The organism is Lutibacter sp., assembly GCF_033723435.1.
In the GTDB taxonomy this organism is placed as follows: domain Bacteria; phylum Bacteroidota; class Bacteroidia; order Flavobacteriales; family Flavobacteriaceae; genus Lutibacter.
Genome location: NZ_JAWVXC010000005.1, coordinates 173,014 through 230,684 on the forward strand (window position 1 = coordinate 173,014; position 57,671 = coordinate 230,684).

Annotated in this window: 48 protein-coding genes and 1 pseudogene (2 of these 49 only partly in view); 22 read left to right on the forward strand and 27 right to left on the reverse strand. The window is 28.6% G+C overall.

Going from position 1 to position 57,671, the window contains the following annotated elements:
• On the forward strand, positions 1 to 261 hold the end of the coding sequence (gene rlmF / locus R3342_RS09380; protein WP_318939776.1) for a 23S rRNA (adenine(1618)-N(6))-methyltransferase RlmF. It extends 657 nt beyond the left edge of the window; the window shows 261 of its 918 coding nt (coding positions 658-918); the start codon falls outside the window, past its left edge; it ends in the stop codon at positions 259 to 261.
• 10 nt (positions 262 to 271) lie between these two features.
• Here the strand turns inward: rlmF and R3342_RS09385 are convergent, their stop codons facing one another.
• The gene (locus R3342_RS09385; RefSeq protein ID WP_318939777.1) at positions 272 to 1,507 is read right to left on the reverse strand and encodes a DEAD/DEAH box helicase; all 1,236 of its coding nucleotides are present in this window, start codon (positions 1,505 to 1,507) and stop codon (positions 272 to 274) included.
• 133 nt (positions 1,508 to 1,640) lie between these two features.
• On the opposite strand from R3342_RS09385, the gene R3342_RS09390 reads away from it, so the two are divergent.
• Complete coding sequence (locus tag R3342_RS09390) at positions 1,641 to 4,853, forward strand: VPS10 domain-containing protein (protein WP_318939778.1); 3,213 nt, start codon at positions 1,641 to 1,643, stop codon at positions 4,851 to 4,853.
• 42 nt (positions 4,854 to 4,895) lie between these two features.
• Here the strand turns inward: R3342_RS09390 and R3342_RS09395 are convergent, their stop codons facing one another.
• From R3342_RS09395 to R3342_RS09410, 4 genes are read right to left on the reverse strand one after another with little or no spacing between them, the layout of a single operon-like run.
• On the reverse strand, positions 4,896 to 5,417 hold the full coding sequence (locus tag R3342_RS09395; protein ID WP_318939779.1) for a TlpA disulfide reductase family protein: 522 nt from the start codon (positions 5,415 to 5,417) through the stop codon (positions 4,896 to 4,898).
• Positions 5,418 to 5,456: 39 nt separating this feature from the next.
• Positions 5,457 to 6,143, reverse strand: coding sequence for a TrkA family potassium uptake protein (locus R3342_RS09400; protein ID WP_318939780.1), 687 nt, complete (start codon positions 6,141 to 6,143; stop codon positions 5,457 to 5,459).
• A 10-nt stretch (positions 6,144 to 6,153) separates the two neighbouring features.
• The gene (locus R3342_RS09405; protein ID WP_318939781.1) at positions 6,154 to 7,905 is read right to left on the reverse strand and encodes a TrkH family potassium uptake protein; all 1,752 of its coding nucleotides are present in this window, start codon (positions 7,903 to 7,905) and stop codon (positions 6,154 to 6,156) included.
• An 18-nt stretch (positions 7,906 to 7,923) separates the two neighbouring features.
• Positions 7,924 to 9,876, reverse strand: a complete 1,953-nt coding sequence (locus R3342_RS09410; protein ID WP_318939782.1) for a T9SS type B sorting domain-containing protein — start codon at positions 9,874 to 9,876, stop codon at positions 7,924 to 7,926.
• A gap of 174 nt (positions 9,877 to 10,050) precedes the next feature.
• On the opposite strand from R3342_RS09410, the gene R3342_RS09415 reads away from it, so the two are divergent.
• Together R3342_RS09415 and recJ are read left to right on the forward strand one after the other, a co-directional pair.
• Entirely contained in the window at positions 10,051 to 10,470 is a 420-nt protein-coding gene (locus tag R3342_RS09415) for an OsmC family protein (protein WP_318939783.1), read from the forward strand.
• Between the two features lie 35 nt (positions 10,471 to 10,505).
• The gene (gene recJ / locus R3342_RS09420; protein ID WP_318939784.1) at positions 10,506 to 12,203 is read left to right on the forward strand and encodes a single-stranded-DNA-specific exonuclease RecJ; all 1,698 of its coding nucleotides are present in this window, start codon (positions 10,506 to 10,508) and stop codon (positions 12,201 to 12,203) included.
• Here recJ and R3342_RS09425 read toward each other — a convergent pair.
• Entirely contained in the window at positions 12,200 to 13,255 is a 1,056-nt protein-coding gene (locus tag R3342_RS09425; RefSeq protein WP_318939785.1) for an endonuclease/exonuclease/phosphatase family protein, read from the reverse strand. The genes recJ and R3342_RS09425 overlap by 4 nt on opposite strands.
• Before the next feature lie 111 nt (positions 13,256 to 13,366).
• Between R3342_RS09425 and R3342_RS09430 the strand changes: the two genes are divergently transcribed.
• The gene (locus tag R3342_RS09430; RefSeq protein WP_318939786.1) at positions 13,367 to 16,105 is read left to right on the forward strand and encodes a TonB-dependent receptor; all 2,739 of its coding nucleotides are present in this window, start codon (positions 13,367 to 13,369) and stop codon (positions 16,103 to 16,105) included.
• Positions 16,106 to 16,115: 10 nt separating this feature from the next.
• Positions 16,116 to 18,182 carry a DUF5689 domain-containing protein gene (locus tag R3342_RS09435; RefSeq protein WP_318939787.1) on the forward strand — a complete coding sequence of 689 codons (2,067 nt, stop codon included), beginning with the start codon at positions 16,116 to 16,118 and terminating at the stop codon, positions 18,180 to 18,182.
• Between the two features lie 51 nt (positions 18,183 to 18,233).
• Here the strand turns inward: R3342_RS09435 and R3342_RS09440 are convergent, their stop codons facing one another.
• Positions 18,234 to 20,138 carry a S9 family peptidase gene (locus R3342_RS09440; protein ID WP_318939788.1) on the reverse strand — a complete coding sequence of 635 codons (1,905 nt, stop codon included), beginning with the start codon at positions 20,136 to 20,138 and terminating at the stop codon, positions 18,234 to 18,236.
• Between the two features lie 377 nt (positions 20,139 to 20,515).
• Between R3342_RS09440 and R3342_RS09445 the strand changes: the two genes are divergently transcribed.
• Positions 20,516 to 20,848: a hypothetical protein gene (locus R3342_RS09445; protein WP_318939789.1), complete on the forward strand. Its 333-nt coding sequence runs from the start codon at positions 20,516 to 20,518 to the stop codon at positions 20,846 to 20,848.
• Between the two features lie 52 nt (positions 20,849 to 20,900).
• Here the strand turns inward: R3342_RS09445 and R3342_RS09450 are convergent, their stop codons facing one another.
• A complete protein-coding gene (locus tag R3342_RS09450) occupies positions 20,901 to 21,872 on the reverse strand; it encodes an endonuclease (protein WP_318939790.1) in 972 nt (323 codons plus the stop codon).
• 133 nt (positions 21,873 to 22,005) lie between these two features.
• Here R3342_RS09450 and R3342_RS09455 point away from each other — a divergent pair, with 133 nt between their 5' ends.
• Together R3342_RS09455 and hflX are read left to right on the forward strand one after the other, a co-directional pair.
• Entirely contained in the window at positions 22,006 to 24,051 is a 2,046-nt protein-coding gene (locus R3342_RS09455; protein ID WP_318939791.1) for a tetratricopeptide repeat protein, read from the forward strand.
• A 31-nt stretch (positions 24,052 to 24,082) separates the two neighbouring features.
• Positions 24,083 to 25,297: a GTPase HflX gene (gene hflX / locus R3342_RS09460; protein ID WP_318939792.1), complete on the forward strand. Its 1,215-nt coding sequence runs from the start codon at positions 24,083 to 24,085 to the stop codon at positions 25,295 to 25,297.
• Here the strand turns inward: hflX and R3342_RS09465 are convergent.
• The 5 genes from R3342_RS09465 to R3342_RS09485 all read right to left on the reverse strand — a co-directional run bounded on the left by R3342_RS09465 (position 25,294) and on the right by R3342_RS09485 (position 28,746).
• Positions 25,294 to 26,394 (reverse strand): hemolysin family protein, encoded by a 1,101-nt coding sequence (locus R3342_RS09465; RefSeq protein ID WP_318939793.1) that lies wholly within the window; start codon positions 26,392 to 26,394, stop codon positions 25,294 to 25,296. The genes hflX and R3342_RS09465 overlap by 4 nt on opposite strands.
• Before the next feature lie 99 nt (positions 26,395 to 26,493).
• Complete coding sequence (locus tag R3342_RS09470; protein ID WP_318939794.1) at positions 26,494 to 27,363, reverse strand: DUF3078 domain-containing protein; 870 nt, start codon at positions 27,361 to 27,363, stop codon at positions 26,494 to 26,496.
• 66 nt (positions 27,364 to 27,429) lie between these two features.
• Entirely contained in the window at positions 27,430 to 27,939 is a 510-nt protein-coding gene (locus R3342_RS09475; protein ID WP_318939795.1) for a DUF2480 family protein, read from the reverse strand.
• Positions 27,940 to 27,951: 12 nt separating this feature from the next.
• Positions 27,952 to 28,272, reverse strand: a complete 321-nt coding sequence (locus tag R3342_RS09480; protein WP_318939796.1) for a DUF59 domain-containing protein — start codon at positions 28,270 to 28,272, stop codon at positions 27,952 to 27,954.
• A gap of 51 nt (positions 28,273 to 28,323) precedes the next feature.
• A complete protein-coding gene (locus R3342_RS09485) occupies positions 28,324 to 28,746 on the reverse strand; it encodes a SufE family protein (RefSeq protein ID WP_318939797.1) in 423 nt (140 codons plus the stop codon).
• A 100-nt stretch (positions 28,747 to 28,846) separates the two neighbouring features.
• Here R3342_RS09485 and R3342_RS09490 point away from each other — a divergent pair, with 100 nt between their 5' ends.
• Positions 28,847 to 29,773, forward strand: a complete 927-nt coding sequence (locus tag R3342_RS09490) for a PfkB family carbohydrate kinase (RefSeq protein ID WP_318939798.1) — start codon at positions 28,847 to 28,849, stop codon at positions 29,771 to 29,773.
• 60 nt (positions 29,774 to 29,833) lie between these two features.
• Entirely contained in the window at positions 29,834 to 31,732 is a 1,899-nt protein-coding gene (locus tag R3342_RS09495) for an amidophosphoribosyltransferase (protein WP_318939799.1), read from the forward strand.
• An 82-nt stretch (positions 31,733 to 31,814) separates the two neighbouring features.
• Here the strand turns inward: R3342_RS09495 and R3342_RS09500 are convergent, their stop codons facing one another.
• Together R3342_RS09500 and fbp are read right to left on the reverse strand one after the other, a co-directional pair.
• Positions 31,815 to 32,423, reverse strand: a complete 609-nt coding sequence (locus tag R3342_RS09500; RefSeq protein WP_318939800.1) for a superoxide dismutase — start codon at positions 32,421 to 32,423, stop codon at positions 31,815 to 31,817.
• 196 nt (positions 32,424 to 32,619) lie between these two features.
• The gene (gene fbp, locus R3342_RS09505) at positions 32,620 to 33,642 is read right to left on the reverse strand and encodes a class 1 fructose-bisphosphatase (RefSeq protein WP_318939801.1); all 1,023 of its coding nucleotides are present in this window, start codon (positions 33,640 to 33,642) and stop codon (positions 32,620 to 32,622) included.
• Positions 33,643 to 33,765: 123 nt separating this feature from the next.
• Here fbp and R3342_RS09510 point away from each other — a divergent pair, with 123 nt between their 5' ends.
• The 3 genes from R3342_RS09510 to R3342_RS09520 are packed head-to-tail and all read left to right on the forward strand — an operon-like array spanning position 33,766 to position 37,379.
• Positions 33,766 to 34,239 carry a GNAT family N-acetyltransferase gene (locus R3342_RS09510; protein ID WP_318939802.1) on the forward strand — a complete coding sequence of 158 codons (474 nt, stop codon included), beginning with the start codon at positions 33,766 to 33,768 and terminating at the stop codon, positions 34,237 to 34,239.
• Between the two features lie 3 nt (positions 34,240 to 34,242).
• Positions 34,243 to 35,490, forward strand: a complete 1,248-nt coding sequence (locus tag R3342_RS09515) for an aspartate kinase (RefSeq protein WP_318939803.1) — start codon at positions 34,243 to 34,245, stop codon at positions 35,488 to 35,490.
• 38 nt (positions 35,491 to 35,528) lie between these two features.
• Entirely contained in the window at positions 35,529 to 37,379 is a 1,851-nt protein-coding gene (locus R3342_RS09520; RefSeq protein ID WP_318939804.1) for a lysophospholipid acyltransferase family protein, read from the forward strand.
• A 1-nt stretch (position 37,380) separates the two neighbouring features.
• On the opposite strand, the gene R3342_RS09525 is transcribed toward R3342_RS09520, so the two are convergent.
• From R3342_RS09525 to panB, 3 genes and pseudogenes are all read right to left on the reverse strand, one after another.
• Complete coding sequence (locus tag R3342_RS09525; protein ID WP_318939805.1) at positions 37,381 to 37,656, reverse strand: TM2 domain-containing protein; 276 nt, start codon at positions 37,654 to 37,656, stop codon at positions 37,381 to 37,383.
• A gap of 454 nt (positions 37,657 to 38,110) precedes the next feature.
• Positions 38,111 to 39,043: pseudogene (locus R3342_RS09530) on the reverse strand (2-hydroxyacid dehydrogenase); the annotation flags it as partial.
• 4 nt (positions 39,044 to 39,047) lie between these two features.
• Positions 39,048 to 39,866, reverse strand: a complete 819-nt coding sequence (gene panB, locus R3342_RS09535) for a 3-methyl-2-oxobutanoate hydroxymethyltransferase (RefSeq protein WP_318939806.1) — start codon at positions 39,864 to 39,866, stop codon at positions 39,048 to 39,050.
• Positions 39,867 to 39,971: 105 nt separating this feature from the next.
• Here panB and R3342_RS09540 point away from each other — a divergent pair, with 105 nt between their 5' ends.
• The 5 genes from R3342_RS09540 (at position 39,972) to R3342_RS09560 (ending at position 46,477) form a co-directional block, all read left to right on the forward strand.
• Positions 39,972 to 40,766 (forward strand): HAMP domain-containing sensor histidine kinase, encoded by a 795-nt coding sequence (locus R3342_RS09540; RefSeq protein ID WP_318939807.1) that lies wholly within the window; start codon positions 39,972 to 39,974, stop codon positions 40,764 to 40,766.
• A 150-nt stretch (positions 40,767 to 40,916) separates the two neighbouring features.
• Positions 40,917 to 44,948 (forward strand): PAS domain S-box protein, encoded by a 4,032-nt coding sequence (locus R3342_RS09545; protein ID WP_318939808.1) that lies wholly within the window; start codon positions 40,917 to 40,919, stop codon positions 44,946 to 44,948.
• A 36-nt stretch (positions 44,949 to 44,984) separates the two neighbouring features.
• A complete protein-coding gene (locus R3342_RS09550) occupies positions 44,985 to 45,554 on the forward strand; it encodes a sigma-70 family RNA polymerase sigma factor (RefSeq protein ID WP_318939809.1) in 570 nt (189 codons plus the stop codon).
• 11 nt (positions 45,555 to 45,565) lie between these two features.
• On the forward strand, positions 45,566 to 45,814 hold the full coding sequence (locus R3342_RS09555; RefSeq protein ID WP_318939810.1) for a hypothetical protein: 249 nt from the start codon (positions 45,566 to 45,568) through the stop codon (positions 45,812 to 45,814).
• A 21-nt stretch (positions 45,815 to 45,835) separates the two neighbouring features.
• A complete protein-coding gene (locus tag R3342_RS09560) occupies positions 45,836 to 46,477 on the forward strand; it encodes an O-methyltransferase (protein ID WP_318939811.1) in 642 nt (213 codons plus the stop codon).
• Between the two features lie 3 nt (positions 46,478 to 46,480).
• Here R3342_RS09560 and R3342_RS09565 read toward each other — a convergent pair whose 3' ends face one another.
• Together R3342_RS09565 and mutS are read right to left on the reverse strand one after the other, a co-directional pair.
• Positions 46,481 to 46,798, reverse strand: coding sequence for a twin-arginine translocase TatA/TatE family subunit (locus tag R3342_RS09565; protein WP_318939812.1), 318 nt, complete (start codon positions 46,796 to 46,798; stop codon positions 46,481 to 46,483).
• 89 nt (positions 46,799 to 46,887) lie between these two features.
• A complete protein-coding gene (mutS, locus tag R3342_RS09570) occupies positions 46,888 to 49,494 on the reverse strand; it encodes a DNA mismatch repair protein MutS (RefSeq protein WP_318939813.1) in 2,607 nt (868 codons plus the stop codon).
• A gap of 63 nt (positions 49,495 to 49,557) precedes the next feature.
• On the opposite strand from mutS, the gene R3342_RS09575 reads away from it, so the two are divergent.
• The gene (locus tag R3342_RS09575) at positions 49,558 to 50,094 is read left to right on the forward strand and encodes an RNA methyltransferase (RefSeq protein WP_318939814.1); all 537 of its coding nucleotides are present in this window, start codon (positions 49,558 to 49,560) and stop codon (positions 50,092 to 50,094) included.
• On the opposite strand, the gene mgtE is transcribed toward R3342_RS09575, so the two are convergent.
• From mgtE to R3342_RS09595, 4 genes are read right to left on the reverse strand one after another with little or no spacing between them, the layout of a single operon-like run.
• Positions 50,078 to 51,430: a magnesium transporter gene (gene mgtE / locus R3342_RS09580; RefSeq protein ID WP_318939815.1), complete on the reverse strand. Its 1,353-nt coding sequence runs from the start codon at positions 51,428 to 51,430 to the stop codon at positions 50,078 to 50,080. The two genes, R3342_RS09575 and mgtE, sit on opposite strands and share 17 nt — an antisense overlap.
• The gene (gene rsmA, locus R3342_RS09585; protein WP_318939816.1) at positions 51,420 to 52,196 is read right to left on the reverse strand and encodes a 16S rRNA (adenine(1518)-N(6)/adenine(1519)-N(6))-dimethyltransferase RsmA; all 777 of its coding nucleotides are present in this window, start codon (positions 52,194 to 52,196) and stop codon (positions 51,420 to 51,422) included. Before rsmA ends, mgtE begins: the two co-directional genes overlap by 11 nt.
• A gap of 2 nt (positions 52,197 to 52,198) precedes the next feature.
• Entirely contained in the window at positions 52,199 to 52,531 is a 333-nt protein-coding gene (locus tag R3342_RS09590; protein ID WP_318939817.1) for a DUF4286 family protein, read from the reverse strand.
• Between the two features lie 5 nt (positions 52,532 to 52,536).
• Positions 52,537 to 54,249 carry a tetratricopeptide repeat protein gene (locus tag R3342_RS09595; RefSeq protein ID WP_318939818.1) on the reverse strand — a complete coding sequence of 571 codons (1,713 nt, stop codon included), beginning with the start codon at positions 54,247 to 54,249 and terminating at the stop codon, positions 52,537 to 52,539.
• Positions 54,250 to 54,447: 198 nt separating this feature from the next.
• Between R3342_RS09595 and R3342_RS09600 the strand changes: the two genes are divergently transcribed.
• A complete protein-coding gene (locus R3342_RS09600; RefSeq protein WP_318939819.1) occupies positions 54,448 to 54,591 on the forward strand; it encodes a hypothetical protein in 144 nt (47 codons plus the stop codon).
• Here the strand turns inward: R3342_RS09600 and serS are convergent.
• From serS to R3342_RS09615, 3 genes are all read right to left on the reverse strand, one after another.
• Complete coding sequence (serS, locus tag R3342_RS09605) at positions 54,584 to 55,858, reverse strand: serine--tRNA ligase (RefSeq protein WP_318939820.1); 1,275 nt, start codon at positions 55,856 to 55,858, stop codon at positions 54,584 to 54,586. The genes R3342_RS09600 and serS overlap by 8 nt on opposite strands.
• Positions 55,859 to 55,930: 72 nt before the next feature.
• Positions 55,931 to 56,464: a hypothetical protein gene (locus R3342_RS09610; protein WP_318939821.1), complete on the reverse strand. Its 534-nt coding sequence runs from the start codon at positions 56,462 to 56,464 to the stop codon at positions 55,931 to 55,933.
• Positions 56,465 to 56,482: 18 nt separating this feature from the next.
• Positions 56,483 to 57,421, reverse strand: coding sequence for a bifunctional riboflavin kinase/FAD synthetase (locus tag R3342_RS09615; protein ID WP_318939822.1), 939 nt, complete (start codon positions 57,419 to 57,421; stop codon positions 56,483 to 56,485).
• 127 nt (positions 57,422 to 57,548) lie between these two features.
• On the opposite strand from R3342_RS09615, the gene R3342_RS09620 reads away from it, so the two are divergent.
• Positions 57,549 to 57,671 carry part of the coding region annotated (locus R3342_RS09620; protein WP_318939823.1) for a reprolysin-like metallopeptidase on the forward strand (this coding region is incomplete at its 3' end). The annotated region continues 3,282 nt past the right edge of the window, so 123 of the 3,405 annotated nt are shown.

Sequence of the window (57,671 nt, forward strand, 5' to 3'; positions counted from 1 at the left end):
AAACAGCAAGAATTATGGTATAAAGGAGGTGAAAAAGCATTTGTTCATACTTATTTATATGAAAGTTCCATGTTTAAAAAACAGTGTTTTTGGTTTACTAGTTTAATTTCAAAAAAGGAAAACGTAAAAGGAATGTATGATTCTTTGGAAAAACTTGGCGCAACAGAGATTAAAACAATTCCAATGCAGCAAGGAAATAAAATTACACGTATTGTTGCTTGGACTTTTTTAAATGAAAAAGAACAGAAAGAATGGAATTAACGTTTTATAATTAATACCAACGTTTTTTATTTTTTTTAGAAGCAGCAGATTTTCGCCCTTTTTTAGTATTACTTCCTCGTTTTATATAAACTTCTGGTTTTGCATTTGGGTCAAGCAAAAAAGGATGTTCAGTTTCAACAGGAATGGATTTTCCAATTAATTTTTCAATAGTTAGGATATAGGTTTTTTCATCCGCAGCACAAAAAGAATAAGAATTTCCTTCATTTCCAGCTCGTCCAGTTCTTCCAATTCTATGAACATAGGTTTCAGGAACATTTGGAATATCAAAATTAATAACAGCATCTAAATTATCAATATCAATTCCACGCGAAGCAACATCCGTAGCAATTAAAATGCTTACTTGTTTGTTCTTAAATTTATTTAAAGCCTCTTCTCTAGCACTTTGTGTTTTGTCTCCGTGAATACTATCTGCTTTGTATCCATTTTTACGAAGCATTTTTTCTAATTTTTTAACTCCAAATTTAGTACGTCTAAAAATAAGGATATCACCTTTTACATTGTTTCTTAGCAGGTATAAGCATAATTCCATTTTTTTAGTTTTTGGAACGTAATACAAGGATTGATTGACACTTTCAGCAGCAGAAGATTTTGGAGTTACATCAACAGTAACAGGATTTTTTAAAATAGTATTTGCTAGTTCCACAACTTTTGAAGGCATGGTTGCAGAAAATAAAAGCACTTGCTTTTCTTTTTTACATAAACGTTCAATTTTTTTAACATCATTTATAAAGCCCATATCTAACATTAAATCTGCTTCATCTAACACTAAAGTTTCAATATAATCAAGGTTTACACAATCTTGTTTGTGTAAATCAAGTAATCTTCCAGGTGTGGCAATTAAAATATCAACTCCTTTTTTTAATATTTCTTTTTGCGGCTCAATAGAAGTTCCACCAAATAAAACAGTACTTTTTAAATTCGTATATTTTCCATAAGTTTTAAAACTTTCTTCAATTTGAATAGCCAATTCACGCGTAGGGCTTATAACAAGAGCCTTTATTTTTTTTACTTTTTTTCCAGAGTCTTGCTTATCAAATAACAGTTGTAAAATGGGTAAAGCAAAAGCAGCTGTTTTACCAGTTCCTGTTTGAGCTGTAGCAATTAAATCTTTTTTATCTAATACAAATGGAATTGTTTTTTCTTGTACAGGAGTTGCTAGTTCGTACTTGCTTTCCGAAATAGCTTTTAAAATAGGTTTATTTAAGTGAAGGTCTTTAAATTGCATAAAAGTTGTTTAGAACAAAAATTTTTGCAAAGATACACATATTTACAAGCTCTTTATTTGTAACATTAGTGTAATTAATTTTACTTATTTTTATAAAGCTTTAATCATTAAAAATAATAGCGTCATGCATAAAATGAAAAACAGCAATTGGGTGATTGTTTTAATTCTTTCAGTAGTATTTCTAATATCATCAACACAAACTTTTGCACAACGAAAAAAAAATAAATTGAAAGACTCTAAAAAGTATGAGCTAACAGATAACATGTTGAAAATGTTAAGTTTTAGGAGTGTAGGACCAGCAGCTTATTCTGGTCGCATTTCTGATTTAGCAGTAAATCCTAATAATAACTCTGAATATTATGTTGGAGTAGCTTCAGGAGGTTTATGGAAAACAACCAATCATGGAACAACCTTTAAACCAATTTTTGATAAACAATCCGTATACTCCATAGGTTGTTTAGCTATGGACCCAAATAATTCAAATGTTGTTTGGGTTGGTACAGGAGAAAATAATAGCCAACGTAATTTAGCTTACGGAAATGGAGTTTATAAAACTACAGATGGTGGAAAAACGTTTACTAATATGGGCTTAAAAACAAGTTCGCAAATTGGTAAAATAATGATTGACCCTAGAAACAGCAACGTTGTTTATGTTGCTTCACAAGGACAAGCTTGGGGACCAGGAGGAGAACGAGGGCTTTATAAAACTACAGACGGAGGAAAATCTTGGAAGCGAGTTCTTGAAATTGGTGCTTATACTGGAGTATCAGATATGGAAATGGATCCTAGAAACCCTGACATTTTATATGCAGCTTCACATCAAAGAGAAAGAAGGGTATATTCTAAAATTAATGGAGGTCCAGAATCTGCAATTTATAAATCAGTTGATGCAGGAAAAAATTGGACAAAACTCACCAAAGGTTTACCAAAGGGAGATGTTGGTAGAATTGGACTTGCACTATCTCCTGCGAATCCTGATATTATATATGCAGTAATTGAATTACCTGAAAATAAAAGTGGATTTTACAGGTCAAGTGATTTAGGAGAAAGTTGGGAAAAAAGAAGTGATAAAGGAACTACAAGCCCGCAATATTATAATGAACTATATGCAGATCCTGTAAATCCTAATGTAGTATTTTTGATGGATACGCGTGCAGGTCGTTCAAAAGACGGAGGAAAAACATGGGAAAATATTGAAGGTAATAATAAGCATGTTGATAATCATGCAATTTGGATTAATCCAAATGATACAAATCACTATTTAGTTGGGTGCGACGGTGGATTATATGAAACTTATGATGGCGCAAAAACTTGGCAGTTTATGAGTAATCTTCCAATAACACAATATTATCATGTTAGAGTGGATAATGATTATCCTTTTTATAATATGTACGGAGGAGCACAAGATAATGGCTCTTGGTTTGGACCATCTAAAACACATAGACGTTTTTTAGTTAATGCCGATTGGACTTACACTATTGGGGGAGATGGTTACTTATCTATTCCCGATCCAAATAATCCAAATATTTCATATCATGAATCACAATATTGTGGTATTAAAAGACATGATGAATCCACAGGGAATAGTGTTTTTATACAACCTCAACCTACAATTGAAGAAGAATATCGTTGGAATTGGAATACGCCATATTTATTAAGTTCATATAATTCAAAAACTCTTTATATAGCAGGTAATTATGTGTTTAAAAGTACGGATATGGGTGGAACCTGGAAAAAAATAAGTGGTGATTTAACAAGACAAATAGATCAGAATAGTTTACCAATGATGGGCAAAATGTGGGGACCTGAAGCCGTAGCAAAAAATTTATCAACCTCTAAATTCGGAAATATTTTCGCATTAGCTGAATCACCTTTAAAACAAGGAATGCTATATGTGGGTACGGATGATGGATTAATTTGGGTAACAGAAAATGATGGTGAAAACTGGACTAAATATGATAAATTTACTGGAGTTCCAGAAATGACTTTTGTAAATTATATTTTACCATCTCAACACGATGAAAGCACAGTTTACGCATGTTTTGATGGAAGAAAAAACAATAGTGATTTTACACCATATTTAATAAAAAGTACTGATAAAGGTAAAACTTGGACTTCAATAGCTTCAAATTTACCAAAAGGGACAGTGTATGCTATTCAAGAAGATTTTAAAAATCCTAATATTTTGTTTATTGGAACTGAATGGGGAGTTTGGACAACTATAGATGGTGGCAAAAAATGGGTTCAGTTAAAAAATGGAATTCCGCCAATTCAAGTTAAAGATTTAACGATTCAAAAACGTGAAAATGATTTGGTGATAGCAACTTTTGGTCGTGGATTTTATGTGTTAGATAACTATTCTGCATTACGAGAATTAAGCGAAGAAATAAATAATAAAGAAGCTCATGTTTTTGATATTAAAGATGCACTTTTATATTTTCCTTCTAGTAATTTAAATTATCAAGGCGATGTTCATTTTAGAACACCAAACCCAAATCCTTCTGCTAAATTTGAATATTACATTAAAACTGGGCACGAAACTTTAAAACAAAAAAGAGTTAAAGCTCAAAAAGCAGCTGAAATATTGGGTAAATTTATTTATCCTACAGAAGAAGAATTATTAGCAGAAAGTAAAGAATCTAAACCTTTATTGGTCTTTACAATTTATGATGCTTCTGGTAATATTATGAGAAAACTAAACTCACCTCTTAAAAGTGGATATAATAGTATTAGTTGGAATTTATCATATTTAACTCGTAGTGGAGCTAAAGTTCCTCCAGGAAATTATAAATTGGCAATAGATAAAAAAATTGATGGGAATTTTACACGAATTATTGAAGGAAAACCTTTTAAAGTAATTTCACTTCCAAATGCACTTGGAACACCAAATTATGTAACTAATTTTAATTTTCAAAAGGATGTTGTAGGTTTAAATGCAAAAGTAGCTTCAGCTAGAGGTAAAATTAAAGATATGAATACTAGAATTGAAAGCATCAGAAAAACACTTGCAAAAACACCAGTTGAAGCAAATGTATTAGTTAATAAAATGGATGATTTACAAAAAGAAATTGATAAAATTTCAAAAGTAATTATTGGTGGATTAGGTGCTAAAAACAGTGTTTTAAGTAGAATAAGATTTGCTTTATATACAACAAGTTCTGCACAAGTTGATATTACAGGTACTCAAAAAGAACAGTTTAAACTTGCGGAAAAGGATTTTAAAAATGAAGAAGTAACTTTAAATAAATTATTTGAAGTAAAACTTCCGGCATTAGAAAAAGAGTTTGAAGAAGTAGGTGGGGTTTTGTTTAATAACCAACCTAATAGAAGGTCTTATGAAGATTAGCTAACAAAAAAGGCAACCAATTGGTTGCCTTTTATATTTATATTAACTTTTCTTTAATTCAAGAGCTATGGTTTTAATCATTTCGTTGAATTCTTTTTTCTCATATAAACGTGAAAGAAAAATTATTTTTCCATTTTTATCTATAACAATATTACGGGTGACTCCAGAATTTGGCAGGGTAAACTTATCAAAAAGACTTCCGTCAGTGTCTATTGCAAAAGGATAGCTGACTTTCATTTGGCTAATAAAACGATTTACTTTTTCTGAATTTTCTTTTAAATCCATTCCAATTAAAATAAAATCATCATTTTTAAAACGTTGCCAAACTTCTTTTTCTAAATGAGGCATTTCTTTTCTACAAACGCTACACCACGAAGCTGTAAATTGTAATATCGCAACTTTTCCTTTTAAGGATTCATTGGTTATTTTGGTGCCATCCATTAAAGAAAATTCTAATTTAGGAGCTTGTTCTCCAACTTTAACTTTATACCCTCTTGTAGAATTTTCTTGAGCATGTAAAAAAGTTGATAAAGTAAAAAAAAGTAGTATTAGTAGTTTTTTCATAAAATGATTTATTTAAAGTTTTAAATTTATTGGATAAAGTTAATCTTCTTTTAACAATTTTTCTATGTTTTTAACATCTCCATAAAGCACAATAATATCTCCTGCATTTAAAACCGTTTTAGAGGTTGCTACACCTTGTGCTTTTCTAACTTTTCGAGATATTCCTACTAAGTTTTTTTGTTTTGTTATGGTAATTGTAGTTAAAACAACTACGTTGAAATTTTTACCAAAATCGAGTTCTAATAAAGTTTTTCCTTCGTATTTTTTAGGAACAGTTGCTTCAATAATACTATAATTTCCTTCTACTTCAAAGGAATCAATAACACCTTTAAGGTTTAATTTTTTCGCCCATCTTTCAGCAGTTTCATCTTCAGGATGCACAAACTCTTCAATGCCCATTGCTTCCAATACACCTTCGTGTAAAGGCGAAACAGCTCTACCAATTAATCGTTTAACATTTAATCGTTTCATTAGTGCAGTTGCCATAATATTAACTCCTTCATTTTCACCAATACAAATAATAACTACATCGGTATCTTTTAATGGTAAATACGTTACGGCTTGTGGATCGGTACAATCTAAGCAGACTGTGTGTGTAATATTTTCTTTTAAGGCTTCTACCTTAGTCATTTTGTTATCCACACCTATAACTTCGTTACCCGTTCTAGTAAGTCTTTCTGCTAAAGATGTTCCAAAATTTCCAAGTCCAATTATTATATATTTCATTTTTTTGAAATTAGTTTATTAAAATTTCTTCCGTTGGATGCGAGTATTTTGTGTGTGCTATTTTCTTTAAAAAAGAAATTAGTAAGGTTAACATACCAACTCTACCAATAAACATGGTTATTACTAATATAATTTTACTAGTATCAGAAAGTGTACTAGTAATACCTAAGCTTAATCCTACTGTACTAAATGCTGAAAAGCATTCAAAAACAATGGACATCATATCTTTATCTCCATCAAAAATAGTTATAAAAAAAACAGCAAATCCAATTACAATTAAAGATAATGAAATTACAGAAAAAGCTCTTTTTATAGAGATTTCAGCTATTTCTCTATGAAAAATTTCAGTTTTATTTTTACGTTTGGCTATGCTAAAAATATTTAAAGTTGCAATAGCAAAAGTACTAGTTTTTATACCGCCACCAGTTGAAGCAGGCGAAGCACCTACCCACATTAAAAATATAATTAGTAAAATAGTTGGCGCTTGTAATGATGCCATATTTATTGTGTTAAATCCTGCTGTTCTTGGAGTTACTGCTCCAAAAAAGGCTCCTACAATTTTACCAAAAACACTTTGATTAGCTAAAGAATGATTATATTCTAATATATAGAAAAACAATGAGCCAAAAACTATTAAAAGAGCTGTTGTAATAACAACCAATTTGGTGTTAATGTTTATTACCCAAGGCATATGAATTGCACTTTGTTTATCTTCAAAAATTTTAATTCTATTTTTAACTAAATGGTGCAGATATTTAAAGAAGTTGAAAATAATAGGGAAACCTATTCCTCCTAAAATAATTAGAAAAGCTATTACAATATGTAGTGGATAATTAAATCGATATCCAACTTCGTATAAATTATTGCTTAATGTTGAAAATCCAGCATTACAAAATCCTGAAACGGCATGAAAAATTGAAAAAAAGATACGATCGTTTAAATTTGGAATTAAGGTAGTACTTAAACTTCTAAAAATTAAAATAGCGCCAATTGCTTCAATTGAAAATGTAATCACTATAATTTTTTTTATAACACTAAATACTTCAGCAATTTTCTCAGAATTTGTCATATCGCTTAACATTAGCTGATTTTTATAAGAAGAAACTCCTTTAAAAAAGTAGCTAAAAAAGCTAGCAAAAGTCATTATTCCTAAACCACCTAATTGCATTAAAAATATTAAAACTATTTGCCCAAAGTGTGTAAAATAAGTTCCAGTATCTACAACAACTAAACCTGTTACACAAACCGCACTTGTTGAGGTAAATAAAGCATTTACAAATGTAATTCCGTTATGAGTAGATTTTGGGAGCATCAGTAAAATAGCACCAATCATAATTATCATAAAAAAGCTAAGTACAAATAGTTGTGCAGGATTAAGTTTCTCTTTTAATAAGTTAAAATCAATTAAAGATATTTCACGAATAAACACAATAAAAGTTCCAAATTGTAGCCAAATTCTGTCATTTAAAAAATCGATATCAAAAAGGTTTAAATGGTGAAATAACAGTACTAAAAGAATAATTGAAAAAACTATATCAAAAAGTAAGGCTTCTATTTTTTGAATATATTTTTGTTTAAAAAAACGGAAAATATTTGCTAAAATTCCAATGCTAATAGTTATTAGATAAAGCCAAAATAAATTTTGTTGAAAATTTTCAGATTGAAGCACGCCATAATCCATGATTATACCAATTACAGCTATAAAACTCAACAAAAAAGGTATTTTATTAAATTTTCGTAGTACTTGTTTTAATTTCAGCATTTGTTTTTTTGTTGATAGTTATTGCCTTAATAAACTAAAATGTCCACTATAATTTTTTATTACTCCTATAGAATTGGTTAACTTTACGGTAAACCAATAATCTGAAGAAGGTAATCTTTTTCCATTAAAAATTCCGTCCCAACCTTTATTATCAGATGGATCTAGTTCTTTCAATAATTTCCCAAATCTATTAAAAATAAATATTTTAGACACAGGATAAAAATCAGTTGAGAAACCTTGAAGTTGCCAAGTATCATTAACACCATCATTATTTGGTGTAAAATGTTTTGGAAAACCTAAAATAGGAATTTCTATTTGATCATATCCACACATAGTATTATCAAGTATATAAATCGTGTGAAAACCGGGTAATAAATTTTCAAAAGTGTTATATTCTTGATAAGGACCTTCAATGTTATCTATAGAAAACGTGTAATTTCCATTTCCAAAATTACTTATATTTTTTATAGTGATAGAATTATTATTTGAATTATCTATAATTTCAAAATCATTTAAGGAAAGATTTAAATTTATTGGAGTTTTAGTGTATTGTACAGTTGCTTTTACAGGTGTTCTATTTGGAGAAGAACATCCATTTGATAAAGCATCTACATAATAAGTTGTACTTTCAGAAATAAAAGGCGTTTCAAATATGCTTCCCGTTGAAATAGATTCAGTGCTAGTAAGTGAATTATACCAAGATATTATTCCTTCAGAAGCAGTTGCTTTTAAAGTTGCAATACCTGCATCACAAATGGTATCATTTGTTGTTGAAGTTATGGTAGGAATATTATGTATAGTTGCAACAATTGGTTTACGCTCACCTTCTGTACATCCATTTACTGATGCTAACACATAATATGTTGTAGTAGCTGTTAAAACAGGTGTGTTAAAACTAGTTCCCATAAAAATTGAAGATGCATTTGTTGGAGAGTCAAACCAAATAACATCGCCTTCTGAAGCTGAAGCTTTTAATGTTACTGAACCCGCACCACAATTTTCAGCATCTGTTGTTGATATAATAGATGAGACTGTAATTTTTGTACTTGCCGAAATGTTTAAAGTTGGGTCTCCAGGCATTCCACCATATTCAACAATATATCCTTTGGGTTGGTAATCTCCACCAGAATCTCCAGTATTTTTTAAATCATTCCAAGAACCTATTATTCCAACATTTGGAGCAGTAATATGGGCATAATCTTCATCTCCTAAATTATTAGGTTCTCCAGTATTCCAATTAGCAAAAGGAATATCGGTACCAGTTGTAGATCCATTACTAGCACCAAACCAAAAAGTTTTTCCAGCTTCAGGACCAGTCATCCATTTCCATGTTCCTTCATTTTCAGCATCACTTCCACCAATCCAACCAGTTCCAGTAGTTTGCTTTCCTGTAAGTTGAGCTTCATCTGCAGAAGTAATTGTGGCTAAATAACCTTTCAAACCATAGTGTGTTTTAGATGCTGCAGCTGCTTTAGCACTTGTCCATGTAATTCCAATATCAGAAACATATTCATAATAATGACCAGTTGAAGGTAAATAATTAGATTCATCTAAAGTGAAAGAAAATTGCTTTTCTCCTGAAATAGTTGCGTTAGTACTGTTGAAAATAACATCTTTAACAGCAGCTATTAAATCATTATAAGTTGTGGTTGTAGAATTTATGACTTCCAATTTTAATTTTCCTTCAGAAGAACTCCAAGAAGCAGAAATATTAGGATGTGAAGCTACGTTTGTTAAAAGTAAAGTGTCCTCTCCATTGCTATAATTTTCTGAGATTTGAATATAAACAGTGTTTATTTGTTCGCTACCAGGCGTAATATCAAAATCTGTAACTATATTAGTATCAGAAAGTGGACAATAATTTTGATTACCTGTTGCTGTGATAGTTGGGGAAGTAGTTGTTTGAGAATAACTATATATTGCAAATAATAAAAAATTAAAAAAAGAAACAAGTAATAGGCTATATTTCATGGTAATAGGAAATCCTCTAAAAACTCTTCAAAAGTACAAAACAATTAAATTACTTATATTTTTTTATTATTTTCTTTTTTTTGATGTGTAATTTTTATTTTAAAATTGTAAAGTTTGTTACTATATATGAATGATAATTCTTTTAAATTTACCTCTTTAAAATAAAAATTAAATATGACAAATAAAATAGAAGTTAGTTGGAAAGGTCAAATGCTTTTTGAGTCGGTTACGGATGAAGGAAGTGTATTAATTGATGCAGATGAAGCTGTTGGTGGACAAGGAAAAGGGTTGCGTCCAAAGAAAATGATGCTTACTTCTTTAGCTGGTTGTACAGCTATGGATGTTACGTCTTTACTAAAAAAAATGAGAGCTGAAGTTGATGGATTTAAAGTTTTAGTGGAAGCTAATTTGACGGATGAGCACCCAAAATATTATGATAAAGTGCATGTTACTTATCAGTTTTTTGGAAGTGATTTTAAAAAGGACAAAATTGAAAAATCTGTAAATTTATCTGTAGAAAGATATTGCGGCGTTTTTGAAATGTTCCGTCAATTTTCTGATATTTCTCACGAAATAGTTTATATAAATCAATAAAATAATTTACTTACTTTTGAGGAAAAAGCAATGCTATGCAATGGAAATTAAAACCAGTTTCAAATCCTCAAACAGTTAATAAATTAAGTAAGGCTTTACAAGTTAATACTACGTTAGCAAATTTATTAGTTCAACGTGGGATTGAAACTTACGATGAAGCTAAAGATTTTTTTCGTCCAAACTTAGCTAATTTGCATAATCCATTTGCTATGAAAGATATGGATTTAGCAGTACAACGAATAGAACGAGCTATAAATAATGGGGAAAATATTCTAATTTATGGCGATTATGATGTGGATGGCACAACTTCTGTTTCTTTAGTTTCTTCGTATTTAAAAACCTTATATTCTAATGTAGCAACGTATATTCCAGATAGATATAAGGAAGGTTATGGCATTTCATTTAAAGGAATTGATTTTGCCGAAGACAATGATTTTACCCTAATTATAGCTCTAGATTGCGGAATTAAAGCTTTGGATAAAGTAGCTTACGCAACCAAAAAAGGAATTGATTTTATTATTTGTGATCATCATAGACCTGGAAATGAAATTCCAAAAGCAGTAGCTGTTTTAGATCCTAAACGTACAGATTGTGAATATCCGTATAAAGAGCTATGTGGTTGTGGTATTGGCTTCAAATTAATTCAAGCTTTGGCAAGTAATCAAAATCAAACTATAAATGATTTAGTGGAATATTTGGATTTAGTTGCAATTGCAATTGGTGCAGATATTGTTCCTATTACTGGTGAAAACAGAATTTTAGCTTATTTTGGATTACAAGTAATAAACCAAAGTCCAAGAAATGGCATAAAAGCCATGATTCATCAAGTTAAAAAAAAGGAACTAACTATAACAGATTTGGTTTTTATAATTGCTCCTAGAATTAATGCAGCTGGAAGAATTAAACATGGTAACTATGCAGTGGAACTTTTAACGGAACTAGATTTTGAAACTGCAGTTGATTTTGCCGGATCAATAGAACAATATAATATCGATAGGAAACAGCTAGATAAATCTATTACTATTGAAGCATTGCAGCAGATAGAAACTAATAAAGAAGAAAACAATTACACCTCTGTTGTTTATGATGAAAATTGGCATAAAGGCGTTATTGGTATTGTTGCTTCACGATTAATTGAAACGTTTTATCGCCCAACATTGGTTTTTACTAAAAGCGGTGATGAATTAGCTGCATCTGCACGAAGTGTAAAAGGATTTGATGTATACAATGCGTTAGAACAATGCGTTGAATTTATAGAACAATTCGGTGGACATAAATATGCGGCAGGATTAACTTTAAAAGAAGAAAATTATGCTGATTTTAAAGCTAAGTTTGAAGAAGTTGTAAAAAATACAATTTCCGAAGAATCACGCACACCTGAAATAAGTATTGATACTGAAATTAGTTTATCGGAAATCACTCCAAAATTTTATCGAATTATAAAACAACTGGCTCCATTTGGTCCTCAAAATATGAAACCAGTTTTTATGGCAACTGGGCTTCGTGATAATGGTTTTGGCAAAGTAGTTGGCGAAGATAAAACACATTTGAAATTAAATATCATTGAAGGAGTTAATCAAAAAACCTATAACGCTATTGGATTTAACTTAGGGAATAAATTACCATTAATTCAACAAAAAAATACTTTTAAAATCGCTTTTTGTATTGATGAAAACCATTGGAATGGTTATACAAGTTTGCAATTTGTTTTAAAAGATATTCAAAAAGATTAATTTTTGTAATCTCTTATCAAGTAAATATAAGATGGATAATGATCACTGTAACCACCTGTAAAATAGCCATAACCCCAACTTCTATAAGGATAACCTTTGTATTTCCCGGTTTGTGTAGTTAAATATTGAGGTTTAAAAACTCCAGCTTTGTAAAACTTAAAACCACTGTCACTAGAGTTGTTTTTAGAATTTAGTAGTGGAGAAGTAAACATAATTTGATCAAATAAATTTAAATTATCTCGGTAAACCAAAGTATTATTTCCTCTTCTAAATAAATCTTCCATTGGGTTGTATATATCTCCTTTGTGTACATTTTTCTTTTTTGCTTTGGTTTTTAAAACGGTTTTTAAACTTTTATTGGTTGGATCATCATTTAAATCACCCATAATTATAATTTTAGCATTTGGATCCGTTTTTCTGACTTTTGCAATAATTTGAGTATTTAAATATGCTGCTTTTTCTCGTTTAACACTACTTTTTTTCTCTCCACCTCTTCTTGATGGCCAATGATTTACAATAAAATGTATCAATTCTCCATCTAAATAACCTGTAACTAATAATTGATCTCTCGTATAAATTCGTTTTCCATCAGCTTCCCAAAGTTTAAGCTCAAAAGTTTCTTGATCTGTTGGAGTGAAATGACTTTTTTGATACAACATGGCTACATCAATTCCTCTTAAATCGGGAGAATCAAAATGAATGATACCATAATTTTTGTTTTTTAAATAAGGAGTTTTTAATAAATCTTCAATAACTTGTTGGTTTTCAACTTCAGCTATACCAATTATTACAGGGCTAGCAGAATTTTCTTTAGTGCCAATTTCAGAAAGAACTTTAGCCATGTTGTTAACTTTTTTAGCATAAATAGCAGTTCTATTTTCTTTAATTTCCATTATAGGACTTGCTTCATCGTTTTTAGTTGGATCATTTATGGTATCAAATAAATTTTCCAAATTATAAAATGCAATTGTCCGAATTTGATATTTTTTTTGTGCAAAATTAGCTTGCAAAAAAATTAAAAATGTTATAAGTATTACTATAGTTTTTTTCATGGAAATTTATTTAACAATACAAATTTAACAACAAAAGATGAGCTAAAATAATTTAAGATAACACTTTTTGTTTTCAATTAAATGTTGTTTATTTGATTAAAATAATTGCTAATGAAAAAAGTACTTGCCACAGCTTTGCTGTGCATTTTTGTGTTTGTTAAAATATCTGCACAAACAAACACGATAATTGAAGGAACTATTTTTGAAAGAAACTCTGAAAAGGCTTTAGAAGGCGTAAATATTAGTGTACAAAACACAATTATTCAAACTATTTCTGATGCAAATGGTAGTTTTAAATTGAAAAATGTTTCAACAGGAAATATTATTGTTGAAGTTAATTTAAGCGGATATCAAATTCAAAAAATACCAGTTGAAATTATAGATAACCAAACAATTAATCTGGGAACAATTTATTTAGAGCCAATGGTTTTAGATGACCAAAATGCTAATTTAATTTCCTTAACAGATGACGGAAATAGAAATTCCGATTATATTTCTGGATTATTCCAATCTTCAAAAGACGCTTATTTAAAAGCAGCAGCCTTTAATTTTAGCCAAGCTTGGTTTAAAGTTAGAGGATATGATTCTAGTTATGGATCTATTTTAATAAACGGATTAGAAATGAATAAATTATACGATGGAAGACCACAATGGAGTGACTGGGGAGGTTTAAATGATGTGTTTAGAAATCAAGAATTTACCAATGGATTAGCAGCATCTGATAATGCCTTTGGAAATATTTTAGGAACTACAAATTTTACAACAAGAGCTTCCGAATATCGAGAAGGAGGAAAAGTGTCATTTGCCTCAACAAATAAAAGCTACACAGGCAGAGCAATGGCAACCTACGCAACAGGTTTAAGCAATAAAAAATGGGCTATGGTGGTTTCCGCTTCTAGGCGAATTGCAGATGAAGGCTATTTAAATGGAACATCGTATAATGCTTATTCTGCTTTTATAGCTGCTGAAAAAAAATTCAATAAACACCATAGTTTAAATATAACAGCTATTTTAAGTTCAAACAGAAGAGGAAAATCTTCCCCAAACACACAAGAAGTATATAATTTAAAAGGTTATAAATACAATGCTTATTGGGGATATCAAGAAGGAGATAAACGAAATTCAAGAATTAAAGAAATAGTGGAGCCAATTATAATGTTAACTCATTATTATCAAACGGATAAAACTAAAATAACCACCACTTTAGGATATCAATTTGGACATATTGGGAATAGCCGTTTAGGATATTTTAATGCGCCAAATCCAGATCCTACATATTGGAGATATTTACCAAGCAGCTATTTACAATATCAAGATAATTTAGATTACGCAAATGCATATTTAGCAGAACAAAATTTTTTAAATGATGGGCAAATTAACTGGAGTAATTTGTACCAAGTAAATACAAATACAGGAAATTCTAGCTATTATTTATACGATGACCGAGTAGATGATAAACAATTTTCATTCCAGTCAAATATTACATCTTCAATTTCTAAAAACAGCATTTTTAACGGAAGAATTTCTTATAAAAATTTAAATTCATCTAATTATGCCAAAATGTTAGATTTATTAGGAGGAACTGGTTTTGAAGATATAGATCAATATGCAGAAGGTGAAGCTCAACAAAACGATTTAAATAATCCAAATAGAATTGTATTTACCAATGATAAATTTCAGTATAATTATACTATAAATGCATCGGTTGCAAGTGCTTTTGCACAAATACAAGTTACTAAAAGAAAGGTAGATTATTTTGCATCTTTAAGTTTTAAAAATACTAATTATCAGCGTGATGGATTGTATAAAAACGGAACTTATGCTACCAATTCTTTTGGAAAAAGCGAAAAACAATCTTTTTCAGATTTTAGTGTAAAAGGAGGTTTTACTTATAAAATTAATGGAAGAAATTTGGTTAATATAAATACAGGATTATTATCTAATGCCCCAACTATTAGAACTACTTTTTCAAATTCTAGAGTTAATAACGATATTACTCCGAATTTAACTAGCGAAAAAATAGTTTCTGGAGATGTTAGTTATATTTTTAGAGCTCCAGGAATTCAAGCTAGATTAACAGGTTTTTACACTAAATTCAGTGACGCTATTGAAACTTCATTCTTTTTTGCGGAAGGATTACGAGGCGATCAAGCGGATTTTGTAAATGAAATTATTACGGGAGTATCTAAAAAAAATATAGGTTTAGAGTTGAGCGCAGAATATCAAGTTACTTCAACTATTAAATTAATTGCTGCAGGTTCTTTAGGTCAGTTTACATATGATAATAACCCTCATTTGTATATTCAATCGGAAAGTTTTACTAATGAAAATAGTGATTTTGGAACTGCTTATTTAAAAAATTATCGTGTTTCTGGAACTCCTCAAAGGGCTTATTCTTTAGGGTTTGAATATCGTGATCCAGCATTCTGGTGGTTTCAAGTCAATGCAAATTATATGGCAAATAACTATTTAGATATTTCACCATTATTAAGAACCAATAACTTTTATACAGATGTTGATGGCGTACCTTTTATAGATGATAAGACAGGTGTTGCTGTTACTCAAGATCAAGTGAATGCTTTATTAAAACAAGAAAAATTTAACGATGCATTTTTAGTGAATTTAGTTGGAGGAAAATCATGGAGAATTAAAAATAATTATGTAGGTTTTTTTATGGGTGTAAATAATGTGTTGGGTGAAGTTTTTAAAACAGGTGGATTTGAACAATCACGTAACGCTAATTATCCTCAATTAAAACAAGATAAACAATTAGCTAAACCCATTTTTGGACCAAAATACTGGTATGGAAACAAAACATCCTACTATTTAAATGTGTACTTAAGATTTTAAAATAAAAGCTATGAATATTAACAACAAACCTTATAAATTCCTATTATTTTTAATGCTATTCAGTTTGTTTTTAGGCTGTGTTAAAGATGATAATTTTTCAACTCCAACAGTGGAATGTAATGAACCAAGTTTAACTGCAAACACTACCATACCACAAGTAAAAGATATGTATACTTTTGGTGGTGCTACAGTTATTGATACTGATGTAATTATTGAAGGTTATGTAGTTTCTAGTGATAAATCAGGAAACATTTACAAATCCATATCTATTCAAGATAAACCTGAAAATCCTACTGCGGCTATAAAAATTTCTATTGACGAATCGGATTTGTACACCAAATATAATGTTGGGCGTAAAATTTATGTAAAATTAAACGGTTTGGCTGTTGGTTACAGTTTTGGAAGTATTCAAATAGGACAAGCTGTAGGAACAGAGTTAGGTAGAATTTCGGCTTTTGAAGTAAGTAAACATATTTTTCGTTCTTGTGAAGTAGCAACTATTATCCCTAAAAAAGTAGCAATTTCCGATTTAAACGATAGTATGTTAGAAATGCTAGTTGAACTAGATAATGTGCAGTTTAGAGAAGATGAAGTTGGGCAAAGCTATGCAAATCCAGACAATACAGAAACTGTAAACAGAGTATTACAAAGTTTGGATACTAATTGTAATCTTCAAGGAGAAGTAATAGTTAGAAATAGCGGTTTCTCTAATTTTAAAAATCAATTAATTCCAGAAGGAAAAGGAAGTGTGGTTGCTATTTTTAGTAACTATTATGAGGATTATCAATTGTATTTGAGGGATACGGATGATGTACAACTAACAGATGCAAGATGTAATTATACAGCAACATTAACACCAACTATTACCTTATCAGAAGTTAATAATTTATACCAAGGTAGTACCGTTGAATTTGGAGTTGATAATAATTATGTTACTGAAGGATATGTAATTTCAAGTGATGAAAATGGTAATTTTGAAGATACTTTAATTATTCAAGATAACATTGAAAATCCAACTGCAGGTATTCAAATACTTTTAGATAATAATACAATTTTTCAGCAATACAAAGTTGGAGATAAAGTAATTGTAAAATTAGATAAATTATATATGGATATTGTAAATGGAGCTTTGGCAATTGGCTATCCAAAAACAAATTCTATTACTAAAATAACTGCAGGAGATGAAGTAAATTTTGTTTTTAATACTAATGAAAACGAAACTATTGTTCCCACTACTATATTAATAAGTGATATTTTTAATCCAACTTATCAAAATACGCTAGTTACTGTTGATGATGTACAGCTTGTGAGTAATGAATTAGGCAAAGCATACACTTATTATTCAGGACAAAATGACGCTGTTAGAACCCTAGAAACTTGTGGAGAAACTAATAAATTAAGCGTGTTTACTAATGGTAATGCTACCTTTGCTAATGAGCAATTTCCAGAAGGCCATGGAAAAATAACTGGAGTTTTAAGAAGTAATTTAGAAATTAGAAATACAGATGATGTTCAATTCACGAATCCATATGAAGTTTGCCCAGTAATTATTCCAAAAATATTAATTACGGAAGTTGCCGATCCTAATAATGATGTTTCCTCTCGTTTTGTTGAATTGTATAATGCAGGAACTACAGATATTAATTTAACAGGATGGAAGTTAAATAAATATGTAAATGGTTCAACTACAGTTTCAAGCTCTCCAATTGATTTGTCAGGAAATATAATTGCAGCTGGAGATTTTATAATTATTGCAAATACAGGTTATGCAGCAATGTTTAGTGATACGCCAAATATAGAATCTACATACATTTCTGGAAATGGAGATGATTCGTATGAATTAATAGATAATACAGGAGCAGTAGAGGATATTTTTGGAGTAATTGGAGAAGATGGAACAGGAACAAATTGGGAATATTTAGATGGAAGAGCAGTTAGAAACGTAACCGTTAATGAGCCAAATCCTGTTTTTACAGCAAGTGAATGGACTATTTATTCAGATGCAAATAATACAAATATTACTAATCCAAATACACCTCAAAACGCACCTACGGATTTTAACCCAAGAGTTCGATAAATAAAAAAGCGGAATATTTATTCCGCCTTTTTTATTTTATAATATTTTAATTTACAAAGTTTCCTTTAACCATTTGTAAAATTCGCGTTCCCAAATTAAGCTATTTTCATTGTTTAAAACCCAATGGTTTTCCTTTGGAAAATACAGTAATTTACTTTTAATTCCTTTTAATTGAGCTGCTTGAAATGCCGCTAATCCTTGTCCAACAGGAACTCTATAATCAATTCCTCCTTGAATAATCATAATTGGAGTGTCCCAATTACCAACTTTTTCAGCTGGATTAAAGTCATGGTAAGATTTTTGAGCAGCTGCATTGTTTTTATCCCAATAAGCACCACCTAAATCCCAATTCACAAAAAATAATTCTTCGGTAGTACCATACATACTTCTCCAATCAAAAATTCCATCATGGGCAATAAATGTTTTAAATCTTCCTTGGTGAATTCCTGCTAAATAGTAAATAGAATAACCACCATAACTAGCGCCAACTGCTCCTAAACGTGAAGTGTCTACATAAGATTCTTTAGAAATATCATCAATGGCAGATAAATAATCTTGCATATTTTGTCCTCCATAATCTTTACTAATTTCTTCATTCCATTTTACACCAAAACCAGGTAAACCTCTTCGGTTTGGAGCAATAACAATATATCCGTTAGCAGCCATTAATTGAAAATTCCATCTGTAAGAATAAAACTGACTTACTTCAGCTTGTGGACCACCTTGGCAATATAATAAAGTTGGATATTTTTTAGAAGCATCAAAATTTGGTGGGTAAATAACCCAAGATAACATTTCTTTACCATCCGTAGTTTTAACCATGCGTTTAACTACTTTACTTAGTTTTATGCTATTGTAAACGGCGTCATTTGCATGGGTTAGTTGCGACATTTTACCATCTTTTAAGTTTACGGTATATAATTCGGTAGCATGGTTCATATCTCTTCGGCTAACTACCATGGTGTTTTTAGTTTGCCCAACTATACTGCTAACATCAAATTGCCCGTTTGTTATTTGTTTTGGTAATTCTATTTTTTTACTTGAAGTAGGAACTTTTAGTTCAAATAATTGTACAGTTCCAGCAATAGGTGCAATAAAATATATTTTATTTCCTTTGTTTCCCCATTTAAAACTACTAACTGTTCCATCCCAATTAGCAGTTAAGTTTATAGTTTTATCATCTATTTTAACTACAATATCATTTTTATCAGATTCATAACCATCTCTTTTCATTTGAAGCCAAGCTAATTGACCTTTTGTTGAAAAAGCAGGATTTGTATCGTAACCTTTATTATTTTCGGTTAAATTAGAAGTAGTTTTTGTTGCTAAATTATAGTCATAAATATCTGTATTTGTACTAACGGCATATTTTGTTCCGCTTAATTTTTTAGTAACGTATAAAATATGTTGGCTATCAGGACTCCAAACATAATCCTCAGAACCACCAAAAGGTTTTTGAGGGCAATCAAAAGGTTCTCCCTTCATTATGTCAATTGGCTCACTATTATTTTTAGTTGAAGTGTACATCACGTGGCTAAAAGCGCCATCTTCCCAAGTATCCCAATGGCGATAGTTTAAAGAAGTAATAATTTTTACGTCAGATCCTTTTAATTTAGGATAGTAATCTTGTCCAGTAATTTTTTCTAATTTTACATCTGAAGTGGTAATTTTAAAATTTCCATCAGGTGAAATAGCTTTGTTAGCTACTAAAGATTTATAATCTGAAATTTCTTGAGATTGACCTCCATCTACAGGAATTTGATAGTAAGTTCGTTTGGTTTTATTAGTTTCAATATTATATTTTGAAACTCGATAAATTACATTGCTACCATCTTTAGTTAGTCCTATTCCTCCAACTCTATTTAATTGAATTAAAGTTTCAGGTGTCATTACATCTTGAGCAAAAGCGCTCAAAAATAGTAATGAAAATAAAATACTACTTATAATTTTTTGCATAATTTTTAATTTATTGGTTTGAAATAATTGCTTACAAATTTACTTTTTTAGTTTTAGTTTTTTTCTTAAAATTAACATAAATCAGATGCAATATTTGTTACAAATACTTGGAAGATAAGTAGCTAAAAAACATGTTTTAACATAATTTAAGTTAATAAAAATAGTTTAAACTTAAACAAAACACATGCTTTTAAAAATTTAAATTATTGATTTACAATATGTTAAATTTAATAAAGCTAAGATTTAATTTTTTTTAATTAACTACAATTCTATTTTTACGGTTAAACATTTGTTAAGCGGCTTAAAATTAAAAGGTTGTGTAAGTTTTACTAATAAATTTGAGATAACAAATAAATGTTTAATTAAAACTTAGTATTATGAAAAAATTAATTTTATTGGCTTTAGCTTTAATGATAAGCTCAGCAAGCTTATTTGCTTCTAATGAAAATGAACCTATAGAAGTGAATAAAGAACTTAGAAACCAAATAGTTAAATTATTGAAAACCCCTGATTTCACTATTGAAAAGGAAATTAATGTTGTACTTACTTTCACATTTAGTACAGAAGGTGAACTAGTTGTTTTATGTGCTGGTTGTAAACATAAAGATGTTGTAAACTATATCCGTAAAAATTTGAATTATAAAAAATTTGAAAACCCAGGAGAGCACAATAAAATATATAAAATGCCATTAAAAATTAGAACTGGTTGATTATATTTCTAAATAGTAATTAAAAAAAGCTCAAGAATATTCTTGAGCTTTTTTAATTCTTTTTTAAGTAAACATAAACAGGGAAATGATCGCTAAAACCACCTTGGTAGCGTTTACCTATATAAGTTCTAAACGGAACTCCTTTATATTTTCCATGCCATTCTTTTAAAAAATAATTATCAAACACTTCAGCATATTTAAAAGAATGTTTTTCTTCTTCAATTTCAATAAAATTTTTAGAGAATATTATTTGGTCAAATAAGTGCCATTTACCTCGGTGCTTTAATGTTCCGTTTCCTTTATCTAAAATACTTTCCATAGGATTGTAAAAACTTGCATTTACCAAGTGGTTCTTTACACTTTTATTATTGGGGTCATCATTAAAATCTCCCATAATAATAATTTTTGGATTTTCGTATTCAGCTTTTATTTTTTTAACAATAGTTGTTGCTAAATTTGCAGCTTGAATTCGCTTACTTTCGCCATTGTTTTCACCGCTTCTTCTTGAAGGCCAGTGATTTATAATTGTAAAAATTAGCTCACCATTAAGCTTTCCTTTTACCAATAAAATATCTCGTGTGTAATCTATGCCTCCATTTTCATCTTCTAAATACAAAGGAAATGTTTCTGAATTAATCAACTCAAACAATTCTTTCTTATACAATAATGCAACATCAATTCCTCTTTCATCAGGAGATTCATAATGAATATATCCATATTGTTCTTTTTTTAATTTTTTAGAATTTACCAAATCATTTAAAACAGTATTGTTTTCTACTTCAGCAACACCAACAATTGCAGGAGAAAAATAGGATTTTTCAACGCCTAGTTTAGAAATAACATTTCCTAATTTTTTAATTTTTCGTTTATATCGTTTATAATTCCAATTTTTTACTCCTTTTGGTGTAAAGTCATCATCAAATGTATTTGGGTTATTTTTAGTGTCAAATAAATTTTCTAGATTGTAAAAAGCTACTGTATAAGCTTGTTTGTTTTTTCCTGAGGATTTAAAATACGAAAACATATAAGTTAAATATAGTTTAAAGAATAAAAAAAGCTAAAGTAAGCGTTTTAAAATTAGCTGATTATTATCTTATAATTGGTTTTAGTAGTTTTAATAAAAAAGTTAAATTTACCCGAAAATTTAATTTTTTTATATGAGTAACCCCAAACCCCAAACAATTAAATTTATTTATTTATTTTATTTTTTACTTTTTATAAATGGTACTTATAGCCAAAGTTATAAAGATAGTTTATTAATTAAATTAAAAAATTCAAAAAGCGATACGCTAAAAATAAAACTATTAAATAAAGCAGGTGATTATTATTACTATACGCGTCCGGATACTTCTTATGTATATTATAAGCAAGCACTAAGCTTATCCAAAAAAATAAAAAACAAAAAGTTTGAAGCACGTAGTTTACTTAATATTGGTTATTATTTAGATGATAAAGAACGATATAAAGAATCTCTAGAATATTATTTAAAAGCTATTGATATTTATAAATCAATTAATGATCAATATGGAATAGCAAAGTGTTATAATTATATTGGATATAGCTTTGCCTATATAAACTCTTTAGAAAATTCTGTTAAATATTATAAAAAATCAATAAAAATTTATAAAAAATTAAATGACAGCTTAGGAATTGCAGATGTTTATACTGGTTTTGGAAATATTTATTACGAACAAAAAAAATACACTAAAGCGTATGATTTTTATAAAAAAGCTTATGACATTTATATTTTATTAAAAGATAAAGAAGGACTTAATTCTTCATACATTAACCTAGGTAATACAATTTCAGATCAGGGAAATATACAAGAAGGATTAACATATTATTTTAAATCATTAAAATTATGTAAAGAGTTAAAAGATAAAGAAAGTTTAGCTATTAATTACGTTAATATAGGAGAGAGTTATACAGACTCAAAAAAGTACAATAAAGCAATAATATATCTAGATAAATCACTTAAATTAAGTGATCAAATAGAATATAAATCACTTTACCCATTAATTTATGCAAATATTGCTAAACTAAATTTAAAACAGAAAAAATATAAAGAGGTTATTTTAAATGCTAATAAAAGCCTTGAATATTCCAAAAAAGAAGCATGGGTTAATGTTGAGTTTGACGCGCATAAATATTTAAGCGAAGCTTATGCAAATCTAGGAAATTTTAAAAAAGCGTATAAAAATCAAATAATATACAAACAATATACCGATAGTGTTTATAGTAAAAAAAATGTAGAATTATTAACAAAATTAGATGTTTTAAGTAAGGTTGAAAACCAAGAAAAAAAGATTAATTTATTAACTGAAAACAAAAAAATAGGAGAAATTAAAGTAAAAAACCAAAGGACTTTAATTTATGTTCTTTCAGTTTTCAGCTTGTTTTTTATTTCCTTAGTAATTATTTTAAATAAACAAATAAATAAAAGAAAAAAAGCATATAATTTATTGGCTATTGAAAAAGAACGAGCAGAAGAAAGCGAAAGATTAAAATCATCCTTTTTAATGAATATGAGTCATGAAATTAGAACTCCAATGAATTCCATAATAGGTTTTTCAGAATTTTTAAAAGACCCAAATCTTGAAATAGAAAAGAGATTAAAATTTGCTGATGTAATCATTGTTTCAGGGTATCGTCTTTTAAGAACTATTAATGATATTGTTGATATTTCAAAGTTAGAATCTAATCAAGTAAAATTAATATATAGCAAAGTGGATATTAATTCTACATTAAAAGAGGTTGTAAAAATTCAAAAAGAAACTAATCCTAATTTAAAAAAGAAAAATATTATATTAAAGCTTAATTTACCAGAACCTTTAACAGAAATTTTTACAAATACAGATGAAGATAGATTAGTACAAATTATTAATAACTTAATAAATAATGCCATAAAATTTACCGATAATGGTTTTATAGAAGTAGGTTATACTATTCAGAAAGATCCAAATCAACCGTATCTTCAATTTTATGTAAAAGATACAGGAATTGGTATACCTAAAGAAAAAATTGCTATAATATTTAAACGATTTTCTCAAATTGGTGAAAAATATTTTAAAGAAGGAAATGGATTGGGACTAAGTATTTGTAAAGGTTTAGTAACCCTTTTAGAAGGCAAAATTTGGCTAACTTCCGAACCAAATAAAGGAACCACCTTTTACTTTTCAATTCCATATAAAAATATAGCTTAAAAACCAGTAAACTTATTTGTACTTTTGTAGTATGATAGAACCAAAAAAAGTAAACTCTGAAGAAACGGTTTTAATAGGTATTATTACCCAAAACCAAAATGAAGAACAATCTAAAGAATATTTAGATGAGTTAGAGTTTTTAACACTTACAGCTGGTGGGATTGCGGTAAAACGATTTACTCAAAAATTAGAATTTCCAAATCCAAAAACATTTATTGGAGCGGGAAAACTAGAGGAGGTAAAAACCTATATGGATGAACATCATATAGAAACTGCTATTTTTGATGATGAACTTTCGGCAAGTCAATTACGAAATATTGAAAAAGTATTAAACTGTAAAGTTTTAGACAGAACAAATTTAATTTTAGACATTTTTGCAAGCAGGGCACAAACAAGTTATGCTCGTACTCAAGTTGAATTAGCGCAATGCCAATATTTATTACCACGATTAACTAGATTATGGACACATTTAGAACGTCAAAAAGGAGGTATTGGATTAAGAGGACCTGGGGAAACTGAAATTGAAACCGACCGACGAATTATCCGAGAAAAAATCACATTGCTTAAAAAGAAATTAAAAGTTATTGATAAACAAATGGCGGTGCAACGTAAAAACCGAGGTAAAATGGTTCGTGTTGCTTTAGTTGGTTACACCAATGTTGGAAAATCAACTTTAATGAATGTGGTAAGTAAAAGTGATGTTTTTGCCGAAAATAAATTATTTGCAACTTTAGATACTACTGTTAGAAAAGTAGTTATAAAAAACATTCCTTTTTTGTTGACGGACACAGTAGGTTTTATCAGAAAATTACCAACGCAATTAGTAGAATCTTTTAAATCTACTTTAGATGAGGTTAGAGAAGCTGATTTATTACTACATGTAGTTGATATATCTCATCCAAATTTTGAAGATCATATTGCTTCAGTAAATAAAATTTTAGATGAAATTAAAAGCAAAAACAAACCAACCATAATGGTTTTTAATAAAATTGATGCATATAAACATCAAACTATTGATGAAGATGATTTGGTAACCGAAAAAACTAAAGAACATTTTACTTTAGAGGATTGGAAAAAAACTTGGATGAATAAATTAGATGAAAATAATTGCTTATTCATTTCAGCTTTGAACAAAGAAAATTTAGATGAATTTAGAAAAAAAGTTTTTGAAGAAGTAAAAAAAATACACATCACACGTTTTCCGTATAACGATTTTTTATATGAAGAATATACAGAAGAAAATTAATTATTTTCTTCTGTATCAGTTTTCTTTTCATAAATAAGTCCTATTTTTTTTGCTCTTTTTTCCCAATTTTTGCGGGCTAAATATTGTAAATCGGCTATAGCATCACTTTCGTCCATAATTTCTAATCCTAATAAAGTTTCAATAACATCTTCCATAGTTACTAAACCACTTGTAGATCCATATTCATCTACTACCAAAGCAATATGTTCTCGCTCAGAAATAAACCTTTCAAATAAATTAGGAATTGGTAAATTACGGTTTGTAACCAAAATTTCTCTTTTTAATTTTAAAAGTTTTTCTTCTCCATTACCATTAATAATTTCTTCTAAAACTTCTCCCTTTAAAACAAAACCTGTAATATTATCAGCATTTTTATTATAAATTGGAATTCTAGAAAAACGTAACTTAGGATGTTTTTCAAAAAAAGATTGAATACTATCGTTTTCGGAAGCTATAATCATTACAGTTCGAGGCGTCATAATATCTTTTGCTAACACTTCTTTAAACGTAAGTAAATTTTTTATAATTGCACTTTCACTTTCTTCAAAAACACCTTCTTTATGTGCAATGTCTGTCATTGCATGAAAATCTTCTCTGCTTAATATAGATCCATGAATTCCTTTTCCTCCAATAAGTTTTGTGGTAAGTTGAAGCAACCATAAAATTCCAGTCCACTTTAATGGAAAAATTAAAACTACCAAAGCCTTTGAGGTAAAATTAGCTAGCTTTTTCCAATAAGTTGCTCCAATTGTTTTTGGTATAATTTCTGAAACAACTAATATTAAAAAAGTCATAATAGCAGAAATAATTCCCACCATATTTACGCCTAAAATATTTACTTCATAAGGTAATTTATCCGCCTCAACACCAACCAAAATAGCTCCAACGGTATGCGCTATAGTATTTAAAGTTAAAATTGCAATTAATGGTTTATCAACATCTTTTTTTAACGCTTCTAATGTATAAGCAAACTTTTTACCTTCTTGTTTTTTTATATTTACAAAAGTAGGTGTAATACTTAAAAGCACTGCTTCAAGAATTGAACATAGAAAGGAAAAAAAAATGGATATGGCAGCAAAAAATAAAAGTAATGACATTTGTGAGAATGTTTAGTTGCTAAAATAACTAAATAATTCTCAATTTTGAAATAAAAAAAGACGCTTTAAGCGTCTTTTTTTAAGGATGTTATATAAATTTTAGAATCCGTAGTTTATTCCTAAGCCAAAAACTTCTCTAACTTGAAATCCTTGAAAAGCATTATCATCATAAACGGTTTGAAAAGTTAAATTGGTAGATAAATATTTATTAATACTCATTACAATATTCATGGTATAATTTATATCTACATTTTGTGGATCTTCTAAATAGTTACTATATAAATTTAAAATATTTTCCATAGAAACATTTTCCATTAAATTGAATTTAGCATATCCAGAGGCATTAAACCCAAATTCAGTTCTAGAACTTTTTCCTTCATCAACTCCAAAATAAGCATTATTAGGTAAAGTAAATGCTTTGTCAACTAATACTAATTTAACTGTTGCAGGAGCTAAATTAAATTTTAAATTATTGCTTTTTTTCCACAACATTCCAGGACCAAAAGATAAATTTGCTGGAGATAAAAAGCTAGTATATTCTGTTCTAATTTCAGTTCCGTTTGTATCGGTTCCATAAATGTAACCTTTACTAAACTGCGTTTGAAAATTTAAAAAAGCTGAATAAAACCAATATCCTTTTGCTTTTTTACCAACTAAAGAGTTAAATTGAAAACGATCATCGGTTTTCTTTTCAAAAGCGCTGTTTTTACTTTTAGTTAAACCATAAGAGGCAATAATTTTATTATCCCAAGTTAAATTTCCTTTAGCATAATTAAAATCATAATTAACGCCTAAATTTCCTGCAATATTATTTTCACCTCCAGTAACCCAGTTAGAAAATGCCGATTGATTAAATAAAAATGTAATGTTCCCTTTTGTTGTCCAACCTTCTTTTGGACTTTCTTTTTGTTCTTGAGCAAATGTAATTGCGCTAGTTAATATAAGTGCTGTTAGAATTAATTTTTTCATATTTTTTTAATTTAAAGTTTGCGAAAATATAAATATTAGATTAATTAATGTTTAAAAAGTTACTTTTTATTTAGCAGCTTTAAAAAGAGGAACCGAAGAACATGCTTCGCCAAACATTATAGATTTTGCAATAGGTTGCAGATTTTTAATAAGTTGTATATAAGCTGTTTCAGGGATGGGTTTGTTTGCACATCCTTTTATAATTACAGGTAAATTTTGATAAGCTTTATAATCGAAATTATTTAAAATATCTTGAAAAATAGCATTTTCTAGTTCTTGTAAATTACCAACAATTGTTTTTTTTGCAAAAGGAGTCAAATAAGTGGCAATAAGCATATAAGCCCAAGAAGGAATAATAGCATTAGTAGAGCAGGTTAAAGCAATGTATTGATTTTTATACTGTACCCAGTTATGGTTTTTTAAAGAATTTCTGAAATCTTTTTCCTTTAAAATAAATTCGTTAAATAACCATGGTTTAATATCAATAACTGTGCGTTTTTCCAAAGGATAAAAATCTTCTAAATCAATAGTTTTTAAACTACTATTTGCAACTCTATTTATTATATCATCAGCCATTTAGCTTAAAAATTATAGAAAACCAAGTTCTAATTTTGCTTCTTCACTCATCATATCTTGAGTCCAAATAGGGTCAAAAGTAATTTCTACTTCACAATTTTTCACTTCCTCAATTACTTTTACTTTTTCTTCCACTTCAACTGGTAAAGTTTCTGCAACAGGGCAATTAGGTGAAGTTAAAGTCATTAATATTTTAACATCATTATTTTCGCTTACAAATACATCGTAAATTAAGCCTAATTCAAAAATATCTACAGGTATTTCTGGGTCGTAAATAGATTTTAAAACTTCTACTATTTTATCTCCCAAATCTTGAACGCGATCACTATTCATTTCAAAAATCTTTCTTTATATTCATTCTAAATAAGTGCAAATATACAATTATTAGCTTAATTTTGATTGAAATGCCAATGCGTATAATTTTATTTGCTTTATCATAGAAACCAAACCGTTGGCACGTGTGGGAGATAGGTGCTCTTTTAAACCAATTTTATCAATAAAATTAGTATCTGCTTCTAAAATTTCTTTTGGAGTTTGGTGGTTGAAAACGCGTAATAATAAGGCAACAATTCCTTTAGTTAAAATAGCATCGCTATCTGCAGAAAAAGTCAATGTATCTCCTTCTATTTTAGAATGTAACCAAACTTTTGACTGGCAACCTGTTATTAAATTTTCGTCTTTTTTTTCTGCTTCATCAATTAACGGAATGGATTTGCCAATTTCTATAATATACTCATAACGTTCCATCCAATCTTCAAACATTGAAAACTCATCTATAATTTCTTCTTGTATTTCTTTGATAGTCATTTTTTAAACTTATTTTTGCAAAAATAATCACATCTACTCTTTAAAAAAAATATAAGCGATATTATATATTTTTTAAAGAAGTAGATATTTAGTAAAAATTATGAGTAAATTATTAATTGTTGGCACGGTTGCTTTTGATGCTATTGAAACTCCGTTTGGTAAAACCGATAAAATTTTAGGAGGAGCAGCAACCTATATTTCTCTTTCAGCTTCACAATTTGGGGCAGAATCAGGTATTGTATCTGTTGTAGGAGGCGATTTTCCGAAAGCATATTTATCCAAATTAAATGAAAGAAAAATTAATACAGATGGTGTTGAGATTATAGAAAATGGAAAAACATTTTTTTGGAGTGGTAAATATAAAAATGATTTAAATTCAAGAGATACACTTGCAACAGATTTAAATGTGTTAGCAGATTTTAATCCAGTTGTACCAGAAAATTTTAAAGATACAGATTTTTTAATGTTGGGTAATCTTCATCCTTCTGTACAAATGGAAGTAATTAAACAAATTCCTAATCGTCCAAAGTTAGTAGTATTGGATACTATGAATTTTTGGATGGATAATACTTGGGATGAATTAATGGAAGTAATTGCAAAAATTGATGTAATTACTATAAATGATGAGGAAGCTCGTCAACTTTCGGGAGAATATTCATTAGTTAAAGCTGCTCAAAAAATTCATGAAATGGGACCAAAATTTGTGGTTATTAAAAAAGGAGAGCATGGCGCATTATTATTTAATGATGGAAATGTGTTTTTTGCTCCAGCTTTACCTTTAGAAGATGTTTTTGATCCAACAGGAGCAGGAGATACCTTTGCAGGAGGATTTATTGGACATATTTCTAGAACTGGAGATATTTCTTTTGAAAATATGAAACGAGCAGTAATAGCAGGTTCAAATTTAGCATCATTTTGTGTAGAAAAATTTGGGACAGAGCGTATGGAAACATTAACTCACGATGAAATTCAAAAGCGATTATTACAATTTAAATTATTAACACAATTTGATATTGAATTAAGTTAAAAAATATATTCCGCCTTTGTGCGGAATTTTTTATATAATTTTACTACTAATTATTAAAATATGAGCGACGCAATTAAACATGAATGTGGTATAGCAATGGTTAGATTATTAAAACCGTTGCAATTTTACAAAGATAAGTATGGCTCGGCATTTTATGGATTAAATAAAATGTACTTATTAATGGAAAAACAACACAATCGAGGTCAAGATGGCGCAGGTTTAGCAAGCATTAAATTTAATGTTCAGCCTGGAACACGTTATATAAGTCGTGTTAGATCTAATGCAAATCAGCCAATTCAAGATGTTTTTGCAAAAATCAATAAACGATTAAATGACTTAAATGCTGTATTTCCAGATAAAAAAGAGGATTTGGAGTGGCAATTAGAAAATGCTCCATATATAGGTAATTTATATTTAGGTCATGTAAGGTACGGAACTTTTGGAAGTAATAGTATCGAAAGCGTGCACCCGTTTTTGCGCCAAAGTAACTGGATGCATAAAAGTTTAATTGTTGCAGGTAATTTTAATATGACCAATTCAAAAAGATTATTTAATGATTTAGTTGAAATAGGTCAGCATCCAAAAGAAATGACGGATACGGTTACTGTTATGGAAAAAATAGGCCATTTTATTGATGATGAAACTGCAAAATTATACCAACAATTAAAAAAAGAAGGATATTCTAAAAAAGAAGCTTCTCCTATAATTGAAGAACGATTAAATTTAAAAAAAATTCTTAAAAAATCCGCTAAAAACTGGGACGGAGGTTATGCAATGGCTGGATTATTAGGACACGGCGATGCATTTGTATTAAGAGATCCAGCGGGAATTAGACCAGCATTTTATTATAGTGATGATGAAGTAGTAGTTGTGGCTTCAGAACGACCAGTAATTCAAACAGTTTTTAATGTTCCTATTAAAAAAATTAAAGAAATAAAGCCAGGAAACGCTTTATTAATTAAAAAAAATGGAACAATTTCAACTAATAAAATAAAAGAAACTTTACCAAAAAAATCTTGTTCATTTGAACGTATTTATTTTTCAAGAGGTAGTGATGCAGATATTTATCAAGAACGAAAAAATTTAGGGAAATTTGTGTTTCCACAAATTCTTAAAAAAATTGATAACGATATTAAAAATACGGTATTTTCATACATACCAAATACAGCTGAAACTTCCTATTATGGTATGCGTGAAGCAGCTATAGATTATTTGAGTGTTCAAAAAACAGACATTATTTTAAATGGCAAGCGCAGTTTATCTGCCGAAAAAGTAACCGAAATTTTGGCAGAAAGCCCTCGGTTTGAAAAGCTGGCAATTAAAGATGCAAAATTGAGAACCTTTATTGCAGATGATAATAGTAGAGACGATTTAGTTGGGCATGTATATGATGTAACTTATGGTATTGTTAAATCAACAGATAATTTGGTGATAATTGACGATAGTATTGTTAGAGGGACAACTTTAAAGAAAAGTATTATCAAAATTTTAGATAGGTTACATCCAAAAAAAATAGTAGTAGTTTCTTCAGCTCCGCAAATTCGATATCCAGATTGTTATGGAATTGATATGGCAAAATTAGGTGATTTTATTGCGTTTAGAGCAGCTTTAGAATTATTGAAACAAACCAATCAAAATCATATTCTTGACGAAGTTTACAAAGATTGTAAACAACAGCAATTATTAGAAGATAACGAAATTAAAAATGCAGTAACTAAAGTTTACGAACCATTTAGTAATGAGCAAATATCGGATAAAATTGCAGAAATGCTAAAAACTTCAACTATAAATGCAGAAGTAGAAATAGTTTATCAAACAGTTGAAAATTTACATAAAGCAATTCCAGATCATTTAGGAGATTGGTATTTTACAGGAGATTATCCAACGCCAGGAGGTAATAGAGTGGTAAATGATGCTTTTATTAATTTTTACGAAGGGAATAATAAAAGAGCCTATTAATTAGACAAATTTAATAATAAAAAAACCCGCAATTTTGCGGGTTTCTTTTTTTGATTTTAATAGTAGTAAGTATGTAGAAATTTTATTTGTTTTCTGCGTAAAGTTTTTCAACATAATTCCAGTTAATTACATGGAAAAAAGCATCAATATATTCTGGTCTTCTGTTTTGGAATTTTAAATAATAGGCATGTTCCCAAACATCAATTCCTAAAATTGGAAATCCACCACAAGCTACGCCAGGCATTAATGGACTATCTTGGTTAGGAGTAGAGCAAATTTCAAGTTTTCCTCCTTTATGAACACAAAGCCAAGCCCAACCTGAACCAAATCTAGTAGCTGCTGCTTTTGCAAAAGCATCTTTAAAAGCTTCTACTGACCCAAATTCTGCAACAATAGCATCTTTTAAATCTCCAGATAAGTATCCTTTATCTTCAGGATTCATTACATTCCAAAATAAATGATGGTTGTAATAACCACCACCATTATTTCTAACAGCAGTATTGGATAAATCTAAATTAGTTAAAATATCTTCAATTGATTTTGAATCTAAATCAGTTCCAGCTATAGCTTTATTTAAATTGTTAGTATAACCAACATGGTGTTTTGTGCTATGGATTTCCATCGTTCTTGCATCAATATGTGGTTCTAAAGCGTTGTAAGCATACGGTAATTTTGGTATTTCGAAAGCCATAATTTTATGTTTTTAAGTTTATTTTTTAGTTTATACCCAAAGGTACACAACCAAAATTAAAGTATCAAACCTGAAAATCAAATCTTCTTATGGTAGAATTGATTTCAATTATAGTAAAGCAATTAAAGTACTATTTTTCTATATATTGCAATGGCTTAGGACTTAAAATTAGATTTGCTAAAATTAAGTTAAAAATTTAGTAATTGGCATCTTTAGGGTATTTTGCCATAAATTCTTCTGCTTTAGACACCATATTTTTACTTCCGCAAAAAAATGGAACTCGTTGGTGTAATTCGCTAGGTTTAATGTCTAAAATTCGTTTATAACCATCACTTGCTTTGCCATTAGCTTGTTCGGCTAAAAATGCCATTGGGTTGCATTCGTATAATAATCGTAGTTTTCCCTTTGGATTTTTAGTGCTTGTTGGATATAAATAAATACCTCCTTTTATCATATTTCTATGAAAATCAGACACTAAGGAACCAATATAACGAGACGTATAAGGTCTATCTTCTTTTTCCTCTTGGCAGTATTTTAAATAATCTTTAACTCCTTGAGGGAAATGCACATAATTTCCTTCGTTTATAGAATAAATTTTTCCATTTTCAGGAAATTTCATATTTGGATGTGATAGATAAAACGAACCAATTGCTGGATTTAAGGTAAATCCGTTTACTCCATTTCCAGAGGTTAAAACTAACATAGTTGAGGTTCCATAAACTACATAGCCAGCTGCAACTTGCTGATTTCCTCGTTGTAAAAAATCCATTTTATCTACAGGAGTACCAATTGGAGTTACTCTTCTATAAATTGAAAAAATAGTTCCAACCGAAACATTTACATCAATATTTGAGGAACCATCTAACGGATCCATTAAAACTACATATTTATTTTCGTTAGTTTCATGTTTCCCTTTAATAGTTACAAATTCATCTTCTTCTTCACTAGCAATTCCACAAACAATTTCACGGTTAATAAGAGTTTCCATAAAAACATTGTTGGCGTAAACATCTAACTTTTGTTGATGTTCTCCTTGAATATTTGTATCTCCAGCGTCACCTAAAATATCAACTAAACCTGCTTTATTAACCTTATAATTAACCACTTTTGCTGCTAATTTTATAGAGCTAATTAAACGTGTAAATTCTCCAGTAGTAGATTTGTAATGTTTTTGGTTTTCAATAATAAACTCCCCTAAGGTAAGATGATTATTTTTCATAGTGCGGTGTTGTTTGTTTTTGCAAATATCGGTAAAATAAATTTTAAAAGAGACTTGATTAAAAGTTAGTTTTGGTTAAAGATTTTTTATTTTAGCGGATAAGGATTAATAAATAATATAGAAATGAGTTTTATAATTAGAAAAGGAGAAATAGAAGATATGCCATCGGTATTAAAACTAATTAAAGAATTAGCGGTTTTTGAAAAAGAACCAGATGCTGTAGAGGTTTTGTTAGAAGATTTAGAAAAAGATGGTTTTGGAAACAAACCATTGTTTAAAACTTACGTTGCAGAAATGGATAATAAAATTGTTGGAATGGCATTATTTTACCCAAGATATTCTACTTGGAAAGGGCCAACAATTCATTTAGAAGATTTGATAGTGTCTAAAGATATGAGAGGTTTAAATATTGGAACGGCCTTGTATAAAAAAGTATTAGAGTATGCCTATGAAAAAAATGTACGACGTGTAGAATGGGTAGTTTTAGATTGGAATACACCAGCTATTGATTTTTACGAAAAATCTGGGGCAACAGTATTAAGAGATTGGGATACAGCACAAATGACAAGAGAAGGAATAGCAAAATATTTAAAATAATAAATGAAAGTTTTCAAGTTTGGTGGCGCTTCTGTAAAAGATGCTAAAAGTGTAAAAAACGTTGCAAGCGTATTAAAACATGAAGGTTTTAAAAATACGATAGTTATAATTTCGGCAATGGGTAAAATGACTAATGCATTTGAAAAAATTGTAAACTCGTATTTTAAAAAATCAGCATCTATTTCTAAAAACATTGATGAAGTTAGAAACTTTCATTTTCAAATAACTAATGAATTGTTTGAAAAGAAAGATCATTCTATTTTTACAGAAATTGAAATTTTATTTGGGCAACTTGGAACATTTCTTATTCAAAATAAATCTAAAAATTATAATTTAATTTACGATCAAATTGTAGGTTTTGGAGAACTTTTATCTACTAAAATAGTAAGCGCTTATTTAAATGAAATTAATATTAAAAATAATTGGGTTGATGTTAGGGATTATATAAAAACAGATGCTTTTTATAGAGATGCAAAAGTAAATTGGGAGAAAACACAACAAAATATTCAGCAATTAAAATCAGATAAATTAATAATTACTCAAGGATTTTTAGGTTCAAATAAAGAGCAAAAAACTACAACGCTTGGTCGTGAAGGTTCTGATTTTACCGCAGCTATTTTTGCCTTTTGTTTAGAAGCTAAAAGTGTAACTATTTGGAAAGATGTACCTGGCGTTTTAAATGCAGATCCACGCTTTTTTGAAAATACGCAACTGTTAAAGCGTATTTCGTATAATGAAGCTATTGAAATGGCTTTTTATGGAGCATCCGTAATTCATCCAAAAACTTTAAAACCATTAGAAAATAAAAATATTCCTTTATATGTTAGATCTTTTTATGAATTAGAAAATAAAGGAACAACAGTTTCTAAAGGAGTTGACTTAGAACCTAAAATTGCTTGTTATATTTTAAAGCAAAATCAAATTTTAATAGCCATATCTGCAAAAGATTTTTCGTTTATGGTAGAAGAAAATTTAAGCGATATTTTTAAAAAATTGCATCAATTTAAGTTAAAGGTTAATTTAATTCAAAATTCCGCAATAAGTTTCTCTGTTTGTATAGAAGATAAATACAATATGTTTAATAATTTCTTAAAAGAAATAAATTTAAAATATAAAGTAAACTACACTAATAATGTAGCATTATACACTGTAAGGCATGCAAATGAAAAAGCAATTGAGTTTATAGATAAAAAAGGAACTTTACTTTTAAAACAGGCAACAAAAGGAACCGTTCAATTTATTATGAAATAAATTTGTGTATTTTTGTATTTACGGTTAATTTATAATAAATGAGTTTAGTAACAGCTAAAGAAGTTGCAAAAGCAACAAGCCTTGATAAGTATGGATTTTTAGGAACCTTTTTAGGTTGGCTTTTACTAAAAGTACTCAAAATTTCTACTATTAATAAAATTTATAATAAGCATAAACATTTAGAAGATCTTGAATTTTTTGAGGCCTTATTAAATGATTTACAAATTAAATTTGAAATTCCAGAAGAAGATTTAAAACGAATTCCTAAAACGGGAGCTTTTATAACGGTTTCAAATCATCCTTTAGGAGGTATTGATGGTATTTTATTACTAAAATTACTTATTGAAAAAAGACCAGATTATAAAATAATTGCTAATTTTTTACTACATAAAATTGAGCCAATAAAACCTTTTGTATTACCAGTTAATCCATTTGAAGATAGAAAAGATACTAAATCTAGTTTAGCAGGATTAAAAAGTGCTTTTGCACATTTAGATCAAGGATTTCCTTTGGGAATATTTCCAGCAGGAGAAGTTTCAACCTATAAAGATGGTAAATTAATTGTAGATAAACCTTGGGAAGAAGGAGCAATTAAATTGATTCAAAAAGCCAAAGTTCCAATAATTCCAATTTATTTTCATGCAAAAAACAGTCGTTTGTTTTATTTTTTATCCAAACTTAACAATAAACTGCGCACTGCAAAATTACCATCAGAATTACTTTCTCAAAAAGAACGAATTATTAAGGTTCGAATTGGCAAACCAATTTTAGTTAAAGATCAAGAAGAATATAAAAATACAGTTGATTTTTGCGATTTTATTCGTAGAAAAACTTATATGTTGGCAAATCCTTTTGAAAAAGAAGTTAAAAATATTGTAGCAAATTCATTAAAAATTTCAAAAAAACACAGAGAGCCAAAAGAAGTAGTTTGTCAAAAAAATATAGACAAAATAATTAAAGAAGTTGAAGATTTAAGAGGTAATGGAGGATGTTTACTGAAGAGTAAAAATTACGAAGTGTTTTTTGCCGCAAGTGAAAAAATACCAAATATTAAATTTGAAATTGGTCGATTACGTGAAATAACTTTTAGAGAAGTTGGCGAAGGCACAAATGAATCTATAGATTTAGATGTTTTTGATGGTTATTATCACCATTTATTTTTATGGGATGATAGCAGTAAAAAATTAGTTGGAGCTTACCGAATGGGGTTTGGGAAAGGGATTTTTGAAAAATATGGTATTGAAGGGTTTTATGTTCAAACCTTATTTAAGTTTGAGCCTGAATTATATTCTATGATGGAAAACTCTATTGAAATGGGAAGAGCTTTTATAATTAAGGAATACCAACAAAAACCAATGCCTTTATTTTTATTGTGGAAAGGTATTGTTCATATAACATTGCGTCATCCAGAGTATAAATATTTAATTGGTGGAGTTAGTATAAGCAATCAGTTTTCTAATTTTTCTAAATCACTGATGATTCAGTTTATGAAATCTCATTATTATGATCCATACATTGCTCAATATATTCACCCAAAACAAGAATATAAAGTAAAGTTAAAAGACGCAGATAAAGATTTTGTTTTTGATTCTACACAAGCCGATTTAAATAAGTTTGATAAAATTATAGATGAAATTGAGCCTGGAGCTTTGCGAATACCAGTTTTAATTAAAAAGTATGTTAAACAAAACGCAAGGTTGGTAGCATTTAACGTAGATCCAAAATTTAATAATGCTATTGATGGTTTAATGTATATTAGAATTTCAGATATACCAGAAAGTACTGTAAAACCAGTAATGGAAGAGTTTCAAGCTCAATTAGAAAGCAACAGTGAAGCAGTAGGAAATAATGAAAATGGAGTAGATGAAACTCCTACTTCAAAAGGCTAAATTAAAACCAATGTTTTTCGTTTTTTTGGTACATTTCTATAAATTCTGCATCAGATTTTGTTAAATAAATAATGCCTTCAATAAGAGGTATTATAGATAAAACACCACAACTTATAAAAGTAAGAATTAATTGAATGATACCTTCTTTTGTATAGCCAAGAATAAATTTGTGAACTCCTAGAGATCCAATTAGAATAGCTAATACACCCGCAAGAACTCTTTTGCTTTCTTGTTGTTGGTTAGGGACTACATTACCGTTTTCGTCTACAATATCCATAGTTTAAGTTTTTTGAAAGTTTAAAAGTAAAAAATTAATTGATAAAAGCAGTATCAATTGGTTGCCAAAGTTCAATTTTATTCCCATCAGGATCTAAAATCCAAGCAAACTTTCCATAATCATATTCTTCAATGTTACCAATATTAGATATGCCTTCTTTTTTAAGTTGCAGAAGTAGTTTTTCTAAATTATCTACTCTATAATTAAACATGAACTCTTTTTGTGAAGGAGAAAAATAGTTAGTATCACTTTTAAAAGGACTCCATTGTGTGCTTGCTTTTTTTCCGTTGGAATCATTCCACCAAAAAGTACAACCCCAATCATCCGTATTAAATCCAAGGTGTTTTTTGTACCATTTTTTTAATATATCAGGATTTTCGGTTTTAAAAAATAACCCACCTATTCCAGTAACTTTTTGGAACTCAGGTTTTGATTTACTATCGCTTTTTGTGAAAAACATTTCTTCAACTTTATCTACAATAGTTTGTGCTAATTTAATCTTTGATTCTACTGTCCAACCTGCAATATGAGGTGATAATAATGTTTTATTCGAATTAATTAAATAACTAAAGGCTTCTGGTAAAGATTTATTTTCAAATAAATTTTCAAAAGATAATTTTTCATATTCTAAAACGTCTAAACAAGCTCCTAAAATCTTATTAACTTTTATAGCTTTTACTAAATCATCTGTTACAACTGCTGAACCTCTGGCAGTATTAATTAAGTAGAGTGGTTTTTTAAAATTATTGATAAACTTGGTGTTTACCATTTTGTGAGATAATTTGTTAAAAGGGGTATGTAAACTTAACACATCTGTTTTTTCTTGTAATTCCTTTAAAGTTACTTGTTTACAGTTTTCATCACCTACATTATCTAAAATATCGTAACAAATTACATTTACATCAAAACCTTTTAATTTTTTAGCAAAGGATTTCCCCATATTTCCATAGCCAATAATTCCTACAGTTTTGCCTTCTAATTCTAAACCACGATTTTCCTCTCGTAGCCATTTACCATTTCTAATTTCTAAATCAGCTTTTTTTAAATTATTAAAAAGTGATAAAATCATTCCTAAAGCATGTTCTCCAACAGCATTTCTATTGCCTTCAGGAGCAGAGATAAGTTCAATTCCTTTTTGTTTAGCGTATTCTACATCAATACTTTCAAGTCCTGCGCCAACTCTAGCAATAAATTTTAAATGAATAGCTTTATCTATAAATTGTTTATCGATATTAAATCTGCTTCGAATTACAATTCCTTGGTAATGCTGAATTTTCTCTTCAATCTGAATTTTGGTTGAAGCGTAATCTTCCTCACAAATGCAACCTAATTTTTCTAATTGAGTTTTTAATAAAGGATGATTTTTATCGGCAAGTAAAACTTTCATTTATTTAATATTGTTCATTTTCGTTTGGAAAATCTTCGCTTTTAACATCGGTTATGTAATTTTTAAAAGCTGAGGTCATTTCTGAATATAAATTAGCGTATCGTCTTAAAAAACGAGGACTAAATTCGTGAGTCATTCCTAACATATCATGCATAACAAGTACTTGTCCATCAACACCATTTCCTGCTCCAATGCCAATTACAGGAATAGAAAGGCTTTCTGCAACTTCTTTTGCAAGTTTAGCTGGAACTTTTTCTAAAACCAATGCAAAACACCCTAATTCTTCTAATAATTTTGCGTCTTCTTTCAGTTTTTCCGCTTCTTCAGTTTCTTTGGCTCTAACGGTATAAGTTCCAAATTTATAAATAGATTGTGGTGTTAAACCTAAATGTCCCATTACAGGAATACCAGCAGTTAGTATTCTTGAAATAGATTCTCGTATTTCACTTCCTCCTTCTAATTTTACAGAATGTGCGCCAGCTTCTTTCATAATTCTAATAGCAGAATCTAAAGCACTTTTAGAGTTGCCTTGGTAACTTCCAAAAGGTAAATCTACAACCACCAAACTACGATTAATAGCTCTAATTACGGAACTAGCATGATAAATCATTTGATCCAATGTAATAGGTAAAGTTGTTTCATGCCCAGCCATTACATTAGATGCTGAATCTCCTACTAAAATAACGTCAATACCTGCATTGTCTAAAATTTTTGCCATAGTGAAATCATAGGCAGTAAGCATGGCAATTTTTTCGCCATTTTGTTTCATTTCCACTAAACTATTAGTAGTAATTCTTTTATAATCGTTTTTTGAGGAGGTCATTATTTTAATGTTTTATAGTAAAAAGCAAAAGTAATCAAAAATCAGTAATACAATATTTTGAAAATGTGTAATAATTCGACTAAATTTACATAAAAAAGTTAAGCCTTGAGCCCAATTGATAAAGAATCCGAAGAATACATTCAAAATTTAGAAGAAAAAATAGTTGAATTAAGTTTGAAATTAAAACAAAAAAATAATCAACTAATATCTGCTAGTAAAGAAAACAAAAAAGTATTAGGAAAACTTACTCATAATTTAAAAAATCCAATTGGGGTAATTTCTTCTTTTTCTGAAATGATGTTAGAAGATTTGGAAGATTATACTCCAGAAAAACTAACTAAATACTTAGGCGCGATAAAAAACTCCGCTAAATTTTCAATAAATTTTTTAACGTCTATTTCAAAATACACCCAAGTAAAATCTTCAGAATTTGTACTCAATTTAGAAAAGGTAAACCTTATTGAATTGATGGATAATATAGTTACTAAGCTAGCTGAAAAAGCAGATAATAAAAACATAACTATCCTAAAAAAATACAATAAAAAAGAATTATTTTTAAATATAGATACTTCAGAAATGGGGGTAGCGTTATATAATGTTTTAGATAATGCGATTCGTTATTCCTTTGAAAACACTACTATTACTATTGCTATAAATGAAAATAATGATAAAATTGAAATTGCTTGTTTAGATGAAGGAATTGGTATTTCAGAAGATAATTTACCTCATATATTTGAACCTTTTTTTGTGGTAAATACTTATGATAACGAAAAAAATAAATGTATTGGTTTAGGGTTAACTATTGCTAAAATGATTGTTGAAAAACATTCAGGAGTTTTGAGAGTAAAAAGTAAATTAAATCAGGGTTCAGAATTTAGAATTTTTTACAAAAAAGCGTAATTTTCAATTTCTTTAAAATATTGTAATTTGTATTTTTATTGCTAAAAACGCGCCGTTTATTAAAAAAAAGCGTAATTTTATTATGTTATAGAATGCAAAAAATATATATTGCACATATTAAAAAAAATATTTTAGGTCGAATCTTATAATATGGCCATGGTTAATGATAATTTAAAATCAAATTTGTTTAACGAAACCTCAGTAAATTCTCCAAAAGAAGATTACTCTTTTTTTGAGCATATACCAATAGCCATTTTTGTGCAGGATTTTTCGCAGATTAAACAATACATTATAACCAAAGCCGAAGAACAAAAAGTAGATGTTAAATCTTTTTTATTAAATACTCCAGATGTAATTCATAAAATAAATTCATTACACATAATTAAGGAAGTTAATAATGCAGCAGTAAAGCTTTACAAGGCTAAAAATAAAGAGGATTTATTAGGTAATTTACAAAAAATGTTCACCAAAAAATCTTACACAGGTTTTATAAAATTGGTGTTAGATATATTGTTAGGTGAAAAAACTTCAAAACTTGAAACCGTAAATAAAACTTTTGAAGGAGATGAAATAGATATTTTAATTAATTTTAAAGTACAAGATGGTTATGAAGAAACTTTAGAAAAAGTTTTTGTAACAGTTGAAAATATTACTGAAAGAGTTCGGGATAGAAAAAAACTAATTGAGAGTGAAAATAGGTATAAAGAAGCTCAAAAAATAGCAAAAATTGGAAGTTGGAGTTATATTTATGCAACCAATGAACTTTACTGGTCATCAGAAGCCTATCAACTACTAGGTATTCAAAAAAGTAAACGTAAGTTAGATTTAGAGTTTTATTTATCATTTGTTCATGAAGAAGATAAAAAACTAGTAGATAATTTTGAAATAAGTTATTTATTAAAAAATCCACATCAAAATTTTTCGTACCGATTAATTACTAGCAAAGGAGAATTAATATACCTCCAAGAAACTAGGAATGTAATTTGCGAAGGAAATAGAGTTATAAAAATTATTGGAATTTTTCAAAACATTACTGAAAATATTCTTGCTGAGAGAAATTTAAATAGCACTAAAAATTTATTGTCAAACACTATTTCTAGTATTAATGATGGATTTGTAATTTTAGATAAAAACTCCAACTATTTATATGTAAATAAAAAAGCAGAAATATTATTAGGAAAAAACTCTTCTGAGTTATTAGGAAAAAACATTTGGGTTGAATTTCCTGAAAAAGAAGGAGATGTGTTTTACGATTCTTTTCATAAAGCAATAGAAACCAATACTACTATTCATTTTGAAAACTACTTTGAACCTTGGAACAAATGGTTTGATAATAGAATAATACCTTATAAAGATGGTGTTTCTATGTTCTTTGAAGAAATTACAGAAAAAAAGAAGGCTGAAAATAAAATTAAAGAAGCCTATAATATTATAAATAAAAGCTCATCAGTTGCTTTTTTAACTGAAAACAAATATGATTTTCCTGTCGTCTTTGTTTCCGAAAATTCTAAAAAATTATTTGGATATTCTTATAAAGAATTTTTAAGTGGAGCGATTAAATTGCACGAAGTAATTCACCCGGATGATTTACCTTATATAAGGTCTGAGGTTTTTAAATTAACTAAAAGCACATCAAAAAGAGAATTTAAAACCAATCCATTTAGAATTATTACTAGACAAGGTAATATAAAATGGTTAAAAGCAAATATTGATTTAATACATAATGAACAAGAAGAAATTACTCATATTCAGGGTATTGTAGAAAACATAACGGAGCAAAAAATTATTGAAGATCAACTTTTTGAAAGTAATCAACGTTTAAAAGAAACCTTTAATCATACTCCACTAGCCTCTATTATGTGGGATTTAGACATGAAAGTTTTAGACTGGAATAAGTCCGCTGAAAGAATTTTTGGTTATACTAAAGAAGAGGCAATAGGAAAAAGTGCTAATGAATTAATACTGACAGAAGATATTATTGAAGAAATATCAGAAGTTAAAAAACAATTGTTAGCTCAAAAAGGTGGCTTTAAATACACAAATATAAATAAAACCAAAAATGGTTCAATTATAAGCTGTGATTGGTATAATGTTACTTTAAAGGATGTTAACGGAAATATAACCGGTATGGCATCTTTAGTAGAGGATATTACTGAGAAAATTGATTATAAAAAGCAAATTGAAAAATCCGAGAAAAAGTATAGAGAAATATTTCAAAAATCAATTGATCCTGTTTTTGTGTTAAATAACGGGATTTTTATTGAAGCGAATGAAGCCGCAATTAAACTTTTTGGTTTTGAAACTAAAGATGATTTGTTAAAAATACATCCTTCGGAAATTTCGCCAGAAAAACAACCAAACGGAAAATTATCTTTTGATGAAGCAAACAAAGTGATAAATATTGCAATAGAAAAAGGATTTCATAGATTTATTTGGTACCATAAAAATGCAAAAGGAAGAGTTTTTCCGGCTGAAGTAACCTTAACTAAAATAGAAGAATTTTCTAACTCTATTTCAATTCACGCTGTTGTAAAAGATATTACAGACCGCGTTAAACAAGATACTTTAGAAGATGTTTTATATAACATTTCAAAAGCAGCATTAACCATAAATGATTTTAAACAATTTAGTTTTTTTATTAAAAAGCAGTTAGAGTTAATTATTAACACCAATAATTTTTATATAGCTTTATGCAATAAAAAAACAGGTATAATTTCTACACCTATTTTTATAGATGAAAAAGAAGAGGTTGAAGATTTCCCAGCAGAAAATTCGCTTACAGGCTATGTAATAAAAACTAAAAAACCATTATTATTAACCAATGATGAGCATCAACAATTAATAAAAAAAGGAGAAGTAAGTTTAATTGGCTCTTCTGCAGAATGTTGGTTAGGTGTTCCTTTAATTATTAAAGATGACGCTATAGGAGCAATTGTTGTACAAAGTTATAATAATAAAGATGAATATAATTTAAGCGATGTAAACTTATTAGAATTTGTCGCAGACCAAATAAGTACAACTATTCAGCGTAAAAAAAAGGATGACGAATTAAAGCAAGCTCTTTTAAAAGCTCAGGAATCGGACAAACTAAAATCTTCTTTTTTAGCAAATATGAGTCATGAAATCAGAACACCAATGAATGGAATAATTGGATTTTCTGAATTTTTATTAGATCCAAACTTAAAAGAAGTTAATAGAAAAAAATACGCTAAAGTTATTATAAATAGTAGTAAACGATTACTATCCATTGTAAATGATATTTTAGATATTTCTAAAATTGAAGCAGGAATGGTTAAACTGAATTATGAAAATGTAAATTTAAACCACTTGCTAGATGATTTGTATACATTCTATAAACCAATTGTTGAGGAGCAAAACTTAGCTTTAATTTATAATAAAGAAATTGATAATTTAAAAAGTGTTGTTGAAACAGATAAAAACAAATTAAATCAAATATTAACTAACTTAATTTCTAATGCTATAAAATTCACCAATGAAGGAAGTATAGAATTTGGCTGTCATATTAAAAATAATATGGTTGAATTTTATGTGAAAGATACAGGAATAGGAATTAAAGAAGAATTAATTGATAAAATATTTCAGCGATTTACTCAAGCTGATATGCCAAAAAATAAACAAATTATAGGAACAGGATTGGGATTAGCAATCTCGAAAAAATTTGTTGAATTATTTAATGGCGATATTTGGTTAGAGTCTTCAAAAAAAGGAACAACCGTTTATTTCACAATCCCATATATTAAAAAAATGCCAAACGTATCTACAGTAATTGAAAAAGTAAAAAATATGGTTCCAAACCAAAATCAAAAACTCACTATATTAGTAGCGGAAGATGAAGAATATAACAGAATGTACATAAATGAATTATTCTCAAAAACCAATTATACTATTATAGAAGCTTATGATGGAAAAATGGCCATTGAACTATTCAAAAAAGAAGATAAAATAGATTTAGTTTTAATGGATATTAAAATGCCTAAAATGGATGGAATTGAAGCCATGAAAATTATTAAATCATTAAAATCAATACCAATAATAGCACTTTCAGCATTTGCTATGGAATCTGATAAAGTAGATGCTTTAAAAGAAGGTTTTGATAATTATTTAACTAAGCCAATTAATAAAAAAGCTTTATTTGAGCTGATTAATGAATACGCTAATTAATAATTTTATACATTTACAATTAGTCAAATAAAGTAAATGGAACCAACAAAAAAGAATATTCTAAACCCAAATAAATGGGTGCAACTTCATGCAGATTATCTTTTCAACTATACTATTAGCCGAATTAATAATCATGATTTGGCCAAAGATTTAGTGCAAGAAACTTTTTTTGCTGGACTTAAAGCAAAAGATAACTTTAAAGGACTAGCAAGCGAACGTACTTGGTTAATTTCTATTTTAAAAAGAAAAATTATTGATTATTATAGAAAAATTAATTCAACAAAAGGAAAGGCTGAAGTTAAAATGAATTTTTATACAGATGGAGAAAGAGAAGGAGAATGGATTGAAGAACGAGTTCCAACTAACTGGGATAATGAAGCCGAAAAATCTATTGAAAATGAAGAATTAAATCATGCATTAAATGAATGTATAGATAAGTTACCAGAAAAATACGCTTCGGTATTTAAAATGAAAACATTACAACATTTTGAAACGGAAGAAATATGTAAGGAATTAGATATAACAGCGTCAAATCTTTGGGTAATTATACACCGTGCTAGAACCCAACTAAGAAGATGTATGGAAGATAATTGGTTTAAAATTTAAAAAAAATGGGCATGAAAATAACTTGCGATGAAGCAACAACAATTTGTGATAAAACCCAATATGGAGAAGCTACTTTATGGGAAAAAATTAAATTAAATATTCATTTATTTATGTGTAAAAATTGTCGGTTATATTCAAAACAAAACAAAATTATTACAAAATGTATTCACAGTCATGAGCATAAAATAAATGAAACTTGTAATTGCTTAAACGAAGACGAAAAAAACGTAATGGAAAAAGAATTAGAAACTCATTTATAACCTTTTATACTTTTAAAGATAATGCGCTTTTTACCAGAAATTATAGATAATTATATTTCTAACCACACTGAAACAGAACCCAAACTATTACAGGAATTAAATAAGGAAACTTGGCAAAAAATATTAAATCCTCGAATGCTAAGTGGAGCATATCAAGGTAGAGTATTGTCTCTTCTATCTAAATTAATTCGTCCAAAATATATATTAGAAATAGGTACTTATACAGGATATTCAGCTTTGTGTTTGGCGGAAGGTTTAATTAAAGATGGCGAATTATTTACGATAGATAAGAATGAGGAATTAGAAGATTTTGCAAAAAAATATTTTCAAAAATCTAGTTACAAAAATAATATTCACCAAATTATTGGAAATGCAACTGAGGTTATACCAACGTTAAACAACACTTTTGATTTGGTATTTATTGATGCAGATAAAACAAATTATGCTACTTATTTTAATTTGGTTATCCAAAAAATGAATTCTGGTGGAATTATAATTTCAGATAATGTTTTATGGAGTGGTAAAGTTGTTGAAGAATTAGACTCAAAAGATAAAGACACTAAATCTATAGTTGCTTATAATAAAAAAATTGCTGAAGATAATAGAGTTGAAACTGTTATGTTACCTATTCGAGATGGTTTAACAATATGCAGAGTAAAGTAATTATTAAGGATTTTTTCTTTTTATAGAACCTATAGAATCTTCTATTTCGTCTTTGATTTTAGTAACAGGTTTGGTAAAATTATCAAAGTTGTCTTTTACTTTATTAATTTCTTTTTTAATATCAACTGCCATATCTACATTAATATCATTTTTATCCGCAGTATTTTTAATTTCCCTTTTAATGTCATTTGTTGCATCTTTAATTTGACGCATTCCTTTGCCTAAACCACGAGCAATTTCAGGAAGTTTATCTGCACCAAAAAGCATTACTACAATAAGTAATACTACCATAATTTCAGGTGCGCTAATAAATAAAAACATAATTCAATATTATTTAAAGCACAAAGTTACTTAATTAAAATTAAAGAAAATTGAAGATTTTGTTAATAATAAAAATCATAAACAAAAAACTATTTTTTAATTAGCATTCGTTTAATTTCGTTCAATTTCATGAGAGCTTCAATTGGAGTAAGCGTATCAATATTAGTAGCTAAAATTTCTTCTTTAATATCTTCTAACAACGGATCATCTAATTTAAAAAAGCTTAATTGTACATCTTTTTCTGTTGCTTGCTTAAGTGTTTCTTTAACTTCTTGACTTGTATGATTTTTTTCTAATTGTTTTAACATTTTACTAGCTCTATGTACAACTGCTGTTGGCATTCCTGCTATTTTTGCAACGTAAATACCAAAACTGTGTTCGCTACCACCTGGAACTAATTTTCGTAAAAAAATAACTTTGTTTTTTAATTCTTTTACGGAAACATTGAAATTTTTAATTCGATTAAAAGTTACAGCCATATCATTTAATTCATGATAATGTGTTGCAAATAATGTTTTTGCTTTAGTTGGATGTTCATGTAGATATTCGGCAATTGCCCAAGCTATTGAAATACCATCATATGTGCTTGTTCCCCTTCCAATTTCGTCTAATAAAACTAAACTTCTTTCAGAAATATTATTTAAAATACTAGCAGTTTCATTCATTTCTACCATAAATGTAGATTCGCCCATAGAAATATTATCACTTGCACCAACACGTGTAAAAATTTTGTCAACTATACCAATTCTAGCATTTTGAGCAGGCACATAACTTCCCATTTGAGCTAATAAAACAATGAGTGCTGTTTGTCGCAAAATTGCAGATTTACCACTCATATTAGGTCCAGTAATCATTATTATTTGCTGTTGATTTCTGTTTAAAACCAAATCATTAGCTATATATTCTTCGCCAATAGGTAGTTGTTTTTCAATTACGGGATGTCGCCCATTTTTTATTTCTAAATCAGTAGTTTCATCTAAATGAGGACAGACATAATTGTTTTTCTTTGCTAATTGTGCAAATGAAGCCAAACAATCTAATTGTGAAATTAAATGCGCATTTAATTGTATTGGACGAATATAATCCATTAAATCATTAATAAGTTCTAAAAAAAGTTGTTGCTCAAGCTCACTTATTTTTTCTTCGGCTCCTAAAATTTTAGATTCGTATTCTTTTAATTCTTCCGTTATATAGCGTTCAGCATTAACTAAAGTTTGTTTTCGAATCCATTGTTCAGGGACTTTGTCTTTATGTGTGTTTCTAACTTCAATATAATAACCAAACACATTATTAAAAGCTATTTTCAAAGATGGAATGCCTGAACTTTCTGTTTCGCGAACCAACATTTCATCTAAATAATCTTTTCCAGAAGTTGAAATTGCACGTAATTCATCTAATGCTTTGGAAACGCCACTTGAAATAACATTACCTTTATTAATATTTACAGGCGCATCTTCGTTTAATGTAACACTAATTTTTTCTCGTAAAGTTTTACAGTTTTGAATTTGTTCTCCAATAATTTTTAAAGCTTTATTATCGCTTTTTTCAGCAGCTTCTTTTATTGGAATAATTGCATTTAATGAATCTTTTAATAAAACAACTTCTCGTGGATTTACTTTTCCTGTTGCCACTTTTGAAACTAGCCTTTCTAAATCGCTTATTTGTTTTATTTGATAAGTAGTTAATTCAAAAAAATCATCATTATTAATAAAATACTTTACAATATCTAAACGCTTATTAATTTGATGAATATCTTTTAAGGGTAATGCCAACCAACGTTTTAATAATCGTCCTCCCATCGGCGAAATGGTGTTGTCAATAACATCTAAAAGAGTAACTGCATTAGCAGAATTTGAATGGTATAATTCTAAATTTCTAATAGTAAATTTATCCATCCAAACATATTTATCTTCATAAATACGTTTAATAGTATTAATGTGTTCTAATTTATTGTGTTGTGTTTCAAATAGATAAAATAATATTGCGCCAGATGAAATGATTCCTTCCTGTAAATCTTCAATTCCAAAGCCTTTTAGAGTTTTTACTTTAAAATGATTGGTTAAAGTTTCCGTAGCATAATCCGATTGAAATACCCAATCTTCTAAATAAAAAGTATAAAAATCCTCTCCAAATAATTGAGCAAATTTAGATTTATACTGTTTTTGGATTAAAATTTCATTTGGAGCAAAATTTTGGAGTAGTTTATCAATATACTCGCTATTTCCTTGAGCAGTTAAAAACTCGCCAGTAGAAACGTCTAAAAATGAAATTCCGATTAATTTTTTTCCAAAATGAATAGCAGCTAAAAAATTATTAGTTTTAGCCGATAAAACTTCGTTATTTAAAGCTACACCTGGCGTTACTAATTCAGTAACTCCACGTTTTACAATAGTTTTGGTCATTTTGGGATCTTCTAATTGATCACAAATTGCAACCCGCATTCCTGCCTTAACTAACTTTGGAAGATAAGTGTTTATGGAGTGGTGTGGAAATCCAGCTAAAGCTGTTTCTGTTTCACTTCCTGCGCCACGTTTTGTTAAAATGATTCCTAAAATTTTTGCAGCTTTTTTGGCATCTTCACCAAATGTTTCATAAAAATCACCTACTCTAAATAATAACATTGCATCAGGATATTTTACCTTAATAGCATTGTATTGTTTCATTAAAGGAGTTACTTTCTTGGTTTTTGCTGCCAATTTTTTAGGAAATTAAGTTAGTTTTGCGAAGTTAATTATTCCGTTTTAAAGATAAACGAATTTATGAGAAAATTAAAAAATAGTGAACTTGGGAGATTAAATGTCGCTGAATTTAAAGAAATAAAGAAAACTCCATTAATAGTTATATTAGATAATATTAGAAGTTTAAATAATATTGGCTCGGTTTTTAGAACTAGTGATGCATTTTTAATTGAAAAAATTTATTTATGCGGAATTACTGCGAAACCGCCTCACAAAGAAATTCATAAAACAGCTTTAGGAGCTACAGAAACTGTAGATTGGGAATATGTTGAAAACGCATTAAGTTTAGTTAAAAAATTGCAAAAAGAAGGAATATTTGTTTCTTCTATTGAACAAGCAGAAAATAGCACGATGTTGCAAAATTTTGAAATTGAAAAAAACAAAAAATACGCAGTTGTTTTTGGAAATGAAGTAAAAGGAGTGCAACAAGAGGTAGTTTCTGCATCCGACAATTGCATAGAAATTCCACAATTTGGAACTAAACACTCGTTAAATATTTCTGTGAGTGTTGGTGTGGTACTTTGGGATTTGGTTAAAAAAATTAGAATCCAAGCATAAATTTAGCAACCATAAAGTAAATTAAAATCCCAAAAATATCATTACTTGTAGTTACAAATGGCCCAGTTGCAATAGCAGGATCAATTTTGAGTTTATTTAATACAATTGGGACTACAGTTCCAATAACTGCAGCATTAATAATAACAGTCACTAAAGCTATAGCAATAGTAATAGATATGGTTAAATTAGTATGAAAGAAAAACTGACTTAATCCAAAAACAATTAAAGACATTACTAAACCATTTAATAACCCTATTAGTAGTTGTTTAACAATGTGTGTTAATAATTTACCTTTAAAAGATTTATTGGCAATACTTTGTACTACAATTGCAGATGATTGTACTCCAACATTACCTGCAGAAGAATTAATAAGAGGAATAAAAATAATTAAAGCTGGCGCAGTTTTCATAACAGTTTGAAAATCTGTAATTATGCTAGCTGCAAATGTTCCGCTAACCATACCAATTAATAGCCAAGGTAAACGAGCTCGGGTTAATTTTAAAACGCTATCATCAGAATCAACGTCTTCAGAAATACCAGCTGCCATTTGGTAATCTTTTTCAGCTTCCTCTGTAATAAAATCTACAACATCATCAATAGTAATTTGTCCAACTAAAACGCCTAAATCATCTATTACGGGGAGTACAACTAAATCGTATTTTTGCATAATTTGCGCTATGTCTTCACCTCTGTCATCTACTTTTACAGCAACCACTTTGTCATCATAAATTTCTTTTATTGGTGTTTTTGCAGGTGTTGTAAGTAAGTTTTTTAGTGATAAAATACCTATTAATTTATTGTCATCGTCAACAACGTAAATGGTGTGAACTTTTTCTAATTCCTGTGCCTGTTTACGCATTTCTTTAACGCAACGTAAATTGGTCCAATTTTCATTAACTTCAATAAATTCTTTAGCCATTAAACCCCCAGCGGAGTTTTCTTTATAACGTAGTAAATCAACAATATCTTTGGCGTGTTCAACGTCTTCTATATGGCTAATTACTTCTTTTTTTTGTTCTTCTGAAAGTTCATTAATTATATCCGCAGCATCATCTGTTTCTAGCTCTTCAATATTTTCGGCAATTTCTTTAGAGGATAAACTGCTTAAAACGCGCTCACGAGTATCATCATCTAACTCTGTTAAAATATCAGCAGTAGTTTCGCTATCTAAAAGATTTAAAACAAAAAGGGCTCTATTAAAATCTAGTTCATCTACAATTTCAGCAACATCAGCATAATGCAATTCTTCTAGTAAATTTTTGACTTCTTTACTATTATTTGCATCAATTAATTCTTTAAAATCGTTTAAAAAATGGGAGTTAATTTCAAATGCCATCTTGCTCAATTTTAGCGGTTAATTCAATAAACTGTTCAACAGATAATTGTTCAGGGCGTTTTGCAAAGATAGCGTCTTGTTTTAATTTATCAGATAAATTCAAGGATTTTAAACTATTACGAAGTGTTTTTCTTCTTTGGTTAAACCCAAGTTTAACTATTTTATAAAATAATTTTTCGTTAACAGGTAAAGTATAATTTTCTTTTCGAATTAAACGAATTACGCCAGAATCTACTTTTGGAGGCGGATTAAAAACATCAGGGGGAACGGTAAATAGGTATTCAACAGTATAAAATGCTTGAGCTAAAACCGATAATATACCGTAAACTTTGCTGCCAGGTTTTGAAGCAATTCTTTGCGCTACTTCTTTTTGAAACATGCCAGAAAATTCAGGAATTTGTTGCTTATTTTCTAGCGTTTTAAATACTATTTGAGTTGAAATATTATAAGGAAAATTACCAATAATTGCGACTTGATTTTCTTGGAAATAATCAGATAAATTAATTTTTAAAAAATCTTTTGAAATAATATTATTGGCAAGATTTAAATAATTTGCTTTTAAATATTCTACCGACTCAGAATCGATTTCAATTACGCTAGTTTTGAATTTTTTTTGAAGTAAGTATTTGGTTAAAACACCCATTCCTGGACCAATTTCTAATACATTTTCGTAATTTTTTTCGGTTAAAGAATCTGCAATTTTTTTTGCAATTTCTTCATCTTTTAAAAAATGTTGGCCTAAATGTTTTTTTGCTCTAACCGTCATATTTAATTTTTAGAGCTTACACTAAACTGATTGCTAATTACTTTAAGTTCTGTTCTAAAGGCAACGAATTTATCTTTAAATAATTTTAAACTTTCTTCTCGTAATTTAGGCGCATCTTCTTTGTAATATTTTTCTAAAGTTTCATAACTATCGGTGGTATATTGAATTGCATAAGTTACACCTCCCATATCTTCATTAATTAGCACTCTACTCATTTTAGCTTGGCTAAACTTTCCTGTTGCTAACATAGCTGGAATATGAGTTTCTTTCATCCAATTAAGCCATTCCTTTTGTTTGGATTCATCAATATTTACGGTAACGTTGTATATAAACATAAGTGTTAATTTATAGTGTCTCCTCTTAATTTTCGATATTTTTTACGTGCATCAACTAAAAAAATACTGGAAGGATATTCAAAGATAATTTTTTTATAATATTCTTTTGCTTGGTTTGGAAGATTTAATTGGTTTTCATAAAGTTCGGCTAAATTATATATTGCATCATCGACCAAAATATCTTCTTTATTTAAGTTGATAATTTGTAAATAATTACTCTCAGCCTTTTTAAATTGATTTGTTTTTATAAATAAATCAGCTTGTTTAAACAAAGCCTCATCTTCTATAGGATGCCCTTCATATTTATTTAAAATAGTTTGAAGTGTATCAATTGCTTTAAAATTTTGATTTTGATAAGCTAATAAATCGGCTTTTGCATAGGTTTTTAAGGCTAAATGTAAGCTATCTTTTACGGCGTTATCTGTAATTAATAAATTTAAAGCTAAGGCATCATTAGCAATTAATTGTGAAGTAGCATTTTTTAAAACTTTTAATTGGGTTTGTGCCCATTTAAAATCGCCTTTAAAATAAGAGGTTTGTGCAATTTTAAATCGAGCTTGTTGAGCAATAGGATGATTTTTTAAATCTTGTTGAACTTGTGTGTAATAAATTAAGGCAGTATTAAATTTGTTAGTAAAAACTAAAACATCTGCCAATTTAATTTTTATAGATCCTTTTTGAAATTTATTGTTTGCCAAGTTTAATGCCTTTTTTAAAACGATTATTGCTTTATTAGGCTGGTTTTTATTAAAGGCTAAAAAATGGGCATAGAAAACTTGAATATTTACGGTTTCGGAATTAACACCAAATTCTGAAAATAAATTTTGAAATTGAGTTTCAATTTTATCATTTGGAAGTTTAGTTTTAAGCGATATTTCAAGTAAATATAGTTTAGCATTTAATGTAGTGGGAACATCATGAGTGTTTTCTAATATATAATTAAAACACTTAGTTGCATTGGCATAATCTTTATTTTCAAAACTTATTTTTCCTAAGGTTTGTAGATTATTTAGGTTAGATGAATTTCGTTTAAACAATGCTTTTTCTTGAATAAATGCTTTGTCATAATCTTTTTGTTGAATATATAACCAGCTTAAAAGTTGATTCCAGCTATTTTTAGGGTTGTTTTGTAATCGTTTTAAAATTAGGTTTTTAAATAAAATGTTATACTTGTTTTCACTATCGTCAGTTATAAATTTACCAATATAACTTTTAACGGTTGGCACATAATTCTCATTTAAATCAATTAAATTTAAATAGGTGGAAAACATAGATTCAATATCTCCTTTTTCTCCATAAATAGCAGCAATTTGGAAATTGAAATTAGCATTTTTGTTTAATCGCATTACCTTTTTGTATGCTTTTAAAGCATAATCGAGTAAATTATTATCGCTAAAAGATCTTCCAATAATAAACCCTAAATTTGGAAATTCTTCTAATGCTTTTAATGCCTTTTTGTAATTTAGTTCTGCTTTTTCTTGTTGATGTTGTAATTGATAACTATAACCTAAATCTACGTACAAATACTCTTGATTTGGATAGGATTTTAATTGCTGATTAATAGTGTTTTTTACTTCTTCAAATTTTTCAAGTTGTAAATAGCAATCAATTAAATAAGTTAAATAACTGGTATTATACGCGTTTTTTTCGTGAAGTGATTTATATAAAACAGCTGCTTTTTCATATTCGCCATTTCTAAAATATTGATAGGCAAGCATGTTTTCTTGCGCGTAAAAATGCAAAGAAAAAAAACATAGCAATAAGAATATAAATTTTCGCATAAAATCATTATTTCAATTTCAAAGATAGGTAAACGAGTGTTAAATTTTTTATAAAATAGGCCAATTTAGAAAATTATGCTGTAACCTTTTGGCACGAAAATTGTCTTAATTAAAATAAGTCAAAAAACATTAATTATGAAAGAACTAACCAAATTATACGAAAAGGCTAAAAACAAATCGCTAAATTTTATGAATAACGGTCAATTAAACGCCTATGTTGATGCTTTAATTGAAATGAATTATTATAAAAACTTAATGGTAGCTGTTCAAGCTAATTGATTATATCAAATCCACAATAAGGAACTAACACTTCTGGAATTTTAATTCCTTCAGGTGTTTGGTAATTTTCTAATAAACCAGCTAGAACACGTGGCAACGCTAACGAACTTCCGTTTAATGTGTGTGCTAATTCTGTTTTACCATCCGCATTTTTAAATCGAAGTTTAAGACGATTAGCCTGAAAGGTTTCAAAATTTGAAACGGAACTAATTTCTAACCAACGGTTTTGAGCTGTTGAAAACACTTCAAAATCATAAGTTAAAGCAGAAGTAAAACCTATATCTCCACCACATAATCGTAAAATACGATAAGGTAATTTTAATTCGTTTAAAATATCTTTTACATGAGCTAACATTGCATCTAAGGCTTCGTAAGAATTTTTTGGATGCTCAATGCGAACAATCTCAACTTTATCAAATTGATGCAATCGGTTTAAACCTCTAACATGCGCTCCGTATGATCCAGCTTCACGTCTAAAACAAGGCGTATAAGCTGTTTTACAGATAGGAAAATCACTTTCTTTTAAAATTACATCTCTAAAAATATTAGTAACAGGTACTTCGGCAGTTGGTATTAAATACAAATTGTCTTGTGCATCATGGTACATTTGACCTTCTTTATCAGGTAATTGCCCAGTTCCAAAACCAGAAGCTTCATTTACTAAATGAGGTACTTGCACTTCTTGATAACCAGCTTTACTGTTTTTGTCTAAAAAATAATTGATTAAGGCACGTTGTAATCTAGCACCTTTACCTTTATATACAGGAAAACCGGCACCAGTTATTTTATTACCTAGCTCAAAATCTATAATATCATATTTTTTAGCAAGTTCCCAATGAGGTAAAGCGCCTTCGGATAAAGTTGGAATTTCTCCTTCTTCAAAAACAGTTTCATTATCTTCCTCTGAATTTCCTGCGGGAACAATTTCATTAGGAATGTTAGGAATTAAATACAATAGATTTTGTAATTCTGTTGTTTTTTCTTGAAGTTTATCAGATAACTCTTTAGAAGTATCTTTTAACTGTGCAGTTTTAAGCTTTAAAATTTCGGCTTTTTCTCGTTCACCGTTTTTAAATAAAATACCAATATCTTTTGATAATTTATTGGATTCGGCTAAAACTGCATCCAACTCAGCTTGAGTTGCTCTTCGTTGTTCATCTGCTAAAATAGTTTGATTAACAATTTCTTCAGCATTTTTAAAATTTCGTTTAGCTAATCCGCTTAAAACGGTTTCCTTATTTTCTCTAATAAAAGCTACTTGTAACATTATTATCTCCTTAAATTAAGGGCAAATTTAAGAAATTGCAATTAAACCTAACTAGAAAAAATGGACTTGTTGCTAATTTGATTTTAAGGAAACAGTTTCTTCAAAAGAAGAAACTACTTGTGGAATATTTTTAACTTTAAATTCACACGTTATTTTTATGGAATCTTTACTTGTTTTGGTTAACTTAAAAGTTCCATTTCCTATAGGATAATAGCCAGTTTCTCCTTTACAAAAACACAAACGAGCAAAGTGTAAATTTACTTGTTTTAGTTCACTGTTTGCTAATGAAATTTCTTTTATGTTTTTAGGTAAAGTTGCGTAAATAATTTCAGTGTAATTACTGTCTTGTGTGTTTTTTATTGGATTACGCTTAAAAGTGTACGTTAATAAAGTGTTTTCTCCTTTAGAAATTTCAGGATATAAATTCCCAAATTTATCTTTGTTAAAAACAAGGCTCTTATTTGGCGTTAGACTTAATTCACATTTGCCGTTTGGCGCACAATTTTTTGCATTTACTTGAATTGGGTTTTTAACAACAAAACTTAAGTTTTTATTAGCATTGCATGATGCAAAAAATAGTATAATAAGCGATAGAAATATTTTCATATAGTTATTTTTAAAGAATTAATCAATAAAAGTGCCACGAATATATTTTAATGAATTTTGCTTGTCGGTTTGTAACTGTTTTTTCAAATTTTGAATGGATTCAAATTTTTGTTCATCACGTAAAAACTTTAAAACTTCAATTTGAATAGTTTTAGTATATAAATCTTTTTTGAAATTAAAAAAGTGAATTTCAATAGTTTGATGTTTTCCTTTTAGTGTAGGTCTAAAACCAATGTTCATCATGCCATAAATAACTTCATTATCTATGGTTGATTTTACGATATAAGCACCAGTTTTAGGTATAAGTTTATAGGTTTCCTTAATAAATAAATTTGCAGTTGGAAACCCAATTTTTTCTCCTAAATTTTTACCTTCTACTACTTTCCCAGTAAGCATAAAATGGTAACCTAAATATTGATTAGCCTTGGTGATTTCTCCATTTTCAATAGCTTTTCTAATTTTGGTAGAGCTAACCCCAATATTATTTATATCTAATTTTGAAATTTCTTTTACGCTAAAATTATAGGTATAACCATATTCCTTTAAATGCTCAAAATCACCTTCTCTATTTTTTCCGAATCTATGGTCATATCCAATAAATAATTTGGCAATATTTAATTTAGCAACTAAAAAATTTCTTACAAAATTTAAGGCTGTTTGGTTAGCAAAATCTTCATCAAAAGGGTAAACGACTAAAGTTTCAATTCCGGTTTTTTCTAATAACTGAATTCGCTCATCAATAGTGTTAATTAATTTAATGCCAATTTCTTTTTGCAGAACCATTCTAGGGTGAGGGAAAAAAGTAAGTAAAATAGGTGTTGCATTATTTTTTTTTGCACTTTTAACTAGCTTTTTTAACACTTTTTGATGCCCAATATGAACCCCGTCAAATGTACCAATAGTAACATATGAAGGAGCTGTTTCGTTAAATGATGATAAATTTGTAAGTATTTTCAACTAAAATAAATTTGAAATAAAAAACAAAAATACTGTATTTAATTAAAACATAATTTGTTTACTTTGGGAATATCAAATTTTTAAAATTATATTTGTTACATCCTAAATACTCCAAAATAAAAGGCTTATGACAACTTTTTGTAAAAAAACCATTTTCTTAACCCTGTTTTTAATAGCAATTGTTTTTAATGGAAACGGACAGAATAAAACCAATATTTGGACTAAAGCTTCCTTTAATAGTGAAAAAGGA

What these genes read in the sequence shown, in the direction of transcription:
- R3342_RS09600 (WP_318939819.1), top strand. Translation starts at nt 54,448, where the DNA reads ATGAAAGAACTAACCAAATTATACGAAAAGGCTAAAAACAAATCGCTA.
- R3342_RS09450 (WP_318939790.1), bottom strand. Translation starts at nt 21,872, where the DNA reads ATGTTTTCGTATTTTAAATCCTCAGGAAAAAACAAACAAGCTTATACA.
- rsmA (WP_318939816.1), bottom strand. Translation starts at nt 52,196, where the DNA reads ATGACGGTTAGAGCAAAAAAACATTTAGGCCAACATTTTTTAAAAGAT.
- R3342_RS09610 (WP_318939821.1), bottom strand. Translation starts at nt 56,464, where the DNA reads ATGAAAATATTTCTATCGCTTATTATACTATTTTTTGCATCATGCAAT.
- R3342_RS09415 (WP_318939783.1), top strand. Translation starts at nt 10,051, where the DNA reads ATGACAAATAAAATAGAAGTTAGTTGGAAAGGTCAAATGCTTTTTGAG.
- R3342_RS09465 (WP_318939793.1), bottom strand. Translation starts at nt 26,394, where the DNA reads ATGTCATTACTTTTATTTTTTGCTGCCATATCCATTTTTTTTTCCTTT.
- R3342_RS09430 (WP_318939786.1), top strand. Translation starts at nt 13,367, where the DNA reads ATGAAAAAAGTACTTGCCACAGCTTTGCTGTGCATTTTTGTGTTTGTT.
- panB (WP_318939806.1), bottom strand. Translation starts at nt 39,866, where the DNA reads ATGACCTCCTCAAAAAACGATTATAAAAGAATTACTACTAATAGTTTA.
- R3342_RS09560 (WP_318939811.1), top strand. Translation starts at nt 45,836, where the DNA reads ATGCGCTTTTTACCAGAAATTATAGATAATTATATTTCTAACCACACT.
- R3342_RS09455 (WP_318939791.1), top strand. Translation starts at nt 22,006, where the DNA reads ATGAGTAACCCCAAACCCCAAACAATTAAATTTATTTATTTATTTTAT.
- R3342_RS09395 (WP_318939779.1), bottom strand. Translation starts at nt 5,417, where the DNA reads ATGAAAAAACTACTAATACTACTTTTTTTTACTTTATCAACTTTTTTA.
- mgtE (WP_318939815.1), bottom strand. Translation starts at nt 51,430, where the DNA reads ATGGCATTTGAAATTAACTCCCATTTTTTAAACGATTTTAAAGAATTA.
- R3342_RS09590 (WP_318939817.1), bottom strand. Translation starts at nt 52,531, where the DNA reads ATGTTTATATACAACGTTACCGTAAATATTGATGAATCCAAACAAAAG.
- R3342_RS09545 (WP_318939808.1), top strand. Translation starts at nt 40,917, where the DNA reads ATGGCCATGGTTAATGATAATTTAAAATCAAATTTGTTTAACGAAACC.
- R3342_RS09385 (WP_318939777.1), bottom strand. Translation starts at nt 1,507, where the DNA reads ATGCAATTTAAAGACCTTCACTTAAATAAACCTATTTTAAAAGCTATT.
- R3342_RS09565 (WP_318939812.1), bottom strand. Translation starts at nt 46,798, where the DNA reads ATGTTTTTATTTATTAGCGCACCTGAAATTATGGTAGTATTACTTATT.
- R3342_RS09575 (WP_318939814.1), top strand. Translation starts at nt 49,558, where the DNA reads ATGAGAAAATTAAAAAATAGTGAACTTGGGAGATTAAATGTCGCTGAA.
- R3342_RS09445 (WP_318939789.1), top strand. Translation starts at nt 20,516, where the DNA reads ATGAAAAAATTAATTTTATTGGCTTTAGCTTTAATGATAAGCTCAGCA.
- R3342_RS09475 (WP_318939795.1), bottom strand. Translation starts at nt 27,939, where the DNA reads ATGGCTGATGATATAATAAATAGAGTTGCAAATAGTAGTTTAAAAACT.
- R3342_RS09515 (WP_318939803.1), top strand. Translation starts at nt 34,243, where the DNA reads ATGAAAGTTTTCAAGTTTGGTGGCGCTTCTGTAAAAGATGCTAAAAGT.
- R3342_RS09435 (WP_318939787.1), top strand. Translation starts at nt 16,116, where the DNA reads ATGAATATTAACAACAAACCTTATAAATTCCTATTATTTTTAATGCTA.
- R3342_RS09410 (WP_318939782.1), bottom strand. Translation starts at nt 9,876, where the DNA reads ATGAAATATAGCCTATTACTTGTTTCTTTTTTTAATTTTTTATTATTT.
- R3342_RS09550 (WP_318939809.1), top strand. Translation starts at nt 44,985, where the DNA reads ATGGAACCAACAAAAAAGAATATTCTAAACCCAAATAAATGGGTGCAA.
- R3342_RS09480 (WP_318939796.1), bottom strand. Translation starts at nt 28,272, where the DNA reads ATGAATAGTGATCGCGTTCAAGATTTGGGAGATAAAATAGTAGAAGTT.
- R3342_RS09500 (WP_318939800.1), bottom strand. Translation starts at nt 32,423, where the DNA reads ATGGCTTTCGAAATACCAAAATTACCGTATGCTTACAACGCTTTAGAA.
- R3342_RS09490 (WP_318939798.1), top strand. Translation starts at nt 28,847, where the DNA reads ATGAGTAAATTATTAATTGTTGGCACGGTTGCTTTTGATGCTATTGAA.
- R3342_RS09520 (WP_318939804.1), top strand. Translation starts at nt 35,529, where the DNA reads ATGAGTTTAGTAACAGCTAAAGAAGTTGCAAAAGCAACAAGCCTTGAT.
- R3342_RS09425 (WP_318939785.1), bottom strand. Translation starts at nt 13,255, where the DNA reads ATGAAAAAAACTATAGTAATACTTATAACATTTTTAATTTTTTTGCAA.
- R3342_RS09405 (WP_318939781.1), bottom strand. Translation starts at nt 7,905, where the DNA reads ATGCTGAAATTAAAACAAGTACTACGAAAATTTAATAAAATACCTTTT.
- R3342_RS09400 (WP_318939780.1), bottom strand. Translation starts at nt 6,143, where the DNA reads ATGAAATATATAATAATTGGACTTGGAAATTTTGGAACATCTTTAGCA.
- R3342_RS09595 (WP_318939818.1), bottom strand. Translation starts at nt 54,249, where the DNA reads ATGCTTGCCTATCAATATTTTAGAAATGGCGAATATGAAAAAGCAGCT.
- fbp (WP_318939801.1), bottom strand. Translation starts at nt 33,642, where the DNA reads ATGAAAAATAATCATCTTACCTTAGGGGAGTTTATTATTGAAAACCAA.
- R3342_RS09555 (WP_318939810.1), top strand. Translation starts at nt 45,566, where the DNA reads ATGAAAATAACTTGCGATGAAGCAACAACAATTTGTGATAAAACCCAA.
- R3342_RS09390 (WP_318939778.1), top strand. Translation starts at nt 1,641, where the DNA reads ATGAAAAACAGCAATTGGGTGATTGTTTTAATTCTTTCAGTAGTATTT.
- hflX (WP_318939792.1), top strand. Translation starts at nt 24,083, where the DNA reads ATGATAGAACCAAAAAAAGTAAACTCTGAAGAAACGGTTTTAATAGGT.
- R3342_RS09495 (WP_318939799.1), top strand. Translation starts at nt 29,834, where the DNA reads ATGAGCGACGCAATTAAACATGAATGTGGTATAGCAATGGTTAGATTA.
- R3342_RS09440 (WP_318939788.1), bottom strand. Translation starts at nt 20,138, where the DNA reads ATGCAAAAAATTATAAGTAGTATTTTATTTTCATTACTATTTTTGAGC.
- R3342_RS09510 (WP_318939802.1), top strand. Translation starts at nt 33,766, where the DNA reads ATGAGTTTTATAATTAGAAAAGGAGAAATAGAAGATATGCCATCGGTA.
- R3342_RS09525 (WP_318939805.1), bottom strand. Translation starts at nt 37,656, where the DNA reads ATGGATATTGTAGACGAAAACGGTAATGTAGTCCCTAACCAACAACAA.
- serS (WP_318939820.1), bottom strand. Translation starts at nt 55,858, where the DNA reads ATGTTACAAGTAGCTTTTATTAGAGAAAATAAGGAAACCGTTTTAAGC.
- R3342_RS09470 (WP_318939794.1), bottom strand. Translation starts at nt 27,363, where the DNA reads ATGAAAAAATTAATTCTAACAGCACTTATATTAACTAGCGCAATTACA.
- R3342_RS09485 (WP_318939797.1), bottom strand. Translation starts at nt 28,746, where the DNA reads ATGACTATCAAAGAAATACAAGAAGAAATTATAGATGAGTTTTCAATG.
- recJ (WP_318939784.1), top strand. Translation starts at nt 10,506, where the DNA reads ATGCAATGGAAATTAAAACCAGTTTCAAATCCTCAAACAGTTAATAAA.